We start from the raw sequence: 56,149 nt of genomic DNA, 5'->3' as shown, positions 1-56,149 counted from the left end.
GGAAGAGTAGGTCGCCGCCTTTTTTGAAAGACTCAATCTAACGATTGGGTCTTTTTTTGTTTTTATAATTGACTAACAATATTTTTTGGGGATAGAAGTAGCTGTTGCTATAAAATGGATAATTAATTAAATAAAAAGGGCTTCAAACTGTATAGTCTAAAGCCTTTTTTAATATATCTAAGTGATAATTATTATCCTCTTATAACACCTCTAGAAATTACAATTTTCTGTATTTCAGAAGTGCCTTCATATATCTGAGTAATCTTTGCATCACGCATCAAACGCTCAACATGATATTCTTTTACAAAACCATTTCCACCGTGAATTTGCACAGCTTCAACAGTTTGTTCCATAGCTACTTTAGAAGCGTATAATTTAGCCATTGCGCTAGACATATCGTAATTGTTGCCTTGGTCTTTATCCCAAGCAGCTTTCATTACTAACATTCTAGCTGCTTCAACTTCGGTATACATATCTGCTAATTTAAAAGCTATAGCTTGGTGATTACAAATCTCGGTTCCAAATGCTTTACGTTCTTTAGAATATTTTAATGCTAATTCATAAGCCCCAGATGCAATACCTAATGCTTGAGCTGCAATACCAATTCGTCCTCCAGATAGGGTTTTCATAGCAAACTTAAAACCAAAACCATCGTCACCAATTCTATTTTCTTTAGGCACTTTTACATCATTAAACTGCAGGGTATGTGTATCACTACCTCGAATGCCTAATTTATCTTCTTTTGGCCCTATATCGAAACCAGGCATACCTTTTTCAACAATAAAAGCATTGATACCTTTATGTCCTTTTTCTCTATCCGTTTGAGCAATGACTAAATACACATCAGAGCGACCTCCGTTTGTAATCCAATTTTTTGTACCATTAATTATATAATGATCACCCATATCGATAGCTGTTGTTTTTTGTGAAGTAGCATCACTACCAGCTTCAGGTTCACTTAAACAAAATGCTCCAATACTCTCTCCAGTGGCTAACTTGGTTAAATACTTTTGCTTTTGTTCTTCAGTACCAAAAGCTTCAAGGCCATAACAAACCAATGAATTATTTACAGAAACCATAACAGAGGCAGAAGCATCAATTTTTGATAGTTCTTCCATAATAAGAACATAAGAAATAGCATCCATACCACTTCCGCCATATTTTGGATCTACCATAATTCCCATAAATCCTAACTCACCCATTTTACGAACTAATTCATCAGGAAATGTTTGTGCGTTATCACGTTCTATAACACCTGGTAGTAATTCAGTTTGTGCAAAATCGCGAGCAGCATCGCGTATCATTAAATGCTCTTCTGTTAAGCTAAAGTCCATAAAAAATAGTTTATTATTGATTTCCTAAAAATTCGTTGCAAAGATAACTGTTTGTTGTGTTATTTTCAATGGATAATAGTAATTTTACTTATATGTTAATAAATAACTATTATGTTGTATCTGTAATGTCTGGAACTTCACTTGATGGGATAGACATTTTGTATTCAAAATTCTCATTTGATGGCAAATGGAATTTTAAAATTATTGATTTTGAAACCATACCTTATTCTGAAGAGTGGAAACAAAAACTAAAAACTTTAATACAGTTTTCTAAAGCTAAATTAAATCAAATAGATAGTAAGTATTCCGAATATTTAGCACATAAAGTTCTAAATTTTATAAATAGGAATAGTATTGAGGGCATTGATTTTATTGCTTCTCATGGACATACAGCACTTCATAGTCCTGACCAAGGTTATACTTATCAAATAGGAAATCGGCAAATTCTTGCTGATACTCTTAAGCAAAAAGTAATATGCGATTTTAGAGTTCAAGATGTAGAACTTGGTGGCCAAGGCGCTCCGTTAGTACCAATTGGAGACAGATTGTTGTTTAGTAACTACGATTTTTGTATTAACCTTGGTGGTTTTGCAAATATTTCATTTGAAGAAAATAAGCAGCGAATTGCTTTTGATATCTGTCCAGTAAACATAGTTTTAAACCATTATGTAAATTATTTAGATGTCGATTATGATGATAAAGGTAAGATTGCTCGGTCAGGAACTATTAATATTTCGCTATTAGAGCAAATAAATAACTTACCGTTTTACAAGCAAAGTGCTCCAAAGTCGTTGGGTTTAGAATGGGTTAAAGAAATTGTTTTTCCATTAATAGATAGCTTTAATCTTGAAACGAAGGATATATTGAAGACTATAGTAGAACATATTGCTGTTCAGATTTCAAAACATATAAATGTAAAGCAAGCAAAGACGCTTGTTACTGGTGGTGGTGCGTATAACTCATTTTTAATAGAAAGAATTGAAACGCTTTCAAAATCTAAAATTATAATTCCCGATAATGAAATCGTAGAATATAAAGAAGCTTTAATATTTGGTCTTTTGGGTGTGTTGAAAGATAGAAATGAGGTCAATTGTCTTAAGAGCGTGACTGGTGCAAAAAAAGACCATTCTTCTGGAAAAATATTTAATCCTAAAATTAATGTATAATTTACATTATGCATTTAGAGTTTTTTATATTTGTTAATCAACTAAAACTAACTAATGTCTCTCATAAAAGATTTACTAAACACATACGAAAATAAAGCGCCCGAAATTGTATTTCATTGGAATGATGCCGAAACTGAAGCTGAAGGTTGGACTGTAATAAACTCACTTCGTGGCGGTGCAGCAGGAGGCGGTACAAGAATGCGTCAAGGTTTAGATAAGAACGAAGTTTTGTCGTTAGCAAAAACAATGGAAGTAAAGTTTACAGTTTCTGGACCAGCCATTGGTGGTGCAAAATCTGGAATTAATTTTAATCCAAACGATGAAAGAAAAAAAGGAGTTCTAGAGCGTTGGTATGCAGCAGTTTCACCATTGCTTAAAAGTTATTATGGCACTGGAGGTGACCTTAATGTTGATGAAATTCATGAAGTAATCCCAATTACTGAAGAGAGTGGCGTTTGGCACCCTCAAGAAGGTGTTTTTGAAGGACATTTTAAACCAACAGCTGCAGATAAAATCAATAGAATTGGTCAATTAAGGCATGGCGTTATTAAAGTTATTGAAAACACTAATTATTCTCCAGATGTATCAAAAAAGTATACAGTAGCGGATATGATTACTGGTTTTGGTGTAGCTGTAGCTGCAAAACATTTCTATGATATACATGGAGATAGCATCAAAGGAAAAAGAGCTATTGTTCAAGGCTTTGGTAATGTAGGTGCAGCCGCAGCTTTTTATCTAGCTCAGATGGGAGCAAAAATTGTTGGAATAATTGATCGTGTTGGTGGATTAATTAATGAAGATGGTTTTACCTTTGAAGAAGTAAGAGCTATGTATTTGTTAAAAAAAGGAAATACTTTAGGTAATAAAGACCTAATTCCTTTTAACGAGATGAACGAAAGAATATGGTCTCTAGAAGCAGAAGTGTTTGCGCCATGTGCGGCATCTAGATTGATTACTCAAAATCAAATAGATCAGCTTATCAATACAGGCTTAGAGGTTATCTCTTGTGGTGCTAATGTTCCTTTTGCTGATAAAGAAATTTTCTTTGGGCCAATCATGGAACATACAGATAATAGGGTAAGCCTTATTCCAGATTTTATATCAAATTGTGGAATGGCGAGAGTTTTTGCGTATTTTATGGAGCGTAAGGTGCAAATGACAGACGATGCTATTTTTGATGATACATCTGAGGTTATTAAAAAAGCCCTTCAAGATATATATACAAATAATAAAAATAAAACAGGAATTAGTGCAACTGCATTTGAGATAGCACTTAAACAATTAATATAATTTCTATGGAGACCATTATAGTATTAGTATTTGTGTTTGGTTATTTGGCCATCACTTTAGAGCATAGCATTAAAATCGATAAGCTTATTCCTGCATTAGTAATGATGGCAATAAGTTGGGCATTAATATCCTTAGGAATTGACGCTTTCCCGCAATGGTTTGACTCTGCTAAGCATACTTTAATGGATAATTTTGGCTTACTTCCACATGAAGAAAAGATGCATTTAATGGAGGAAACCTTGCTTCATCATTTGGGTAAAACAGCTGAAATATTAGTGTTTTTACTAGGAGCAATGACAATAGTTGAAATTATAGATTATTTTGATGGATTTTCTACCATAAAAGCAGCCGTAAACTTCAAAAGTAGAAAGAAACTGTTATGGTTGTTTTCAATTCTAGCATTTGTGTTATCTGCTATAATAGATAATTTAACTGCCACAATAGTTTTGATTTCTATACTTCAAAAAATTGTAAAGGATAGAAGTATTCGTATATGGTATGCAGGTCTAATAATTATTGCTGCTAATGCTGGTGGCGCATGGTCACCAATTGGTGATGTTACAACTACAATGCTGTGGATAGGAGACAAAGTTTCTACTGGAAAACTATTCTTATACCTATTTGTACCATCTGTATTATGCATGGTTGTGCCAACATTAATTGCATCATTTTTAAAACCTTTTAAAGGCGAATTAGAATTGCAAGATGATGATGCAAAAGTAAAGAGCAGATTTAGTTCAACAATGTTATTTTTAGGTCTAGGAGCTATAGTATCTGTACCGTTTTTTAAGGTTGTCACACATTTACCACCTTATGTAGGAATGATGTTGGCTCTAGGTATTGTTGCAATTTTTGCTGAGATATATACAAGTTCTCGTTTCTCAATGTCTCAAGTCGGACAAGGAGAAGCTGTGGGACATGAACATCATAGCCCAGTTCACCGTTCATTGTCAAGAATAGAAATGCCAAGTATTTTATTCTTCTTAGGAATTTTAATGGCAGTTGCGGCTTTAGAATCATTAGGGATTTTGTTTGGCTTTGCCAATACATTACAAGATACAATGCCAATGATGGGGACAGAGATGGCCGGAACAGCAGTATCAGATTTAGTAGTGCTTCTTCTTGGAGTTGGCTCTGCAGTAATAGATAATGTGCCTTTAGTAGCAGCAAGTTTAGGAATGTTTACTGAGCCATTAGATGATACATTATGGCATTTTATTGCCTATTCTGCTGGAACAGGTGGTAGTATGCTTATTATCGGTTCGGCTGCCGGTGTTGTAGCTATGGGAATGGAAAAAATAGACTTTTTCTGGTATCTTAAAAAAATATCATGGCTAGCCTTATTAGGCTTTATTGCTGGTGCTGCAGCATTTATGGTCACAAGAACTTTATTTTAAACACACGTTAATCATTTTTTTTACGTTATATACCAAATCATTTAAAACCAATAATCTACTATGTTAAACACTATTTTACAAGAGACAGACCCTTTAGTAGAAGGCGAATCAGTAGAAAAAACATTATCTATTATAGAATTAATTACTACTGGCGGAACTGCAGGAATTGTAATAATAACTATTCTAGCTATTTTATTTATTGCGGCAGTATATATTTATTTCGAAAGAATTTTTGCCATTAAAGAAGCTTCTAAAGTCGATTCTAATTTCATGAATCAAATTAGAGATTATGTCAGTGATGGAAAAATTGATTCTGCTCAAAATTTATGTTCTCAAGCAAACTCTCCAGTATCGCGATTAATCAGTAAAGGAATATCAAGAATCGGAAAACCCCTTGACGATATTAATACAGCTATTGAAAATGCAGGCCGTTTAGAAATTTATGGTTTAGAAAAAAACGTAAGTGTTTTAGCTACTATTTCTGGTGCTGCGCCTATGATTGGGTTCTTAGGAACAGTAATTGGGATGATTTTATCAATTTTTGAGATTGCAAACTCTGGAGGTTCAATAGATATCAAAACACTAGCCGACGGACTTTATACAGCGATGACAACGACAGTTGGAGGACTTATAGTAGGTATTATTGCTTACATTGCTTACAACCATTTAGTAGTAAAAACAAATAAGGTTGTTTATAAAATGGAAGCAAATTCGCTTGAATTTTTAGACCTTTTAAACGAGCCTATCTGATATGAATTTACGAGGAAGAAATAAAGTAACACCAGAATTCAATATGTCTTCAATGACAGATATTGTATTCCTGTTGCTGATATTTTTTATGATTGCGTCTACTTTAGTTTCTGCAGAAGCTATTGATTTATTACTGCCTAAATCGAGCAGTAAAACAACGCAAACAAAAAATGTGTCAGTAAGTGTCAATAAAAAACTGCAATACTTTGTAGATTTAAAGCAAGTGCCCAAAAATCAATTAGAAACAGCAGTGTTAGAAAAAGTTGGAAGCTCTGACTCACCAACAATTACTATTAGGTCAGATCAAGATGTAGATTTAAAACATGTGGTCTTTATTATGGATATAGCTAATAGGAATAAGATAAAATCTACATTAGCCGTAAAGTCTAATTAGAGAATAACCCATTTTTACCATAACCAACAATGAAATACCTCAAAACAAAACACGAGCGTAATTCTGCTAAAATAACAGGTTTAACTGTGCTTATTATAGCGTTGTTAATGTTTGTAGTTGGTGCGCCGTACAAAGAAATACCAGAGGAATATGGAGTCGCCATAAACTTTGGGGAGCCAAGTGTTATTAACAATAAAATGGCTCCAGATAATCCTACAAAATCAGAAGAAGTTGTTGAAGATGTTCAAGAGGAAGAAACTGATACTGAAGAACAAATTGAAGAAGAGCAACAAGAAGAATCAGTAGAAGAAGAACCAGAAGAAAAGCCTGAAGAAGAGCCTATAGAAGAAGCGCCAAGTGAAGAGAAAAAAGCTGAACAAGAAGCTGCAGAAAAAGCGGCTGAAGAAGCAGCAAAAGAGAAGGCTGCAGAAGAGCTCTTAGCCCAACAAGAAGCGGAGGCATTAAGACTTGAAGCTGAAAAATTAGCCAAAGAAAAAGCTGAAGCAGAAAAGGCTGCTGAAGAGAAGGCAAGAGCTGAACGTGAAGCAAAAGCCAAAGCAGATGCAGAAGCCAGAAAAGCAGCTAAAGCTGAAAGAGAAGCAAGGGAAGCAAGAGAAGCAAAAGAAAGAGCAGATAAGGCTGCCGCTGCAAAAGCTGCCGCCGCTAAAGCAGAAGCAGACAGAAAAGCTGCTGCAGCTGCTGCCGAAGCAAAAAATAAAAACGGAGGTAGTGATGTAGTTGGCTTTGCACTCATTGAAGAGGCACCAATATATCCTGGATGCGAGGGTTTAGATAATGCGGCAAGGAAAAAGTGCATGAGTCAAAAAGTGGCCCAATTTGTTGGTGCTAATTTCGACCAAACCATAGCATCTGATTTAGGTTTTACAGGAAGTCAAAAAATTACAATTTATTTCAAAATAAGTAAAACTGGCCAGATTATTGATATAAGAGCTAGAGCAGCGGACCCGAAATTGGTGGCAGAAGCAGTGAGAGTCACTAAGATGTTACCTAAATTAAAACCGGGCATACAACAAGGGAAACCAGTTATTGTACCTTTTTCTGCACCTATTAGGTTTGCAAAACAATAATATTTTAACTGCGATTTTCGTTATTGTATTATAATATTGTTCTTAAATGAAGTATTTAAAAACTAAACACGAAAAAAATTCTGCAAAGATAACAACGCTAATCCTATTAATTTTAGTGCTGCTCATTTTTGTCGTGGGACCTCAGTATATGGATCCACCAGAAGAGTATGGCGTTGCAGTTAATTTCGGAACCAATAACTTTGGTAGTGGTAATAAACCATTAAGTAAGCCAAAGCAGGCAGATACTCCTAAAAATGTCGAAGAACAGAAAGTAAAGCAAGAGGAGGTCAAACCTCTAAAGACAGTTGAAAAATCTGAAAAAGTTTTAACTCAAGAAACCGAAGAAGCTATTGCTATAAAAAAGCAAAAACAAGCTGAGGCTCGTGCTAAAGCTGAAGCTGAAAGAGTGGAACGTTTAAAACGTGAAGCAGAAGAACGAAAAAAGAGAGAAGAGGCAGAAAAGAAGAAGAAACTGGATAATCTTATAGGTGGTGTAAAAAATTCTAAAGACAATGATAATGGTGGCGAAGGACCAGATAATGCACCAGGCAATAAAGGACAGCTAAACGGCAACCCATATGCGCCAAGTTATTTTGGTGGCTCTGGTCCTGGAAAAGGTGGTGTAGGATTTGGTTTAGGAGGAAGAGGCAAACCAAGTAAAAAAATATTTAAGCAAGATTGTAATGAATACGGTCTGGTTATTGTCCGTATTGAGGTTGACAAAAACGGAAGAGTCACTTCTGTTACACCAGGGGCTAAAGGTTCTACAAATACGCATCCTTGTTTATTAGCACCTGCAAAAAAAATAGCATTATCCCATAAGTGGCCAGCAGATGCTAACGCACCATCTAAACAAATAGGCTTTGTGAGTATCAATTTTGATGTCAGTCAGTAAATGAACTATCTCGAGACAGTTAATTGGTTGTTTAATCAATTACCAATGTATCAATCCCAGGGTCAATCTGCATATAAAAAAGACCTCTCTAACACGATACTGTTAGCTAATTATCTCAAAAATCCAGAAGAAAAATTCAAATCTATTCATATTGGAGGCACTAATGGTAAAGGTTCTTGTAGTCACATGTTAGCTTCAGTCTTACAAGAAGCAGGCTATAAGGTTGGTTTGTATACGTCTCCGCATTTAAAAGATTACCGAGAGCGTATTAAGATTAATGGCAAAGAAATTTCAAAACAATTTGTCATGGGATTTGTAAAAAAGCATAAGTCATTTTTTGAAACAAATTCGCTTTCTTTTTTTGAAATGACTGTTGGATTAGCTTTTGATTATTTTGCCAAAGAAAAGGTTGATATAGCGGTTATAGAAGTTGGCCTTGGCGGGCGATTAGATTCTACAAATATTATTACACCAGAACTATCTGTTATAACAAATATTGGACTTGACCATGTTCAGTTTTTAGGGAATACGTTACCAAAAATAGCTTCAGAAAAAGCAGGAATTATAAAGTCTAATATACCCTTAGTTGTTGGAGAGACTCATCCTGAAACAGAAACAGTATTTTTAGAGAAAGCGGATGAGATGAATTCTCTAATTTATTTCGCAGATCAGACTATTCCTGAAGTAATAGAAAGTGATTTAAAAGGGACTTATCAAAATCACAATATAAAAACAGTAATGCAATCTATTGAGATTTTAAAAAATCAAGGTTTCAAAATTTCTAGAAATCAATTACAATTTGGACTTTTGAATGTGGTGCAAAATACAGGCCTATTGGGAAGATGGCAAGTTTTATCTAACAACCCTAAGGTTATATGTGATACAGCTCATAATAAAGAAGGCTTATCGCATACAATGAGCCAGTTAAAAAAAGAATGTACAGGCCAATTGCATATTGTTTTTGGTGTGGTAAATGATAAGGATTTAGAAGTTATAATTTCTTTGTTGCCTAAACATGCTAAATATTATTTATGTAAGCCTAATGTGCCTAGAGGTATGGATGCAGATGAATTGCATACTGTATTTAATAAAAAAGGATTTTTATCTGAAGCATACAATTCAGTAAATGAAGCTTTTTCAAAAGCTAAATTATCTGCTAATCAGGAGGATTGTATTTATGTAGGAGGTAGCACTTTTGTTGTTGCCGAAATATTATAATTTTTTTGTTGAAATTATTTTGAGATTTTAAAAACTAGTCTATATTTGCAGTCCAATAATCGGGCGCGTAGCTCAGTTGGTTCAGAGCACTTGGTTTACACCCAAGGGGTCAGGGGTTCGAATCCCTTCGCGCCCACAGAAGTCTACAGAAATGTAGACTTTTTTGGTTTTATGTATTTGGGTCATTAACTCAGTTGGTTCAGAGTGTTACCTTGACAGGGTAGAAGTCACTGGTTCGAATCCAGTATGACCCACTTTAATAAGAAGGGAAATCCATATTTACATATGGATTTTCAGTCTTTATAGAATATCTAAAATACGTTCTAAGGCCATACCACGAGAGCCCTTTATTAAGATTGTAGCGTTGCTAATTGCTGTAGCACTAAGTTCTATTTTTAAATTTTCAAAAGAGTTGAATTTTTGAGTCAAAGGTTTGGTTTTTGTTTTATAAAAATTTTCACCTACGAGATATATATTCTCCTTAAAGTTATTTTCAGCAAAATCTACAATAGCTTGATGTTCTTCTTTTGCTGATGTTCCAAGCTCAAACATATCGCCTAAGAAAAGGTATTTTTTATTAGCCACTAACTGTTTAAAGTTTTTAAGAGCGGCTAACATACTTGTAGGATTTGCATTGTAAGCATCCAGAATAATCCTATTAGCTCTTATGTTAATTATTTCAGACCTATTATTATCTGGTTGGTAAGCTTCTATTGCATTCTTTATTTTTTGTGGTGAAACTTTAAAGTATTGACCGATTGCTATTGCCACAGCTATGTTTCCATAGTTATAGTTTCCTATGAGTTTACTTTCAATTAAAAGCGTATTGTATGAAACCTTTACAAAAGGATTAGCACTTTTAAAATTGATTACACAATCATTAGTATCAGTAGAGCCAAAAGTGGAGCAATTCGTATAATTTCCGATTTGCTCTATCTGTGTTTTATCATCAGTATTTATAAATGCAGTTTTGTTGTTTTCTTTTAAGTAGTTATACAACTCCGACTTTCCTTTTATGACACCCTCAACACCTCCAAAGCCCTCTAAATGTGCTTTGCCAAAATTGGTAATTAAACCAAAATCTGGTTCAGCAATAGAACTCAAAAATTCTATTTCTTTCTGATGATTTGCACCCATTTCTACAATTCCAAAATCTAAGTCTTTAGTGAAACTTAAAAGTGTCAAAGGGACACCTATGTGGTTGTTTAGGTTTCCTTTTGTAGCATTTACTTTATAACTCGATGATAGTACACTATAGATTAACTCTTTTGTGGTTGTTTTACCGTTACTTCCTGTTAATGCAATAATGGGAAAAGAAATTTGTCTTCTATGGTAATTTGCTAATTGCTGTAATGCTATTAATACATCATCAACTAAAATGAATTTTTCTGATATATTTTTAAGACTTGGATTATCTATGACACAGAAGCTAGCGCCATTTTCTAAAGCAGTTTTAGCAAACTTATTACCATCAAAATTATCGCCTTTTAAAGCAAAATAAATATCACCTTTTTGTAGTTTTCTTGTGTCTGTGCATACAGATTTACAGCTTTTGTAGATATGATGTAATTCTTCTATTTTCATAGTTATAAAAATAAAAAAGTCCCAACATATTAGTTAGGACTTCTTATATAAATTTATGTTACTTTTTTTAGTTACGTTTCTTTTTGTTAGTCTTTGATTTAGAACCAACTCTAGAAACTGCACATCTAAATCCAATATAGTCTGTAGCCATATCTTGAGGGAAGAATCTACGTTGAGCAGGGTCAATCCAATAAGATCTGTCTTTCCAAGAGCCACCTTTTATTACACGAGCTTCGTCGTTAATTAATGATGTTCTTCTGTCCGACTTATCAAATTCTTTTAGCATTTTACCTCCAGCAGAATCAGTAGCAATACTATGTTTTGGAGAGTTATACATCTTGCGAGTATCAAATTTTCCGTCTTCTCCATCTTCAAAATTGTCTCTGTAGTATCTAGATGATTTTTGGTCACCATCTCTAAAGTTTCTGTTATCGCTTCTGTCAAAGTTTGTGCGAAGATATGTTTCATCTTCATCTACTGGTATAGTTTCAATTTCACCAGGAAGATTTCTAGCAACAATTTTTCCATTACTCAAGGTGTCATAAACTGTTTCTTGAACAATTTTTACACTACCATCATCATTAATAGCATTTTTGTAATATGTATTACCTCTGTAGTAATTAAAATCGTTAAACTCATCATCAACTATTGGTCTGTAAACATCAGCAACCCATTCAGCAACATTACCTGCCATATCATAAATACCATAGTCGTTAGGTTCGTAGTATTTCACTTCTTGTGTGATATCTGCACCATCATCAGACCATCCTGCAATTCCACCGTAATCACCTTTACTTTGTTTAAAGTTAGCTAACTGGTCACCACGCTTTGCACGCTTGCCTGATCTCGTATACTGTCCATCCCAAGGATATTTTTTACGCCCTCTGTAGATGTTATAGCTTCTAAGCTCACTCATACCAAGAGCAGCATATTCCCACTCAACTTCTGTTGGTAGTCTATATTTTGGGCCAATAAGTCCAGACTCTCGTTTCGCATATACATTAATAGTATCACCTTTTGCATTTACTTGAACACGCTTTCTTGACTTTACAGGGTTAATAATAGAATCATTACCGCCATATGTTTTCGTTGGTGCATTAATATAAGTATCCGTATTAAATGTACTATTTGCTTCGGCTTTGTATTGAGAATCTCTCTCAAGATATCCAGCTTTTTGTAATGTCATTTCTGAAACTCTATCTGTTCTCCAACTTGCATACTCTACAGCTTGTATCCAACTTACACCAACTACTGGGTAATTGCCATATGCAGGGTGACGTAAGTAGTTTTCCGTCATCATTTCATTATATCCTAGGCGATTTCTCCAAACTAATGTGTCTGGCAAAGCACCTCTATATATGTTTGCGTAAGCAGGGTCATCTGGAGGGTAAACACTTTTTAAGTAGTCCAAATACATAAGATAATTAGCATTGGTGACCTCTGATTCATCCATGTAAAAAGATTGAACGTGTTGCTGAGAAGGACTATTGTTCCAATCATGCATTGGGTCATCTTGTACTTTACCCATGGTAAAGGTTCCACCTTCTACGAACACAGTTCCAGGAGGTGTTTCTTGCTCTTTAAATTTGGTGTTGTATTGAAAACCACCTTGTTTGTCATTAATAGCCCAACCAGTAGCGCTATCTACGTTACTATTGTTTGATGAGCGTTTACAACTAAAAGCAGTAACTACTAGGGCTGCAGCTGCTATTAATTTAAAATTCATGACGTTTTTCATAACTATAGATTAAGTAAGTTCTTTAAATTCGACGTGCAATATAGTAATTAAAGACGAACAAGCAACATTTTTTATCGATAAAGTGTAAAAAAATATGCATTTCATCCTGTTTTTTGTTCATTACAACGGATTTTTAGTGCTTTCAACCGCTGAATTCACTTATCAATAACGAGTGTCAAAATAAATTATTGTTGTACTTTTGAAATAAAAATTGCTTACCTATAATAAGGTGTAAACTTGTGCGTTTATTTACAATGAAAAAGAGTTCTACTATTTTCCTTATACTATTTTGTTTTTTTTCGTTTGCTCAACAAAAGGAGTTTACGATTAATTGGAATGGTCATAGAACTTTAGAAGCAAGTTATGCGAAAATTGAAGTTCCTTCTTTTGATGCAAATCATTTTAGTTACGATGTTGAGAATGGTCTTACCTATTTTACTGAATGGAATGAGAATGGATTTGTAGATGAAACTTCAATAACTCTTAGTAATACTGTTTATAGCCAGATTTCTAAATCTGAATTAAAGGATTTAGATGTTTCTACTATTCAGACAGAAATAAAACCAATGTTAGTTAATACTGAAGCCAGAGGCAAACGTTCTGTTTATTTAGAAATTAACCCAATTATAAAAGAAGGCAATACGTTTAAGAAATTAACAAGTTTTAGTATCAACTATAATACAGGTATTTCAAATCGTACAGCAAGTCAATCTTCTTTTTCGATTATAAGCAATTCAGTTTTAGCATCTGGAGATTGGTATCGTTTTTATGTTGATACTACAGGAGTTTTTAGGTTGTCAAAGAATTTTGTGAGTCAATTAGGTGTTAACGTAAATTCTATAGACCCGAGGAATTTAAAAATTTATGGTAATGGAGGTGAAATGCTACCATATCTTAATTCTGCTGAACATGCAATTGATTTAACGGAGAATGCTATTCAATTTGTTGGGGAGGAAGATGGCCGTTTTGATAATCAAGACTATATTCTGTTTTATGCCAAAGGACCACAAGGTTTTAATCAGGAGCAGAATACGAATCTAAATTTATATACAGATAAAACCTATTATTATGTAAACATTAGTGGCGGTAATGGTAAACGTATTTCTGAGTTAACCCAAACTGACCAACCAGCAGATATTATTATAGATACTTTTGAAGATTACGATTTTTACGAAGTCGATGAGTTTAATTTAATTAAAGTTGGGCGGCGATGGTTTGGTGATAAATTTGATGTTGAGAATGAAAGAAACTATAATTTCAGTATACCTAATGTAGATATTTCTGTCCCGGTAAGAGTTACAGTAACCTTAGGTTCAGTTTCTGAGTTACCTTCATCTATGGCAATAACAATTAACGGAGCTAGTGCATCGACTTTGAATTTACAGCCCTTTAATCCTGATGCATTTACCTTCGCTACAGGAGCCACTTTTAATAGTAATATTTCAGTAACAGGTGAGGATTTAGAGATAAATCTCGAATATGACAATGGCGGTAACCCTATAGCGGCAGCCTATTTAGATTATATTAATATTGAGGCTACACGGCAATTAATATATGCTAACGAGCAGTTGTTTTTTAAAAATGGGAGCGTGGCAACAAGTTCAGGAATAGTTCAATATAATATTGGTAATGCTGCACAAGTAGAACAAGTTTGGGATGTTACAGATATTTTTAATGTTCAATCTTTTAATAATACAGAAGCATTATCAGAGATTAATTTAAAAGCTACAGCAGGAGAACTAAGAAATTATGTGGCATTCTCGGGTTCTGATTTTTTAAGCCCTAAGCGCGAAGCTAATAGTCAAGTTGCAAATCAAAACTTAAAAGGCACAATATTTAATAATGACCAAGGTCAATTTCAGGATATTGATTATTTGTTGATAACACCTCAAATATTTTTATCTCAAGCGCAAAGAGTAGCTGAGATTAATAAAGAAGAATATGATTTAAATGTAAAAGTAGTTACGCTTCAGACCATATATAACGAATTCAGTTCTGGAAGTCAAGATATAGCGGCTATCAGAAACTTTGTTAGATATGTTTATGATAACGCTAGTGCTCCAGAAAACAGAGTAAAGTATATTGGTTTGTTTGGAGATGCCTCATATGACTATAAAGATAGACTTAATAACAATACCAATTTTGTACCATCATGGTTTTCATTAAATAGTTTTAGCTTAACTAATTCTCTTATTTCTGATGATTTTTATGGTATGATGGACGATAATGAAGGAACACTTACAAATTCTAATCGTCTTGATATTGCAGTTGGTAGAATGATAGCTGATAGTCCACAAAGAGCAAAAGAAGTAGCTGATAAAATCGAAGCCTATTATGCTCAAGAATCTTATGGTAGTTGGAGAAATAATATTTTATTAGTTTCGGATGATGTAGATGAACCTTTTGAAAGAGTACTTCAGCAGACTACAGATGACGTAGCTACAGACGTTCAAGCCCAAAAGCCTTTTTTCAATTCTATTAAAATACATTCAGATGCTTTTCAACAGCAATCTTCTTCAGGAGGCGATAGATATCCTGATGTAAACGACGCTTTTAGGAATGCTATAGATGTGGGTGTTTTAGTTGTTAATTATTTTGGACATGGTGGAGAGTTAGGTCTTGCTGATGAACGAATATTTGACATTAATGATTCTCAAGAGATTAACAATAATTGTAGGTTTAATTGCTTTATCACTGTGACTTGTGACTTTACTAAATATGATAATCCTGGTTTACAAACAGCTGGAGAATTTACATATTGGAATACCAAAGGTGGTGCCATATCACTTATCACAACCACACGCACAATATTTGTTGGTGTTGGTACCACTTATAACGAAATTTTAGAAGATTATTTGTTTGCTTATGGATCTAATGATTACCCATCAATGGCGGAATCTCTTAGACTAACTAAATTAGATCCGGCTATTGCTGGAAGTTCTCAAAATCGTTTAGTTCATTTTATAGGCGACCCCGCTATGAAGCTAGCTGTGCCAAGGCCTAATATTAGATTAACACATATTAATGACACACCTATTTCGCAAACTACAGATGTCTTAGAAGCTTTAGGAAAGGTTAAGATGTCAGGAGAAGTTGTTGATTTGAATGGAAATCTATTGACGAATTATAATGGAGTATTAACAGCCACAGTTTTTGATAAAGAAATACAAAGGCAAACGCTAGCAAATGATAACACTTCTGATAATAATGGAATTATAATATTAGATTTTACAACATTAGGCGAAATAATTTTTAAAGGGCAAGCTACAATAGAGAACGGTCAGTTCGACTTTGATTTTGTAGTACCTAGAGACATTGGTATACCGGTGGGTCCTGGGAAAGTTAGCTTTTATGCAAAACGGAATAATGTGTTAGAAGATCAAAATGGATACAGTTTTGATATCCAAGTTGGTGGTATTAATGAAAATGCAGAAGAGGACAATATTGGGCCATTGATTAACTTGTTTATGAACGACGAAAATTTTGTTTCTGGAGGTATAACTAATGAATCGCCTACATTGTTAGTCAAATTACAAGATGATAATGGAATTAATACAGCCAGTGGTATTGGTCATGATATTACTGCCATTTTAGATGGAGATGAAACAAACCCTTTTGTACTCAATGATTATTATGAGGCTAGCTTAGATGATTATACAAACGGAACAGTAACTTTTGCATTTAGAGATTTAGAAGCAGGACTTCATACATTAACAGTTAAGGCTTGGGATGTTTATAATAACTCTTCAGTCTCTGAAATACAGTTTGAAGTTTTCAATAATAATGAATTACTAGTAATTGACAATGTACTTAATTACCCAAACCCATTTGTAGACTACACAGAGTTTTGGTTTAATCATAATAGTAGTGATGTATTGGATGTTTCAGTACAGATATTTACAGTTTCGGGTAAATTGGTGAGAACATTAAATGGGCAAACTAATACCTCTAGTAAGTCAACAAGTACTTTGTCAAGAGATATTGTTTGGGACGGTAGAGATGATTTTGGAGACAAAATTGGAAAAGGCGTTTATATATATAAACTAAAAGTAAAATCTCAACGTTTAAATAAGCAGATAGAAAAGATTCAAAAACTTGTAATACTGTAATATTAAATTATATTTGTTAACACTTTTAACTATTTAATATAGTAATAAGATAACTATTAAGAATGAAAAATACTTTAACTTTTATATTAGCATTTGCAATCGTAAATGTTTCATTTTCACAAGAAACTATAGTTTTCCCAGATCAGTCTTCAGTGATAACAACTGGTATACCTTTTATGTTAGTTGCTCCAGATGCTCGCTCTGCTTCTTTAGGAGATATGGGTGTGGCTACATCTGTTGATGGATTTTCTCAACAGTACAATCCTGCGAAATATGCTTTTTCAGAAACCAAATCAGGTGTAGGGGTTAGTTTTACACCGTATTTGACAAGATTAGTGAATGACATATCTATTAGCTATGCAACATATTTTAATCGACTAAATGATTATAGCGCAGTTTCTGCAAGTGTAAAATATTTTAGTCTTGGAGAAATTGTTTTAACCCAAGATGCAACATCGCCAGGTGTTGCAGTAAAACCTAATGAGTATGCTGTGGATGTTGCGTATTCATTAAAATTAGCAGATCAGTTTGCAATGGCTGTAGGTCTAAGATATTTTAGATCAGCATTACGTATTGGTCAGGTTGACCCTAATGCAAATGCAGGAAGTTCTTTCGGGGCAGATATTACTGGTTATTATCAAAGTGAAGAGGAAGCGTATAATGATTTTAATGGTCGTTGGAGATTAGGGTTTGCTATTCAAAACTTAGGACCTAAGTTTAGTTATGATGATGGAGGACAAGATGTGTTTCAACCAACTAATTTAAGGCTTGGTGGAGGTTTTGATTTTATTTTTGATCAGAATAGTAAACTTGCAATCACCGCAGAAGTAGCAAAATTATTGGTACCTACTCCGCCACAATTAGGATATGTAGATACAGATGGTGATCAGGTGCAAGATAGTGATGAGCCAACAATAATAACAGCAGGTCAAGACAATGATGTAAGTTTCTTATCTGGTATTTTTCAATCTTTCGGAGATGCTCCTGGTGGATTTAGCGAAGAGCTAAAGGAGTTTACTTATGCCTTAGGTGCTGAATATACTTACAACAATTCTTTTGCTTTAAGAGCCGGATATTTTAACGAAGCCGAAGAAAAAGGAGCTCGTAAATTCTTTGCTTTAGGTGCAGGATTTAAATACACAACAATAAACTTAGATTTATCATATTTGTTCTCTGCGTCTCGTGTACAGAGTCCATTAGAAAATACATTGCGCTTCTCACTAACATTTAATTTTGGTGATGGCGAGTATACAGAATATTAGTCGTAAATTTATATTCTGATTAATCAAAACTATTGTTGAAAAACAATAGTTTTTTTGTCTAAAAGAGTGTCATATGAAGGAAGTTAAAATTGAAACCACATTAGAAGTTTATGATTCCATGACAGAACTCCCAAAGGATGTTCAACAATTAATGCAATCAGCAATAAAAGCTCGCGAAAATGCATATTCACCTTATTCAAAGTTTAATGTAGGAGCGGCGATATTATTAGATAATGAAGAAATAGTTTCTGGAAGTAATCAAGAAAATGCATCTTACCCATCTGGGCTTTGTGCAGAACGCACGGCAATTTATTATGCTGGTGCAAACTACCCAAAATCAAAAATGCTAAAAATGGCATTAACAGCATCATCTCAAAATCAGGTGACTGGCAAGCCAATTCCGCCATGTGGCGCATGTAGACAAGCAATAGCTGAGTATGAGATTAAGCAAGACCAACCCATTGAAATTTATTTTATGGGTGCAGAAGGTAAAGTTGTAAAGTCAGAATCTTTAGCTAATCTCTTACCTTTACTTTTCGAAAGCTCAGTACTGTAACGTTTTCGTTAGTTATTACTTAAAATATAGCGCAATTTTTACAGAATTGTTTTTCTTCGTTATGGCTTAAAATATTATTTTTGTTGTTCTGCTTTGTCATGTAGACGGTAGATACATTTTATATATAAAAGATAGATGGAAAAAGTAACAAAGGAAGTTTACCTTAAATGGTATGAAGACATGTTGTTCTGGCGAAAGTTTGAAGACAAACTTGCAGCCGTTTATATTCAGCAAAAAGTAAGAGGTTTTCTTCATTTATATAATGGTCAAGAAGCTGTATTAGCAGGGGCTTTGCATGCCATGGACCTTACAAAAGATAAAATGATTACGGCTTACCGTAACCATGTGCAGCCAATAGGTATGGGTGTAGATCCTAAACGAGTTATGGCAGAATTATATGGTAAGGCCACAGGAACTTCAAATGGTTTAGGTGGCTCAATGCACATTTTTTCTAAGGAGCATCGTTTTTATGGTGGTCATGGAATTGTAGGAGGTCAGATTCCTTTAGGTGCTGGTATTGCTTTTGGTGATAAGTATCACGATGTAGATGCTGTTACTATCTGTTGTTTTGGTGATGGTGCTGCAAGACAGGGATCATTACATGAAACTTTTAACTTAGCGATGCTTTGGAATTTACCTGTAGTATTTGTTTGTGAGAACAATGGATATGCGATGGGAACATCAGTAGAGCGTACGGCCAATCATACAGATATTTGGAAATTAGGTTTAGGCTACGAGATGCCATCGGGACCAGTAGACGGTATGAATCCTGTTAAGGTTGCAGAAGCTTTTGATGAAGCAATTTCTAGAGCCAGAAACGGTGGAGGTCCTTCTTTCTTAGAAGTTAAGACTTATCGTTACAGAGGACACTCTATGTCAGATGCACAACATTACAGAACTAAAGATGAGGTCGAAGAATACAAAAAAATCGACCCAATCAAGCAAGTAAAAGATATTATTCTCGAAAATAAGTATGCTTCCGAAGACGATATTAAAGTCATTGATAAGCGTGTTAAGGATTTGGTAACAGAATGTGAAAAGTTTGCTGAAGAATCACCTTATCCAGATAAGAGTGTCATGTACGATGCAGTATACGAACAAGAAGATTATCCATTTATACCACATAAATTATAAGCTATGGCAGAAGTAATTAATATGCCAAGACTTAGCGATACCATGGAAGAAGGTACCGTTGCAACATGGCTAAAACAAGTTGGAGACAAAGTAGAAGAAGGCGATATTTTAGCTGAAATCGAAACAGATAAAGCTACAATGGAGTTTGAATCTTTTCATGAAGGTACATTACTTCACATAGGTGTCCAAGAAGGTGAAACGACTGAAGTAGATAAACTTTTAGCAATCATAGGAGAAGAAGGAGAAGATATTTCTGGTTTACTAAATGGAAATGCTCAAGTTGAAGAATCAGATGCTATTCCTGTAGGAGAAGGCACAGAAACTAATATATCAGATGTCGATTTTGGAACATCTTCGGTCGATATACCTGAAGGTGTCATAGTCGTAACTATGCCGCGTTTAAGTGATACAATGGAAGAAGGTACTGTGGCATCTTGGTTAAAAAATGTAGGTGACGAGGTAGAAGAAGGCGATATTCTAGCCGAAATCGAAACAGATAAAGCTACAATGGAGTTTGAGTCTTTCAATTCAGGGACATTGTTACATGTTGGATTACAAGAAGGTGATTCTGCAAAAGTAGATGCTTTATTAGCTGTAATTGGCCCTGCAGGAACTGATGTTTCAGATGTTGTTAAAAACTTCAAAGTTGCGGCGCCTTCAAAAGATGAGGCTCCTAAGACTGAAAAGAAAGTTGAGGCACCAAAGACTCCAGTAAAAAAGGAAACTCCTGTTAATTCTAATACCGTTGACAAAACTAGTTCTAATGAGCGTGTTTTTGTTTCGCCATTGGCAAAAAAAATGGCAGAAGAAAAGGGTATTAACTTAAGTCAGGTTAACGGTTCTGGAGAAAATGGTAGAATTATTAAACGAGATATTGAGAACTTTACACCTTCTGCTGCTGCGACATCTTCAGCACCAGTTGCTAAATTTGTTGCTACAGGACAAGAAGACTTTGATGAGGTAGCAAACAGTAACATGCGTAAAGCCATAGCTAAGAACTTGGCTAAGTCTAAGTTTACTGCGCCACACTATTATTTAAACGTAGAGTTTGATATGGATAATGCTATAGCATTCCGTACACAATACAACTCTATTCCGGATACAAAAATTTCATTTAATGATATGATTGTTAAGGCATGTGCCTTAGCATTGCGTCAACATCCACAGGTTAATTCTCAGTGGTTTGATGATAGAATGCGTTTAAACAATCATGTTCACATAGGCGTGGCTGTAGCTGTAACTGATGGATTAGTTGTTCCTGTAGTACGTTTTGCAAATGAACAGAGTTTACCTCAAATAGGCGCTGCTGTTAAAGATTATGCCCGAAGAGCCAGAGATAAGAAATTAACGCTTGACGAAATGGAAGGCAGTACATTTACGATATCTAATTTAGGGATGTTTGGTATTGAGAGTTTTACATCTATTATCAATCAACCTAACTCGGCAATTCTGTCTGTTGGTGCAATTGTTCAAAAGCCAGTTGTTAAGAACGGTCAAGTTGTTGCAGGTAACACAATGAAATTAACTTTGGCTTGTGATCACCGAACTGTGGATGGTGCAACAGGCGCACAATTTCTTCAGACTTTAAAAGGATATATAGAAAATCCAATAACAATGCTAGTCTAAGCTAGTAATTATATCTAGTAATATTTAAACCTGATTTGAATTTATTTCAATTCAGGTTTTTTTATCTTTAAGACTTAAAATATTTATTATGAAAAGATACAATACATTGCTATTAATCTCTTGTTTAATTATCACGTCTTGTGTATTTAGAACCAAGGGTAATAATGGTGCTAATGGCAAATCTGGTAATGAAGTTGCTAAAGCAGAAAAAATAGAAATCAAAGCTATTGATATTCAGAAAAGTATGGAGTATTTAGCGTCTGATGAGTTAGGAGGAAGAGCAACAGGAAGCAAAGGGATAGAAAAAGCTGCAGTTTTTATTGAGAATTATTTTAAAAAAAATAATATTAAACCTTATTTCGAAACCTATAGAGATACATTTAAACTTGGTGAGCTTACAGGTTATAATGTGGTAGGTGTCATTGAAGGCAATGATCCAAATTTAAAAAATGAGTTTGTCATTTTAGGTGGTCATTACGATCATATAGGTAAAGGTAAAGAAGTTGATGGCGATACTATTGCTAACGGTGCTAATGACGATGCCTCAGGAACAATTGCAGCAATGGAGTTTGGAAGGTATTTTTCAAAGTCTAAGACGAATAAACGCAGTATCCTGATTACACTTTATTCTGCCGAAGAAATGGGATTAAAGGGCTCCGCACATTTGGCAAAACGATTAAAGGAACAAGGTTTAGATGCCTATACAATGATAAATTTTGAAATGATTGGAGTGCCTAGAGCAGCAGATAAATCTATGGCATATATGAGTGGTTATAATCGTTCTAACTTTGCCACAACTTTAAATACGTATGCAGGTGAAGAGGTTGTTGGATTCTTTCCAAAAGCTAAGGAGTTTCAATTATTTTTCAGGTCAGATAATTTTCCATTTTTTAAAGAATTAAATATGCCAGCACATGCTATTTCTACTTTCGATTTTACAAATTTTGAATATTATCATCATGTAGATGATGAAGCTGATAAAATGGACTACAATCATATGGCCAGTTTTATTAATAAAATGATTCCTGCGTTAGAAGGTATGATGAACGCTGCAACCAAGGAAGTAGTCTTAAGCGATGAGTAAGTACATAATTATTACAGGAACAAGTCGAGGTATTGGTTTTGAATTGGTACAACTTTTCTCAAAGGCAGGTCATAAGGTCTTGGCATTATCTAGAAATGATGAGCCAGTTAGTAATTTAAATCTCAAGAATGTAACGTCGTTTCCTTTTGATTTAAGCCAAGAAGTCAATTATCAAAAAGTAGTGACATTTATTCGCAATGAGTGGCAACATGTTGATATTTTAATCAATAATGCAGGTAAGCTACTTAACAAGCCTTTTGCTGAGACTTCCTTCTCTGATTTTACTAAGGTGTATCAAACAAATGTTTTTGGTGTTTCAGAAATGATAAGAACTGTATTGCCATTTATGAAGAGTAATGGACACGTAGTGACCATTAGTTCAATGGGAGGCATCCAAGGTAGTATGAAATTCCCAGGATTAGCAGCATATAGCTCTAGTAAAGGTGCTGTAATTACTTTAAACGAGTTGCTAGCTGAAGAATATAAAGAAACAGGGCCGCAATTTAATATATTAGCTTTAGGTGCAGTACAAACCGAAATGCTAGAAGAAGCATTCCCAGGTTATAAAGCACCAACAACAGCGTTAGAAATGGCTGAGTATGTTTTCAATTTTTCTTTAAGTGGCAATAAGTACTATAATGGAAAAACCCTTCAAGTGTCAAACTCTACACCTTAAATGTCCAAATACAAGTGTATCATTTTTGACTGTGATGGAGTTCTTGTAGACAGTGAACCTATTGGAAATAAAGTACTGGTAGACATGTCTAATGCGTTAGGCTCTAATATTAATTTAGACTATGCTTATAATCATTTTAAAGGCAATTCGATACAGGCTGTTGTAGCTCATATTTCTACAATAATAACTAAACCATTACCTCATGATTTTGTTGAAGAGTACAGAAGACGCTCTTATGAAGCTTTCAAATCAAATATTAAACCTGTAGAAGGTGTAAAAGACGTTGTTAACAACTTAAAAATCCCCTTTTGTGTAGCTTCAAGTGGTCCAGAAAAGAAAATTAAACTCAATTTAAAATTAACAGGATTGCTCCCATATTTTGAAGGTAAAATTTTTAGTTGTTATGCAATACAAAAGTGGAAACCAGAACCAGATATATTTTTACTTGCGGCAAAAACTATGGGTTTTGAACCAAGTGAGTGCTTAATCATTGAAGATAGTTTTACAGGTGTCCAAGCAGCAAAAAATGGAGGTTTTGATGTCTTTGCTTTTTTTGCAGATGATTATAACGATGAATTGTCGCAAATCTCCGATAAACACTTTGATAATATGTTAAATCTCCCTTCGTTGTTAACAGAAAATTAAGAGTAATTTCTATATTAGCAAAAAAGAAATTTATGCTAAGAAAATTACTCAAAAACTATGTTATTATTCTTATGATTTTGGGTTTTTCAATCCAGAGCCTATATAGTCAAACTTTTGATAGAGTAGAAGATATTACAGGTCTTGGTATCCTAGAAGAAAATAATGGAGTAGCCGTGGCCGATTATGATGGTGATAACGATTTAGACATTTTCGTGGTTGCTAGAGCAAAGGATAATACAGATAGTCCAAAAACATTAAGCCGTTTGTTTAGAAACAACAACGATGGTTCATTTACTGATGTTACAGAAATAGCAGGCCTAACAGAGTTGCTTTCTCAGGATGAAGGTGGTGCGGACTGGTCTGGTTTAGAAGGTCAAAAAAGTGGCGCATCTTGGGGAGATTATAATAATGATGGCTTTCCAGATTTGTTTTTGACCTATTCTTTTAAAGTACAATTATTTCGAAATCTTGGAAACGGAACATTTGCAAATTTAACGTCTATTGCAGGTTTTGATACTTTAAATGATTGTAGAAATACTGGTGCAACGTGGTTTGACTATAATAATGACGGGCTGTTAGATATTTATATTAACGATTGGGACGAATGCGATAGCAATCAACTATTTCGCAATAATGGTAACAATACCTTTACTGATGTTACAGTATCTACAGGTATTCAGGCGCAGTCTGGTTTAGCAAGTTATACAGCTTTGCCATTCGATTTTAACGAGGATGGCTTTATGGATTTGTATATTTCAAATGATTTCGATGAGCCTAATGATTTGTACATAAATAATAACGCTACAAGTTTTACGAATCAAGCGGGAACTTATGGTGTAAATACCATGGGAGATGACATGGGTATTACTATCGGTGATTACAATAGAGATGGCTATTTTGATTTATTTATTACAGCAATTGACGATAATTTTTTATTAACCAATAATGGTGATAATACATTTACAGAAAATGCGGACACTTTTGGCTTAGGGAATACGTTATGGGCATGGGGAACCCGCTTCTCTGATTTTGATTTAGATGGAGATGAAGATTTATATGTTGTTAATGGCTATGAGTTTGAAGATAGAAGTGTAGAACCTAACTTCTATTTTAGAAATCTAAATGCTCAAGGTCAAAACGCATTTGAAGATGCATCACAGTCTTTAAATCTTAATGAACAAACAATTAGTGTTGAAGCTATAGATTGGGATTATGACAATGATGGTGATATAGACTTATATGTAACTAATAATGATGGACCTTCTTTTTTATACGAAAACAGAACTTTAGACTTCGATGATGTAAACCCTGCATTGAATTGGTTTAAGTTAGAATTACAAGGCACAGTCTCTAATCGTGATGCAATTGGTACAATTGTAAGGTTGTCTACTGCTGATGGTACATTAATAAGATACAAATCTGGAGTTGGATTTTTGAGCCAAAGCTTAATGCCTTTACATTTTGGATTGGATGATGAAACATCCATAACATCTATAGAAATAACTTGGCCTTCAGGATTAGTAGAAACTCATAATAATGCTGTGGTTAATGCTACAATGTTAGCTGTTGAAGGAGGAAGTTTAACAAATCTAAACATTCAACCAAGCGAAAAAGTATATGGATGTACAGATCCAGTTTCCTGCTCCTACAATCCTCAAGCCACTTTAGATGATGACAGTTGTACCTATATAGACGCTCAAGTAATTGTAGGGGCAACAAGTGCAGCATTTTATTCTAGTCAAACATACTCTTACAACATTGGAGGAAATTCAACAGCAGTTTGGTCAGTTAGCGGTGGGCAGATATTAAGTGGACAAGGTACTAACGCGATTACAGTACATTGGGAGTTAGAATCAGAAGGTAGAGTGTCTGTAATAGAATCTGATGATCAATGTTCTAGTTTAGAAGCTTCAATAAATGTTGAGTTAAATGCAACAGATTTGCCAGAGAATATTTCAATTGCTAGATTATGGAATGAAGTATTGTTAAGTGCCATCCGAGGCGATTTTGCAAGACCAACAGTGCATGCTAGGAATTTATTTCATACGAGTGTAGCTATGTATGATATTTGGGCAATTTATGATGACCAGGCAGGGCCATACTTAATAGGTAACGAGGTTAAAGGGTTTTCTAGTGAACTTGTAGATTTTATTCCAATTAATTCAAATGAAGAATCTGTTAATGAAGCCATAAGTTATGCCATGTATCGATTGCTATCATATCGATTTCAGAATTCTCCCGGAGCAGAATCCAACCAAGAACGTATCGATTTATTGATGGAAAAATTAGGTTATGAAACTTCACTAACTTCTGTTTTATATGAGTTTGGAAATGCTGCAGCATTAGGAAATTATGTGGCACAAACAATCATAGATTATGGGTTACAAGACGGTTCACGTGAGAGTACGGGATTTGATAATGCATTTTATCAGCCAGTTAACCAAGCATATAACCTAGAACTTCCTGATAATCCACCAGTAGTTGATCCTAATAGATGGCAACCTTTAGGCTTGGATACATTTATTGATCAGGGTGGAAATGTAGTTGAAGGTAATGTTCCTGAATTTTTAAGCCCAGAATGGGGAAATGTAAATGGTTTTGCTTTAAAAGAAGAAGATGTAACCGTATTTAATAGAGATGGAGATAGCTATCGTGTTTTTCATAACCCGATAACTCCTCCACAAATAAATACTACAGTTGAAGATACTGAAAGCGAGCAATACAAATGGGGCTTTTCTATGGTGTCTTCATGGCAATCGCATTTAGACCCAAGTGATGGTGTTATGTGGGATATTTCACCAGGAGCTATTGGTAATACAGATATTGCTGATTTCCCAACAGCTTTTGAAGATTATCCATCGTTCTACAATTTTGCAGAAGGTGGAGATATAGGTACAGGTCATGCTATAAATCCAAAAACCTCTGCGCCATATGTTACTAATATGGTGCCTCGTGGTGACTATGCAAGAGTTTTAGCAGAATTCTGGGCAGATGGTCCAGATTCTGAAACACCTCCAGGACATTGGTTTACAATATTGAATTACGTTAACGATCATCCACAATTTGAAAAGCGTTTCCAAGGCCAAGGTGATATTTTAAAAGCCTTAGAATGGGATGTAAAGGCCTATTTTATTCTTGGTGGAGCAATGCATGATTCAGCTATAGCAGCATGGAGTGTTAAAGGTTGGTATGATTATATTAGGCCTATATCTGCTATACGTTATATGGGTGATGAACAAGGCCAGAGTTCCGATGAGGCTTTACCTAATTATAGTCCTTCAGGTTTTGAATTAATTTCAGGATTAATAGAGTTAGTTGAAGCAGGAGATCCATTAGCTGGTTTCTTTGGTCAAAACATTGGAAAAGTAAAATTATATACGTGGCGAGGTCATGATTTTATTAATGATCCTGAAGAAGATGTCGCTGGTGTTGGTTGGATTTTAGCTGAAGATTGGTACCCTTACCAACGCCCCACATTTGTTACGCCACCATTTGCCGGATATGTGTCAGGACATTCTACATTTTCTAGAGCAGCATCAGAGATATTGACTAAACTTACAGGAGACCCGTTTTTCCCAGGAGGAATAGGTGAGTTTGTGGCTAAAAAGGATGAATTTTTAGTCTTTGAAAAAGGGCCTTCTGTTGATGTAGTATTACAATGGGCGACCTACAGAGATGCATCAGACCAAACAAGTTTGTCTCGTATTTGGGGAGGAATCCATCCGCCAGCAGATGATTTACCTGGTCGTTTTATTGGTCAGAAAGTTGCAGATGATACATTTGATTTTGCGTTGCCGTACTTTCAATCATCGTCAAACCCTAATACTACTGCGGAACAAATCATCTATCCTAACCCAACTAACGATCAGCAGTTTTTTATAACGAGTACCGCTATAGATGATGTCATTGAAGTATTTGATATTCGAGGAAGAATGATAGATATTATAGCTTCTGATTATGATGAAGATAGTGGTATAACTCGTATTAGGTTAAATAATGCCGTAACAGGTCTTTATGTGCTTAGAGTTAATGGAAATTCAAAAATGGTTGTAGTTACTAAGTAAGGCAAAAGTCAAAACTTTGGGTAGATGCAAAAAACACTTTTTCAATATATTCCTCAAGAAGCAAAATTTTTAATTCAAGATTTAATCAGTACTGATAACCTCGTCGTCAAAATAAAAGGCGAACGCAAAACCAGACATGGTGATTACAGGATGTTACCTAATGGAAAACATCAAATCACTGTAAACTCTAATTTAAATCCTTATCGATTTTTAATTACTTTGATTCACGAAATTGCTCACTTAGAGTCATATCAAAAGTATGGACGTTTTATAAAGCCTCATGGGAAGGAATGGAAACGTACTTTTCAGCATTTAATGTTGCCTTTTTTGCGGCCAGAAATATTTCCAAATAATCTATTGCCTCTACTAGCTAAGCATTTTAAAAACCCAAAAGCTTCAAGTGATACAGATACAGATTTAGCATTGGCGTTAAAACAATATGATGAGGAAAACGACAAAACCTTTATTTTTGAGATAGAGGAAGGTGTAACATTTAAGTTGTACAATGGACGTATATTTAGGAAGGGTGTAAAACGCAGAAAACGTTATGAGTGTTTAGAGTTAAGCTCAGGAAAGTTATATTTGTTTAACCCAAATGCTGAAGTTGAGTTGTTAGAGGAATAATTATCTACTAAAACTCATAGAGTAATGGGAAAAATCAATTTGATGAAAAATAAAGATTACTACGCTATCTTAATGGCTGGTGGTGTTGGCTCACGTTTTTGGCCAGTAAGCACTCAAGATTTTCCAAAACAGTTTCACGACATGCTAGGAACTGGGGATACACTTATTCAGAAAACGTTTAATCGTTTAGCCTCACTAATACCAGAGGAGAACATATTTATACTTACCAATGAGCGTTATAATGATTTAGTATATAGGCAATTACCAAGTGTTACAAAGCGGCAAGTTGTTTTAGAGCCTGCAATGCGTAATACAGCACCATGTATATTATATGCGTCTCTTAAAATACATAAAGAAAATCCCGACGCAGTAATGATTGTTGCTCCAAGTGATCATTGGATAGAAGATGAGAATGCTTTTACACAAAATGTAAGACAAGCCTTTGAGTATTGCTCAAATAATGATGCTTTAATGACTTTGGGTATTACACCTACATTTCCTAATACAGGTTATGGTTATATAGAATATGATAAAGATTCAACTTCAAATATAAAATCTGTAAATCAGTTTCGAGAAAAGCCAAACTATGACACTGCTAAGTCATTTTTAAGTCAAGGTAATTTTCTTTGGAATGCAGGTATTTTTATGTGGAGTGCAAAAACAGTGATTTCCGTCTTTCAGAAAAATCAGCCAGAGTTATATCAACTTTTTGAAGCAGGCATATCTGTCTATAATACCGAAAATGAATATGATTTCATTAGTAACAACTACGGTAAAGCAGAAAATATTTCTGTAGATTATGCCATCATGGAGAAGAGTAAAAATGTATATGTAATTCCAGCCACTTTTGACTGGAACGATTTGGGAACTTGGGGGAGTCTTTACGATAAACTTGAAAAAGATAATACAGGTAATGCTGTAGTTAATGCAAAGACATTAACTACTGACGCTTCTGGAAACATGATACGTACTAAACATAATAAAGTTGTAGTTGTAGATGGTCTTGAAGATTACATCATTGTAGATAAAGACGAAGTTTTACTTATCTTTCCTAAAACAAAAGAACAAGATATAAAAAAGGTACTCCAATCTGTAAAAGATAAATTTGGAGAACAATACGGTTGATTTATGAGTGAAGAAAATAAATTTAATTTCTCAGAGGAAGAACAAAAACAGCAGGTTAATAAAGACAAAGTTGTTGAAGAAAAAAAAGAAGCAGTAAAGCAAGATGCCAAAGGCTTATTTGCGAGTATTTCTCATTTTCTACACGAGCTTTTAGATTTTAGAGACGATACAGATAGAGATGCCACAATTTTAGCAATAAAAGATGATGTTTCTTTTAAAGGTGCTACGGCATGGATCTTGGTTTGTTCTATAATGGTGGCCTCTGTTGGATTAAATGCTGATTCAACTGCTGTTGTCATAGGAGCCATGCTTATATCTCCATTAATGGGACCAATTTTAGGTATTGGTATGTCTATCGCTCTAAATGATATAGATACTTTAAAAAAGTCATTAATAAACTTAGCTACAATGATAGTGTTAAGTTTATTAACGGCATTTTTATTCTTTAGATTCTTTCCGTTAGGCGGAAAAGAAACTTCCGAACTTTTAGGAAGAGTTGCTCCAGATTTAAGAGATGTACTTATTGCATTTTTTGGAGGATTAGCACTTATAATTGCACGAACTAAAAAAGGGACTATAGCTTCTGTGATTTTCGGTGTTGCAATTGCAACTGCCTTAATGCCGCCCCTCTGTACTGCAGGTTATGGTTTAGCTAATGGTAATTGGTCTTATTTTGGAGGCGCAATGAACCTATTTACCATTAACACTATTTTTATTGCATTAGCGACATTTATTGTACTTAAGGTTTTACGTTTTCCAATGTTAAAATATGCCAATTCAGCTAAACGAAGGCGTATAGCCAGATTTGCGGGTTTAGTTGCTATTTTGGTAATGATATATCCAACAATTACATTTATTCAAGTGTTTAAAAAAAGTGGTTTGGTAAATGATTATGAAAACTTTGTAGAAAATGAAGTTAAGTCTAATCGTGAGTTATGGTTTCAAAACGGAACACCAAATTATGATGAGAAAAAAATAACGTTGTATTTTAATGGAGAGGTGCCAGATGCTTCTATTGCTGATTGGAATAACGAAATAAAAGGCTATGACAAGATTAAAGATTTTGAATTAATTATCTCTGGTAATAAAAATCGCAGTTTTGATAAAATCTCTGACGCTTACGATAGAGCCATTTCTGAATTGGATAAAAAAGATTTAATTATATCAGGATTACAAAAACAAGTAAGTGAGTTACAAGAAACGATTTCTGGTTTAAATCAACAGTTAGAAATACAAAACGAATTTGACGATATTGCTTTTTCAAGCTTGGCAAAAGATGCAAAAATTAGATTCAATGATCTAGAATATTTGGGTTATGCCAGAATGTTAGAATCTAAAGATTTTATAAAAATTGATACTATAGATATTGCTAATGTTGTTTGGAAAAATACTCTGAATGATAGTTTAATCGCTATTAAGGAAAAGGAGCTAATACTATGGCTAAAACAACAAATTAAAACGGATTCTGTTGTTGTGCGAAGAAATTAATTATTGATTTTCTTCAATATACATTCGCCTTACTTTTTTAAATAAGTTAGACGAGTAAACAAAGTTAGTAACAGCTTCATTGTCTGTTTTAAAAATGGTGTCTTTAGAACCTTCCCATTCTTTATAGCCATCTTTTAAAAAGACAATTTTTTCACCAATTTCCATAACAGAGTTCATATCGTGGGAGTTAATGACAGTAGTCATTTGATACTCATCTGTAATTTCTTGAATAAGATTGTCAATAACTATTGCTGTTTTTGGATCTAAGCCAGAATTTGGTTCATCACAAAACAAATATTTAGGATTATTTACAATAGCCCGAGCAATTGCAACACGTTTTTGCATTCCTCCAGAAGCTTCACTAGGCATTTTCTTATGCGCATCAGGAAGGTTAACACGTTTCAGTACAAAATCTACACGATCTTCCATTTCGCTCTTACTCTGTTTGGTAAACATTCTTAGCGGGAACATCACATTTTCAGCAATGGTCATAGAATCAAATAAGGCACTACCTTGAAAAACCATACCTATCTGAGCACGTAGGTCTCGTTTTTCATTAGCAGTTAATTCACTCATTACATGCCCTTCATAAGAAATAGCACCTTTTTCATATTCAAAAAGGCCTAAAAGGCATTTCAGAAATACGGTTTTACCTGAGCCACTTTGTCCAATAATTAAGTTGGTCTTGCCTTTTTCAAAAACAGTACTAATGCCTTTCAAAATATGAGCATCTCCAAATGATTTATATAAATTTTTAACCTCTATCATTAACCTAAAAGTAAACTTGTTAAAAAGTAATTTGCTAAAATGATAACAACACTTGTCCACACAAAACTAGTCGTACTTGCTTTACCAACTTCTAATGCACCACCTTTCATAAAATAACCATAAAAGGAAGGTATTGTAGCTAATAAAAAAGCAAATACAAGTGTTTTTATAAAAGCATATACAATGTGAAAAGGAATAAAATCTGTTTGGATGCCTTCAATATAATCTTCTAATGTACCATAACCTCCATAAACACACGCGGCTAAACCTCCTAAAACCCCTAAAAACATAGCAATTGATATGATAAAAGGATAGAGCGATAAAGCTATAAACTTAGGGAATACAAGATAATTAAGAGAATTAATACCCATAACTTCTAGGGCATCTATTTGTTCTGTAACACGCATTGTACCTATACTCGATGTTATAAAAGAACCAACTTTACCAGCCATAATTATAGAAATAAAAGTAGGCGCAAATTCTAATATTATAGATTGTCTGGTAGCAAAACCAACTAGATATTTAGGGATTAATGGGTTAGAGATGTTTAATGAAGTTTGTATCGCTACAACGCCACCAACAAAAAAGGAGATAAAAGCGACTATACCAAGCGAATTGATGATAAGGTCATCAATATCTTTTAGAATTAGGGTTCGCATAACTGACCACTTAGTGGGTTTGCGAAACATGTCTTTAATCATTAAAAAATAGACACCAATATTGTGTAGGTATTTCATCTAATATGTTGTTAATGCTAAATTATGAAAAACTCTTCGTTAAATACTATTTTATTAAATTAACATCTATCTAAAACCGTTATTTTTGTGTTTCAATATTACAGTTAATAAATGAAAAAAGCCATCCTAATTTTCTCAGTTTGTTTTGCATTGATGTCATGTAATGCTCAAAAAGTAGAATCAAGTAACTCTAACGATGTTAGTGTTTCAGAGACTAAAAATCCAAAGCTTATCGTTGGTATTGTAGTCGATCAGATGCGCTACGATTATTTAACTCGATTTTATTTAAAATATGGAGATGGTGGATTTAAGCGTATGGTTAATGAAGGTTTTAATTGTAAGAACAATCACTTTAATTATATACCCACAAAAACGGCAGCTGGTCATGCTTCATTATATACAGGGACAACTCCAAGATACCATGGAGTAATTGGAAACAATTGGTTCGATAAAACATTAAATAAGAGTGTGTATTGTGTTAGAGATGATGCTTATCAATCTGTTGGGACTTCAAGTGCAGACGGTCAAATGTCTCCACACCGAATGACAACTACGACCTTTACAGATGAAAATAGATTGTTTACTCAAATGAGAGGAAAGACTATAGGTATATCTATTAAAGATAGAGGAGCGGTTCTTCCTGCAGGTCATACAGCTAATGCGGCTTATTGGTTTAGAGGAAAAAATGAAGGTGCTTGGATTACTAGTACGTTTTATATGAATGCATTACCGAAATGGGTATCAGATTTTAATGCTTCTGCAGTTGCGAATAATTATTTAAGAACATGGAATACACTATATCCAATTGATACTTACACAGAAAGTGGAGATGACTTAAATAATTTTGAAGATGGATTTAAATCTAAATCAACAGCAACATTCCCATATGATTTAAAAGAATTAAGTAAAGAAAATGGTGGTTATGATATCCTAAAATCGACGCCTTACGGAAATAGTTTGACTACTGATTTTGCTATTGCTGCTATTGAAGGTGAACAACTTGGGAAAGATGATATAACAGATGTTTTAACTATTAGTTTTTCTAGTACTGATTATGTTGGACATAATTTTGGGGTAAATGCAAAGGAGACTCAAGATACATACTTGCGTTTAGATAAGGATTTGGAGCGACTATTCAATGTGCTAGATGCAGAAGTAGGAAAAGGAAATTATACCGTTTTTTTAACTGCAGATCATGGCGCTCCATATGTCCCTGCATTCTTAAATTCTCAAAAGATACCAGGAGGTCTTTTGAACTTCAATGACGTGAAAACCGATTTGAATTCATTATTATATTCAAAACTTAAAGTTCAGGACCTTGTATTAAAAATTAGTAATGAACAAGTGTTTTTAAATCATAAGATAATTGAAAAAAGTAATCTTGATATTAATAGTATTGAAAATATTATTATTAATAAACTACTGGATTATGATTTTGTAAATAAGGTTTTTAAAGGGAGTGTTGTTAATAATTTTGCATTTCAAGATGGTGCAGAATATCTTTTAAAAAATGGATATAATCAAAAGCGTTCGGGAGATATATTAATTGTTATGGAATCTTCAGTATTTTCAGATGGCCCTTGGAATAAAAAAGGAACCGACCATGGTTCAGGATATGCTTATGATACTCATGTCCCTCTTTTGTTCTTCGGAAAAGGAATTAAAAAAGGACATACTTATAGAAAAACAGAAATTACAGATATTGCGCCTACAATGTCAGCACTTTTAGGAATTAGCTTTCCAAACGGAGCTACTGGTATGCCTTTGGGTTTTGTTTTGGATTAAAAACACAAATTATTTTTTATTAAATATAATCTTTACTTTATCTATATAATGAATATAAAACTCTCTGAATGTTAGGTATCTAACATTTTAAAATAAATGTTGAATATACTTTAGTCATAATTAATTAAACCAATATTTATTATGAAAAAAAATCGACATTTAGATTTATCTAAAGGCTATTTACATGGGTGCAAGCTTATGTTTTTTAGCCTTTTTTTGACCTTTTCTCTTAGCGGTTTCGCTCAAGAAGAATCTCGCTCTTTTATTGATGGAGGTTACATCAGTACAGAAGACAATACAACTATATGTGTAGATGGCATACCAGACCCAATTAATGTGAATTTAGAGGGAGAACGAGGAAGACGTATGCAATGGATAATTACTGACGACCAGAACAATATTCTAGCTTTACCTGATTCGCCACCTTTTGATTTAGATGGTGCTGGTCCTGGAGTATGCAGAATATGGCATATCTCTTATATAAGAGTTAGAGGGTTACGAGTAGGCCGTAATTTAGAACGATTGCGAGGTTGGTATGACTTATCTAATTTTATTACAATAATAAGAAACCAACCAGAAGGCGGAACATTAGAAGGCGGTCCGTTTGAGTTTACATCAGTAGGTGATGGTGAGGCAGATAACATTGCTGAGGGCGCAATTACATTATCAGGTAATTCTGGTACTAACTCGGCATGGGTAGTTACAGATAATCAAGGTCTAATTTTAGGGATTCCACCAAATCCATTTGTTGTAGATTTTGATGGAGCAGGTGACGGCACGTGTTTAGTATGGCACTTAAGTTTCGAAGATGGTCTTGAAGGTGCTGTTCAAGGTAATAATGCATTAACAGACTTAGTAGGCTGTTATGATTTATCCAACCCAATAGAAGTTATAAGGGCCTCAAACGGAATAAATGGCGGTACTTTAGAAGGCGGTCCTTTCGAATATTGTGTAGGTGATGAAATTGCGGATAATATTCCTGAAGGCGCTATTACATTGTCAGGAAATTCTGGTCCTAACTCGGCTTGGGTCATTACAGATGACCAGGGTCTAATTTTGGGTATACCACCAAACCCATATGTAGTTAATTTTGATGGAGCAGGCTCTGGAACATGTTTAGTATGGCACTTAAGTTTTGCTGATGGGTTACAAGGTGCAGAACAAGGCAACAATGCCTTAACTGATTTAATTGGAGAATACGATTTATCAAACCCTATATCAGTCATAAGAAGTCAGCCAGAAGGCGGTACTTTAGAAGGTGGACCTTTCGAATATTGTGTAGGCGATGGAATTGCAGACAATATTCCAGAAGGGGCTATTACCTTATCAGGAAACTCAGGCGCTAATTCTGCATGGGTAGTTACCGATTCTGATGGAACAATTTTAGGTATACCACCAAACCCTTATGTAGTAGATTTTGATGGTGCAGGTGATGGGACATGTTTGGTATGGCATTTAAGCTTTGCAGATGGACTTGAAGGTGCTCAGCAAGGTAATAATGCCTTAACAGATTTGGTTGGTTGCTATAGTTTGTCTAATCCTATCGAGGTGATACGAAATCAGCCTGAAGGTGGAACTTTAACAGGTGGTCCTTTTGAATTTACTTCTATAGGTGATGGTGTGGCCGATAATATTCCTGAAGGCGCTATTACATTATCAGGTAATTCTGGAACTAACTCGGCTTGGGTAGTTACAGATGATCAAGGTCTAATTTTAGGTATTCCACCAAATCCTTTTGTAGTTGATTTCGACGTTGCAGGTGATGGCACGTGTTTAGTTTGGCACTTAAGTTTTGAAGATGGTTTGGAAGGTGCTGTTCAAGGTAATAATGCATTGACTGATTTGGTTGGCTGCTATGATTTATCTAATCCAGTTGAGGTTTTTAGAAGTGGTGAGAATGATGTTTGTGATGTCAATGGCGGATATATAGAAGGTGATGGTTTATATTTCTTTTGTGAAGGAGATGATGAACCAGATTATGCTACAGGAATTACATTGTCTAATAATGAAGGCGAAAACTCAGCTTGGGTTATTACTGATGCACAAGGCACAATTTTAGGCTTGCCTCCATCGCCAGATGTAGTTAATTTTGATATAGCTGGACCAGGTGTTTGTCTTATATGGCACTTAAGCTTTTCTGGAGATTTAGAAGGTGCAGCTCAAGGTAATAATGCGTTTACAGATTTATCAGGATGTTATAGTTTGTCAAATCCAATACCAGTATTTAGATTCCCTTCTGGTAGTTTAATTTGTGAACTTATATCGTATTTAGGAAGAACATCTGATATAGAAATTTCAATGTTTCCAAACCCAACTACAGAGCGCGTTAACATTGATTTTTCTAAGGCGAAAACTAAAAATGTTACTGTTAAAATCTATGATTTCTCAAGTGTAGAGCGGTTTAGTCAAGAAGTAAATATCGAAAGGCTAAAAGACAGCATGCTTCCTTTAGATATTAAAGGATTTCAGCCTGGTTATTATTTAGTCAGTATTACTGATGAAGCTAATAATGTTAAGTCTGTAAAGCGATTGCTAATCAAATAGGTAATTTTAAGTTCATTTGCAGAAAAGGCTACTCAAGATGTTGAGTAGCCTTTTATAATTTCAATTTCGAAAAAATGCCTTTCCATCTAATCTTCCGGATATACCGTCCTTCGTCCTTAGTTACTATTCGTTCTTTTCCTTTAAAGTAGCCAAAAATATAGTTGTAGAAAGTTCTAAAACTACGTTTCTTAAATGCTATTTTTAATGCGGAAATTACTGTAATAAAAATGCCATAACGCATTTTATAAAGTGCTTCTCCTTGTAAATATTTTGAAATTTTATTATATGCGTTTCCTGTGGGTTTGAGATGTTTTATTTTTAGGTTATGGTCAGTTTTTACTTCCCAATTATGGTATTTTGCAAGTAAGGTATCAACAGTGTCCCAACCAATAGACTGTTTTAGTCCTCCAATAGCTTCAAAACATGCTTTTCTGTAGGCTTTAAACGGTCCACGCACATGATCTTTATTAGAAATGTTCTCGTAAACCCAATCATTATTCTTTTTTATATATGCCAATCCACCAGCAATGCCAACATTTTTATTTTCAGAAAATATGTTATTTAATGTCTCGAGATAATTTGAAGGTAATATAATATCTGCATCAAACTTGCAGATGATATCGTAATTATGATCTAGTGTTTCAAATCCTTTGTAAAATGCATTTATGACTTTAGCTCCTGGAATATGCTGATTAGAAGAGGTCATATGAATTGAGGACATCCATTCAAATTTATTTTCAAAACGCTCTACAACAGCTTGAGTACCGTCAGATGAATTGTCATTAACCACAACAACTTTACTAGGCAAATGTGTTTGATTAATTAAAGAATCTAATGTTAAGCCAATAGAATCTTCTTCATTATGAGCTGGAATGACAATATAAAATTTCAAACTATAATTTCTTAAACTCAAATCTAATCAAACCGATTTGGAATCTGAAAATTAGTCCTTAGTATTTTTTATGCGTTCAGCATAGACAATATAATATCTTGGTGTAAACCATCGAAGAATAGGTCTAATTCCAATTTTTTTGGTAGGGTTTGTCCATTTTTTTGAAGCTATAATTTTCCAACCCGCTTTTTCTAAAAGCCAATCGAATTGCCAATCTTCAAACTCATGATAATGTCTGTCCCACATATCTGTTTTACTTCGATATGCTGGAGAAAACCATAATCGCATAGGAATACTTGCAACTAACTTGTCTGCTTGAATAGATTTTAATACTGTAAGTGGCGACAATAAATGTTCAAATATTTCGAAAGCAGTTACTACTGTGGCATTAGAATTTTCAATAGTTGAAGTGTCAAAATCTAAATCTTCACCTTTTGTATTTTCGACCTTAAAGTTATGGTCTTTCATTACTTTTGTAAATGGATTTTCGACACCTAAATCCAAAATAGTTTCTTTAGTAGAAATATGAGATTCTAAAAATTCAAGCGTATGCTTATAACGCTTATGCGGAAAATATTTATACATGATAGCTTTCTGTAAACAGAATTACAATTAATATCTGTAAACGATAGCATTAATATGCATGCCAGCGCCAACACTTGCAAAAATAATAACATCACCTTTATTAATCTCGTGATTGTCTAATTTATTATTTCTAATTAAATCAAATAATGTAGGCACAGTAGCAACAGAGCTATTTCCTAGCTTGTGTATACTCATTGGCATAATATCTTCCGGAGCTTTAGCTTTATAGAGTCTGTAGAAACGTTTAATAATAGCTTCATCCATTTTTTCATTGGCCTGATGAATCAATACTTTCTTTACTTCAGAAATATCAATACCACTTTTGTCTAAACAGTCTTTCATGGCTTGGGCTACATTAGTTAAAGCAAATTCGTAAATCTTACGACCATGCATTTTTATGTAGCGCGTGTCAGAGCTGATATCCTTGTTGTTAGATTTTCCAAAAAATAAGTAATACGCTTCATCATACGTGAATGTAGCAGTTTCGTGCGCTAAGATGCCATCTTCTCCGTCTATGGCTTCGACAATACTGGCGCCAGCACCATCAGAGTATATCATTGAATCTCTATCATGTTTATCAACAACACGAGATAATGTTTCGCAACCAATAACCAGACATCTTTTAGCCATGCCTGCTTTAATATAGGCTTGTGCTTGTATAACACCCTCTACCCAGCCAGGACAGCCAAATAAAATATCATAGGCAACACATTTAGGATTTTTAATGCGTAAACGATGTTTTATTCTTGAAGCTAGACAAGGCAAGATGTCACTTTGTACTGTGTCGTGTTTAACATCTCCAAAGTTGTGGGCACAGATAATGTAATCTATGGTTTCCATATCTATATTTGCATCGTCAATAGCTTTTTGAGCTGCAAGAAAGCCAAGGTCAGAAGCAGTTAATTGATTGTCTGCGTATCTACGTTCTACAATACCTGTGATGGCTTTAAATTTTTCGACAATAACTTCATTAGGATAATCAATTTTTGAACCATCGGTATTTAGAAATCGATGTTCATGAAAATCTTCATTGCGTTCTATGCTTTCTGGTATAAAGCTTCCCGTTCCTGTTATTTTAATAGTCATTTTGAAAAAATTTGTATTAACTAATTTGCTAAGCTAACTAATTAAATGACTTTCAGGGCTTTTAAATTGTAAATCGGGTTATTTTTTTGATATTCTTAATATTTGCCTTTATTTCTATAAAAACCATAAAAAAAGCACCCAAAAAGAGTGCTTTCAAAAATCTATAAATTATTTAATTTATGCTTCTATATATGCTTCGATAGGTGCGCAACTACAGATTAAGTTTCTATCACCATAAGCTTCATCAACACGTCTTACGGTTGGCCAAAACTTATTGTCGGCAACAAACTCTAATGGAAAGGCTGCTTTTTCTCTAGAGTATGGTAACAACCAATCATCAGAAGTGAGCATTGCCATCGTATGTGGTGCATTCTTGAGCACGTTATTTAAGTCTTCTTTTTCGATACTATTAATTTCTTCTCTAATAGAAATCATAGCATCACAAAAACGGTCCATCTCAGCTTTGCTTTCACTTTCTGTAGGTTCTATCATCATAGTTCCCGCAACTGGGAAAGAAACGGTTGGCGCATGAAAACCGTAATCCATTAATCGTTTTGCAATATCTACGACTTCAATACCATGTTCTTTAAAATCACGACAATCGATAATCATTTCGTGAGCTGCACGACCATTTTCTCCAGTATATAATGTAGGATAATAACCATCTAAACGTTCTTTAATATAGTTAGCATTTAGAATAGCTACTTCAGTAGACTTTTTTAATCCTTTTGCACCTAACATTTTTATATATCCATAAGAAATAATGCATGCTAATGCAGATCCAAAAGGTGCTCCAGAAATAGCTGTAATAGCTTTATCACCTCCAGTTTTTATAATTGGATTTGTCGGTAAAAACGGGACTAATTGTTCAGCAACACAAATCGGACCAACACCAGGTCCACCGCCACCATGAGGAATAGCAAAAGTTTTATGCAAATTTAAGTGGCATACGTCAGCACCAATATTTCCTGGATTTGTTAAGCCTACTTGAGCATTCATATTAGCACCATCCATGTAGACCTGTCCACCATTGTCATGTATAATTTGTGTAATTTCTTTAATTGCAGATTCATAAACACCATGAGTCGATGGATAAGTTACCATCAAGGCAGCCAAATTATCCTTGTGTAATTCTGCTTTTGCTCTTAAGTCTTCAACATCAATATTTCCATCATCTGAAGCTTTTGTTACGACAACTTTCATTCCTGCCATTACTGCACTTGCAGGGTTGGTGCCATGCGCAGAAGAAGGAATTAAGCAGATGTTTCTATGATGGTCATTTCGTGACTGATGATAAGCTCTGATGACCATTAAGCCAGCAAACTCACCTTGAGCACCAGAATTAGGCTGTAAAGATGTACCTGCAAAACCTGTAACTTCATTTAACTGCTTTTCGAGAGCCCTAAGCATAGTGGTGTAACCTTTAGCTTGTTCTACAGGTGCAAAAGGATGTATTGCTCCCCAGCTGCTCCAACTTAATGGCAACATTTCGGATGCTGCATTCAATTTCATTGTACAAGAACCAAGCGAAATCATAGAGTGATTTAATGCTAAATCTTTTCGTTCTAAGCGTTTGATATAACGCATTAATTCTGTTTCAGAATGGTAGGAGTTGAAGACATCAAAAGTTAAAAAATCAGATATTCTTTTTAATTCATGTTGAATAGTTTCAACTTCAGAAATAGCTATTATTTTGTCTGTGCTTCTTCCTGTAACGCTTTCAAAAATTTCAACAATCTGGTTTAAATCAGAAATTGAAGTGGTTTCGTTTATAGAAATTGTAATTGTTTTTTCATCTGGGTAGAAAAAATTCACTTCACGTTTTTCTGCTTCAGTTTTTACTTTTGAAGCATCTGCTTTTATTTGAAGTGTATCGAAGTAATAGGTATTGGTTTGTTCAAGGCCTAACTTGCTGAGCGCTTCTGCTAGAGTTGCTGCAGAATTATTCACTTTATCAGCGATAAACTCTAAGCCTTTTGGGCCGTGATAAACAGCGTACATTCCAGCCATAACAGCTAATAATACTTGTGCCGTACATATGTTTGAAGTAGCTTTTGCTCTCTTAATATGTTGCTCTCGGGTTTGTAAGGCCATACGAAGCGCACGATTACCATTTAAATCTCTAGTAACACCAATAATACGACCAGGTACATCTCGTTTGTAGGCTTCTTTAGTTGCAAAATATGCGGCGTGTGGTCCACCATAACCCATCGGAATACCAAAACGTTGTGTAGTACCTACTACAACATCGGCACCAAATTTACCAGGAGCTTCTAGTTTTACTAAACTTAGAATGTCTGCTGCCACAGCTACTTTTATACGAGCATCATTAGCATTTTCTATAAATGTTTTGATGTCAGAAACTTGTCCATCTTTTCCAGGATATTGCAATAATGCTCCAAAGAAATCTTCAGAATGGCTAAAGTTTTCAGCATCTCCGATTACCAATTCTACACCAATAGGAATGGCTCTTGTATGTAATAATGATAAGGTTTGTGGTAATATGCTATCAGATACAAAAAACTTATTGACACCTGCTTTTTTCTGATCACGTTCTCTAACTGCAAAAAGTAAACTCATGGCTTCAGCAGCAGCTGTACTTTCGTCTAAAAGTGATGCATTTGCAATTTCCATACCAGTTAAATCAATAACCATTGTTTGGTAATTAAGCAAAGCCTCCAAACGACCTTGAGCAATTTCTGCTTGATAAGGTGTATATGCAGTGTACCAACCTGGGTTTTCTAAAATATTACGTTGAATTACTGCAGGAAGATTCGTAGGATGATAACCTAAACCTATATATGATTTAAAAACTTTATTAAGTTGAGAAAGTTCGTAAATATGATTTAAATACTCTTGCTCGCTTAATGCAGGGTCTAAATTTAAATCACTTTTAAGACGAATATCTGCAGGTACAGTTTCTGATACTAGTTGTTCTATACTTGTAGCACCGATGGTATTTAACATCGCTTTTTGTTCCTGAGAATTAGGGCCGATGTGTCTTAATGCAAAAGATGTTGTGTCCATTCTTTTTATCGCTGTATTTTTTGATATGCAAAAATACGGAATATGCCTTTTTTTTTAGTTAATGAAAACTAAAGTTTTTAACCGAAAAGGTACGTTATTAACACTTTAGTTATTTTTACGATGTGAAGGTTATTAAGTCCGTTTTTAATTTTTATATAAACAGTAGCATACATGTAGCTTTAGCTGTTTATGCGATGACGTGGGTTACTTTGATTTCGTTTGATTTACCCTATGACGAAAATGTGCTATATTTTGCCTTCTTTGCTACTATTACGGCCTATAATTTTATAAAGTATTTTGGTTTGGCAAAGTTTCATCATAGGAGTTTAGCCAATTGGTTACGTATTATTCAATTGTTTTCTGCAGTGGCATTTGTGTTTATGTGTTATTACTTACTTCAGCTTAATTTAAGAACTTTAACTTTAATTGGTTTTCTAGCGGTTGCCACATTTTTGTATGCGATACCTTTAATCCCTAAAAGATACCTGTTTGATGAACAGCAAAATTTAAGAGAAATAAGTGGCGCAAAAATTTATATAATAGCTTTAGTTTGGGCTTTTGTAACCGTGTTGCTACCTATTATTAATGCTGAGTTAGAGTTATCAGCGGATGTAAGTGTAACACTTTTTCAGAGGTTTTGCTACGTATTGGTTTTAATGCTGCCTTTTGAAATCCGTGATTTGAACTATGACAGCTTAAAACTGGCCACAATACCTCAAAAAATAGGCATAAAAAAAACCAAAATAATAGGGGTACTATTATTAATGGTTTTTATAATGTTAGAATTTTTTAAAGATGAAATTAATGAGATATCTGTAATTTCAACTTTAATGATAATGTTTATTACATTACTTTTTTTAATATTTTCTTCAAAGAAACAGCATAAATATTATAGTGCGTTTTGGGTAGAGGCTTTGCCAATATTTTGGTTAGGAACTTTACTTTTGCTTAGATAATTCTTTTTCAAATTGCTTTTGCAGATTATCTTTTTCTTCGCTATTTAAACAATTAGCATCAGAATTTTCTATTAACTTAGTTAATTTATTGTTTCTTTTTGTATAAGCTCTAGTAATCTGGCACCAGGATAATCTTATACCGAGTTTAACTCTTTCCCATAATGTTGCCTCACCATATTGATTTTTATCACAAATATGATGTGCTTCTTCACAGGTTATAAATAATATACTTTTTTTCATTTTTAAAACCAATTTTCTTCCATGCAACTAGCCATAGCTGTTCTTGCTCTATGGATAATTACCCAAAGGTTAGACGCAGTAATATCCAATTCATTACAAATGGCTTCAGTTTCATAATTTAATAAAGTTTTCATTTTAAAAACTTGTGCTTGTTTTTCGGGTAATTTGCCTAAGCAATTATGTATGGCTACACCTAATTCGGTATTCTCAATTTTATCTTCAGCAGTTTTGTCAAAAGGGTCAGCAACACGTTCTTCTAACCAATCACCTTCAGTTTCAGTATCACTGTTGTAAGACATACGCACTTCAGCTTTTCCTTTATTAGAATTTATTTTTCGATAATGATCAATGATTTTTCTTTTAAGAATAGCTATTAGCCATGTACGCTCACTAGCTTCGCCTTTAAAGTTTGACATAGATTTTAATCCTGCCAAGAAGGTTTCTTGGACTAAGTCTTGGGCGATTTCTCTATCACTAACACGCGTAATTGTATAGTTAAATAGATAATCGGAGTAAAGTTTAATCCAATCGTTAGGATTTATAGTGTGTTCTGCCATTGCTCTGGGCGTAATTTTCAGGCATAAAAATAGGATAAAAAAATGAGAATTCTGATTAGTTATAGGTGTTTGATTTTGTTGCGCTTATAATGTAATATCCAAAACTTTTCATATGTAATCCGGTAAGTAGTGCATAAAAGGACCCTTTTAAGTTATGCAGGCTCTCTTTCTTAATTGATTTTAATCTTAATAATTTTCCCAGAATGAAGCCGGTAATTGCAAAAGGAACATGTAATACAGATGGTGCAACCCTAAAAGACACATCTTCTACAGTAATATCTTTAAAACCAATCTCTTTCAAGCTTTTTTGAATGTAAGTATGAGTTTCTAGTTTTTCTAAACTCCAATTATCACATAGTTTTTTATATGAATATTTACTGCCTCTACAGAGTTTGTTGTTCTCTTTTTTAAGAAAGGCATCAGCAATGACTAATCGTCCACCAGGTTTTAGAACTCTATAAGCTTCTTTAAGAGAACTATAACTATGACCCGAATGACAAAAGCTTTCTACAGCCACAGCAGAATCAAAGCTATTAGATTGAAAAGAGGTGTTGTTGTAATTTTCTTTTAGAATGATGCCATTTTTTCCTTTGAGCAACTCATTGCCTTGCTTTACTTGAAAGTCCGATAATGTAACACCATATGCTATAATGCTTTTATAGCGTTTTAAAGCATGCCGCATTGTGCCTCCCATACCGCAACCTAAATCCACAAGTCTGTTTTTTTGTTTTCCAATATGCAAACGCTTGAGGACTTGAGTATTCATCTCGTTTAGCATTGAATCTCGTTTAAATACATTGGTTTTAAATGGAATGAAATATCCAAAGTGCATGTTATAATCGTTACTCCAAAATTCATAATCTTCTGTAGCTTCGTTATAGAAGTCTACCATTTCTATTCTGTTTTGTTCTGAATGATTATTATAATATAATGTTTGTGTGCTCATAACATTAAAATTTAGGGAATTGCCAATATGTTGTTTTATATTCTGATGCAGTATGTTTTAAATTATTTTTTTGAGTTTTCACCTCTTTAATAACTTTCAACTTTGATAAAAACCATGCTAATGTCCATCCAAAGTCTAACTCATACCATCTTGATGAAAATTTTGCAGAGTTAGGATATGAGTGATGATTATTATGGAACCCTTCGCCAAAAGATATTAAGCCAAGTAAAATATCATTAAAGCCACTTTCGTCTGCATCTTTTATTTTATGTCTTGCATAGCCATATTTATGTGACGCATAGCCTATATACCAATGACCTAAAATAATGGTAGATGTTCTTAAAGATGTAGCTATTAGCATACTGTTTAATCCAAGAAATATGAATACAATTAATGAGAAAATAATGTAATGGATATACCAAGTCTTATGCAACCATAAGACAAATGGGTCATTTAAGTCTTCATTGGGAATACTATACTTTTTTATATCTTTAGGTATGAATGTTAAATGAAGATTCCACCAAAAGTCTGCTAATAGTGAATGCTTGTATTGGAAATACCTTGGGCAGTCTAGTCTATTCTGCCAGTAGTCTCTAAAATAGTGTTGTTTTAACCAGTTCAATGGACTTCCTAGACCTGTTAGTACAAATAAATATAAACTTAATTGTCTGAATTTTTTGGATGTTTTGTATGATTTATGAATAATTCCTCTGTGTAGACCTACAGAGTGTCCAATTCCTACAGTTGCAAATAGTAAAAAGATATTAAATGCTAAATCTAGAGAAGAGAACTTGTAAAAGTCAATAAATATTATTGGAAGAACTATAATGTATAACCAGAATGTTTTGTTCCACGAAAATTCTATTATTCCATATTCTGTTTTTAGTAATTTATTCATCTTGTGGCGTTTTATATTCAACTTTTATTTTATGCGTTATGTAAAGATGGAATAGTGCTAAAAATGCAGAAACAAACATCCAAACGAACAATAGCATTAATGATTCAAGACTTTTAAGTTCGCCTAATACTCTAAAAGTTCCAGCTAGAGTTATTGTTACTGTAATGTATAAGTAGAACAATTTTTTTGCTTCTTCACTAAGTGAAGATTTATTTCTAAAGATTATAATTGACATAATTATTTGAGCCAGACCAAGTATTGGTAAAGCAAAAATACCTCCCCAAAAGGTTAATGAGATGCTCAAGCCCAATAGGGTTAAAACTTTGTTTGTTGTATGTAAGTTTTTCATAATTTCTAATATTTTAAACTTTCAGAAAAAATTGAAAATTTTATTTAAAAAATATATCTCTATTTCATGAGTTTAAAAACAGACTTTGTTAACCAATTTTGTTTTTGATTTACCAACTTATTCATTAGTGTATCTAAATCATCAGTCAATTCTTTTAAAGCTTTAGTTTGTTTAATCAATTCTTTTGTTTTTTCTGTGCCATCATTTTTAATTGATGAGACTTCATCTAAGACCTTAATGACAGGTTTTATCTCTCTTCGACTTCTTTCCTTTGCTATAATGCGCGCTAATTCTTGGACATCCTTCTCTGTAGTAAAGAACTCTTTGCGTTCTCCAGAGACTAATACTTTAGTCACAATACCCCAATCCATAAGCTGTCTTAAATTCATACTCGTGTTACCACGAGAAATTTTAAGATCTATCATAATATCTTCCATAGATAAAGGCTTTGTAGAGATAAAAAGCAAAGCTTGTATCTGAGCCATCGCTTTATTGATGCCCCAAAGTGTACCTAAACTTCCCCAGGTACTTATAAATTTTTCTTTTGCTTCTTGGTATTGCATATGACAAATATACAATAATTTTTAAACTTTCAATAATTATTGAAATTTTATTTTTTTGAAGTATATAAAATTTGAAAAATGATTAGTGAGTTTACTTTATCAATCCCGCACGTCTTAATAAGGCTTCGGGTTTAGGTTCTTGACCTCTAAACTTTTTGTATAAAACCATAGGGTTTTCTGTACCACCTTGAGATAATACATACGCTTTAAACTTATTGGCTACGGTTTTATTAAAAATACCTTCTTCTTTAAAATATTCAAAAGCATCGGCATCTAAAACTTCAGCCCATTTGTAACTGTAATATCCTGAAGAATATCCACCTTGAAAGATGTGTGCAAAAGCTGTACTCATACAGTTTTCTGTCACATCAGGATAAAGATTTGTGCCCGCAAAGGCTTTGTTTTCAAAATCTTTTACTGAAGATACTTCTGAAGGATTTTCGTGTGCATGCCAAGCCATATCTAACATTCCAAAGCTCAGTTGACGTAAGGTTTGCATGCCCTCATGAAATGTTGCAGAAGCTTTTATTTTTTCAATCAATTCCATCGGAATAACCTCACCAGTTTCATAATGCGTAGCAAACAGTTTTAAAGTTTCTTCTTCGTAACACCAGTTTTCTAAAATCTGACTAGGTAATTCTACAAAATCCCAATAGACACTTGTTCCAGACAAACTTGGATAAGTCGTATTAGCCAACATGCCATGTAATGCATGACCAAACTCATGAAATAGAGTGGTAACCTCATTAAAAGTTAGTAAAGAAGGTTTGCTTTTTGTGGGTTTTGTAAAGTTGCAAACGATAGACACATGAGGTCTATGATTATGTCCATCTTTAATCATTTGTGGTTTAAAAGAGGTCATCCAAGCACCATTACGCTTTCCTGCTCGTGGGAAAAAGTCAGCATAAAAAATTGAAACCAACTCACCAGAATTGTCAATGACCTTATATGTTAAAACATCTTTGTGGTATTTGTCAATAGTATCAATTTCTTCAAAATGTAACCCAAATAATTTTTCAGCAACACTAAAAGCACCATCAATTACATTTTCTAATTTGAAATAAGGTTTTAATTGTTCATCATCTAAACTGAATAGCTTTTGCTTTAATTTTTCAGAATAGTAGGCCGAATCCCATTTTTGCAGTTCGACTCCGCTCACTGACCCAGAAATAGAATTTGCAAATTTTTCTAATTCCTCAAACTCTTTTTCAGCTGCTGGTTTAGCTTTTTTAAGCAACTCATTAAGGAAATTCTGGACATTTTTTGGCGTTTCGGCCATGCGTTCTTCTAGGACAAAATGCGCATGTGTTTTATAACCTAATAATTGTGCACGCTCATTTCTGAGATTCGCAATTTTAAGAACAATGTCTTGATTGTCTAAAGCGTCACCCTTAAAGCCTTTACTGCCAAAAGCTTTAGAGAGCTTTTCTCTTAATTGACGATTATCTGCATAGGTCATAAATGGAATATAACTCGGATAATCCAGAGTAATTAACCAACCATCTTTCCCTTTGCTTTCAGCCATCTGCTTGGCAGCTTCTTTGGCGCCTTCAGGTAAACCCGATAGGTCTTCTTCTTTGGTTAGAAGCATTTCAAACGCATTCGTTTCGGCTAGGATATGTTCGCCAAATTTTAGCTTTAATTGGCTTAGTTCTTTGTCTATTTCACGAAGTTTTTTCTTCTTGTCCTCAGATAGATTTGCACCATTTCTTGCGAAACCTTTGTACTTTTTATCTAAAAGTGTTTTTTGTTCAGTAGTTAAGTTTAAGTCAGATTTAGAATCGTAAACCGCTTTGACACGTTTAAATAGTGCTTCGTTAAGTGTAATGTCATTACTAAATTCTGATAACAAAGGCGAAGCGTCTTGGGCAATTTTCTGAATCTCATCATTAGTTTCGGCAGAATTTAAGTTGAAAAATATACTCGATATTCTATCTAATTCTTCACCAGAATAATCTAGAGCTTCAATCGTATTTTGAAATGTTGGAATTTCAGAATTTTGTACAATAGCATCAATTTCAGCTTTTGCTTTTCCGATAGCTGTTTTAAAAGCTGGTAAAAAATCTTGAGTTTTTATCTTAGAAAATGGAGCTGTATTGTATGAGGTGTTGAAGTATTGATTAAGAATGTTCATTGATATTTACTATTAAAATAAATGTGTATCCGTGGAAGTTAGACTTTGGTGTATGCTATTAATAACGCATTTTTCTCATTGTATAAACTTAAATTACCATCATTATTAAGCACAAAATACCAACCAAAAGGGTCGTGCTTTGGTTTAAATGTTAAGCTTTTATTGTTTTTGTCTATAATGTCTACCGGTCTAAAACCTGCTTTATTAAATCTTATGTAATAGCCATCATCTGATAGTTTCAGTAACTCAAAATGACCTTTTGGAGCTTCGTAGGCTTCACTTTTAAATCTTTTTCGATGCCAAGCACCAATGTTTTCTTTTATAGACAATTTTTGAATACGTTTGGTTTCTATATAGGTATCAATTAAAGCTTCACTTAATTTCGTCTCAGACTTAGGTTTAATTTTAGACAAGAGACTGTCGTAAATACTATCTTGTCCAAATACTGAATAATCATAAAAGGAGCCAGTGAGACCCTCTAGTTGATAAGATGGAAACATCAGTAATTTTCCCGTAACTTCTTTTTGTTTTATCAATAAGGGCCAAAAATCTAAATTGGATTTTGGTATGAGGTTGTGAATAAAAAAGAACTCATTATAACTATTAGGTGCTTTAAATATTGAATCGCCTTTAAGTTCATAAAAAAGAGCAGATTTAATAAGCGTAACCAGTGATAATGAATCGTAGGCTTTATAATTTTTAGCTTCCACCACGACTTTTTGGTCAAAATTATTTAGGGCTTCCCAATAGTTGTAGTAATCTTTACTGTTTAATGCTTTAATTTCGTTTTTATAGTCCTCTAATGGTAAGTCAAGGCCTTTCTTATCATTACAACTGAATACAACTAGTAACCCAAAAATGTATCTCCAATATTTCAATTTAAATCTTAATTATAGGTCTTTAGCAGAATCAATAACCTTAGTTTTTAAGCCCTCTTTGTAGATTTGAATTTTATCTAAAATACACTTGTCGCTTGACCCTAAAATCTGAGCAGCCAAAATCCCTGCATTTTTTGCGCCATTTAAGGCTACTGTAGCTACAGGAACACCTCCAGGCATTTGTAAAATAGATAGTATAGAATCCCAACCATCAATGGAGTTACTACTTTTAACAGGAACGCCTATAACTGGTAATGGTGATAATGATGCTACCATACCTGGCAAATGAGCAGCACCTCCAGCTCCGGCAACAATAACTTTAATGCCTCTAGCATGTGCATTTTTGCCATAGTCAAAAAGTTTGTCTGGTGTACGATGTGCAGATACAATATCTACTTCGACTTCGATGTCAAATCCTTTTAAAATATCAATAGCGTCTTGCATGACTGGCAAATCGCTTTTGCTTCCCATTATTACACCTACTTTACTCATAATTATTTGCTTATTACTTGTATGGTTTCTTTTACGTTTTGAGCAATTGCTCTAGCTTTATTAATATCTTTATCAATGATGGTTACATGCCCCATTTTACGAAAAGGTCTGGTCTGTTTCTTTCCATAAATATGCGGTGTTACCCCATCCATAGCCATAATATGTTCTATGTTTTTGTAAAGTACATCGCCAGTGTGGTTTTCTGCTCCAACAAGATTTACCATAACACCAGCTACTGTGCTTTCGGTTTTTCCTAAAGGTAGATTTAAGATGGCTCTTAAATGCTGTTCGAATTGGCAAGTAAAACTACCTTCAATACTGTAATGTCCAGAGTTGTGAGGCCTTGGAGCAACTTCGTTAACCAATACATCATCATCCTTGGTCAAGAACATTTCAACAGCTAAAAGTCCGACATGTTTGTATGCGTCTGCAACTTTCAAAGCTAATGCTTCAGCTTTATTGGTAATATGTTCTGGCAAGCGCGCAGGACATAATACATATTCTACTTGATTGGCTTCGGGATGAAACTCCATTTCGACCGTTGGATAGGTTTTTATCTCGCCACTTTCATTTCTTGCCACAATTACCGCTAGCTCATTTTTAAATGGAATCAATGCTTCAGCAATACATTCTGTATTTGGTAATTCTTTTAAGTCCGAAATAGTTCTAATGACTTTCACACCTTGTCCATCGTATCCAAATCGAGCACTTTTCCACACAAACGGAATCGATAATCCTCCATTATCTATGGCATCCTCAATTTCTGAAGCATATGCAAATCGCGAAAATGGTGCAGTAGGAATATGATGATCTGTATAGAATAATTTCTGCGTGGCTTTATTCTGAATTGTTCTTAGTGTTTTTGATGATGGGTATACTTTTTTGCCTTCATTTTCAAGAGTTTCAAGTGCATCAACATTAACGTTTTCAATTTCAAAAGTGAGCAAATCTACACTACGTCCAAATTCTAAAACAGTATCATAATCTAAAATGTCACCTTGAACAAATTCGTCACAAGCGAGTCGTGATGGTGCATCTTTACTAGAATCAATGACTTTTGTGGCAATGTCAAATTTTCTAGTGGCGTAAAGCATCATTTTGCCTAACTGTCCGCCACCTAAAATGCCAAGTTTAAAATCTGAAGAGAAATAGCTCATATTCGGTATTCCTAATAGTTCGGAAATCTTTAGTTAGAAATTGAAAATTGAAAAACAAAAATACACTAATTATAGAAGAATATTCCAAAATAGGAAACCAAAAATCGACTATCGTTAATCATTTGATTATCTTTGCCTTTTTAAAATTAAAACATGCTCGTAAAGCTTCAGGATTTATACTTTAAACCTTTTATTTCAGAAGAGAAAATACAAGACGCTGTGCAACAAATGGTTGATGCTCTTGCAGAGGACTTAAAGGATGAAATGCCCATATTTGTTGGTATTCTTAACGGTTCTTTTATGTTTGTTAGCGATTTTGTGAAAAAGTATCCGCATCCTTGTGAAGTTACTTTTATAAAATTGGCCTCTTATGATGGTGTAAAATCTACCGAAGATATTCAAAGACTTATCGGTTTAACTCAAGATTTAACAGATAGAACTGTTGTCATTCTTGAAGATATTATTGATTCTGGAAACACACTTGCTGAAGTGCATCGTATTTTTAAAAATGAAAACGTAAAGCAACTCTTAATTGCGACGTTGTTTTATAAGCCAGAGGCTTATAAGAAAGACTTTAAACTACATTATGTCGGTATAGAAATTCCAAATAAATTTATAGTAGGCTATGGCCTAGATTATAACGGATTAGGAAGAGACTTACCCGAAGTATATCAACTAAAAACAACACAACACATGACTAATATTGTATTATTTGGCCCTCCAGGAGCAGGCAAAGGTACACAAGCAAATTTCTTAAAAGACAAATATAATTTGGTACATATTTCTACTGGAGACGTATTTAGATATAATATAAAAAATGAAACAGCACTTGGCACATTAGCGAAGTCTTATATGGACAAAGGTGAGTTAGTGCCGGATGAAGTCACTATAGATATGCTCAATGCTGAAGTTGAAAAAAATGCAGATGCAAAGGGCTTCATTTTTGATGGTTTTCCACGTACAAATGCCCAAGCTGAAGCATTAGACGTATTAATGAACACTAAAGATTCTCAAATTAATGCCATGGTGGCTTTAGAGGTTGAAGATGAAGTATTGGTAAGTCGATTATTAGAAAGAGGAAAAACAAGTGGAAGACCAGACGATGCAGATGAAGGTATTATAAGAAATCGCATCAAAGAATATTACGATAAAACGGCTATCTTAAAAGATTACTATTCTAGTCAAGATAAATACTTTGGCGTTGATGGTGTTGGTAGTATAGAAGAGATTACAGAGCGTTTAAGTACAGTGCTTGATAAACTCTAAGAGTTTAATAGTTTTTTGTTAATGAAACTGAATATGAAACTTTGAGAGAAAGTATTCTTAAAATTTCTAACCAGATTAATACGCTCAGAAAATATCAATTAAACACTTCGACCTATAAAGGGAAATTATGACTGAAGGCAACTTTGTAGATTACGTAAAAATGCATGTCTCCTCTGGAAACGGAGGCAAAGGCTCTGCACATTTACATCGAGAAAAATACATACAAAAAGGTGGTCCTGATGGTGGAGATGGTGGTCGTGGTGGTCATGTTATTATAAGAGCTAACCCTAACCTTTGGACACTTTTACATTTAAAATTTAAACGACACATTAGAGCTGGTCATGGTGCTCATGGCAGTTCTGGTAGAAGTACTGGTGCTGATGGTGAAGATATGTATCTAGATGTGCCTCTTGGAACAGTTGTCAGAGATACGGAAACGAATAATGTCCTTTTTGAAATCACAGAAGAAGGTCAGGAGAAAATTGTTGCCGAAGGCGGAAAAGGTGGGCGAGGTAATTGGCATTTTAAAAGTTCTACCAATCAAACACCTCGTTATGCTCAGCCAGGTATTCCTTTGGAAGAAAAACACATCACCTTAGAGCTAAAAGTATTAGCTGATGTTGGTTTAGTTGGTTTTCCTAATGCGGGGAAATCGACATTATTGTCCGTTATGACGTCTGCAAAACCTAAAATAGCCGATTACGAGTTTACAACCTTAAAGCCCAATTTAGGTATTGTTGAGTACCGTGATTTTAAGTCATTTGTAATGGCTGATATACCTGGTATTATCGAAGGTGCTGCTGAAGGAAAAGGATTAGGCTATTACTTTTTAAGACATATAGAACGTAATTCAATACTACTATTTTTAGTGCCTGCTGATGCTGATGATATCGTTAAGCAATACGAAGTTTTACTAGATGAATTAAGACGTTACAATCCTGAAATGTTAGATAAGGAACGTTTTCTTTTAGTATCTAAGTCCGATTTATTAGATGACGAATTAAAAGCAGAGATGAAAGCTGAACTAGACAAGGATTTAAATATTGATTATATGTTTATGTCATCCGTTGCTCATCAAGGTATTCAGGAGTTAAAAGATAAGCTTTGGAAAATACTTAATTCCTAAAGTTTATCATTCATAAAGCGTTAAAATTTAAAACTCGGTTTCAATTTTTAGTATCTTTAAACTAAAAAGATGAGACTGCTGAGATTTCTTTCCATATTATTTTTATTTACGTCGTGTGGCGCTTTTGTTGATTACGATTACGAGAAAGATACTGACTTTACTCAATATAAAACCTACAACTATTTTACAGATATGAAGTCAGGTTTTAATCAACTAGATGAGAAACGCCTTGTACGAGCTATAGATGATAAGCTTAAAGCTATGGGCTTTGAAAAATCTGAAACTCCAAGTTTTAATATCGATATTCAATCTGGTGAAATTGATGCTAATTCTAACAGTGCTGTAGGTGTTGGTATTGGAGGTACTGGCCGTAATGTTGGTGGAGGAGTATCCATTGGCATTCCTGTTGGACAAAATAGAGTTATGCGAGAGATTAGTATTGAATTTGTAGACGATTCAAAAAACGGTGTGTTTTGGCAAGCAATAACTACGATGTCTAATATTGGTAATACGCCAGAAAAGCGAGAGGAAAGCTTTATGAAACTAATAGAAAAAGTCTTTAGTAAATATCCTCCCAAAAAGTAATGCGTTTTATGTTTCGTTAAGTTGTTGTTAAGTCCTCTCAAAAATTGAGATGTTCGATTTACATTTATATAAACCAAAACAGCAATCAATGAAACATTCTAAGTTTATTTTCAGCATTCTTTTCGTTTGCTTTTTCACAATTTCTAACGCACAATATGATGTAAAACCCCCTAAAGGCTATTCAAATGATATAGGCAACATGGTTTCCATGTTAGATGGATTAAAGGCTAGAGTTGAGCGTATTGTTAGAAATCTAGACCAAAACGGTACTGACTTTCTTTTAGATGAAAATGCCAATACACCAGGTGCTATGATTTACCATTTGGCAGCAACGGAAGCCTATTATCAGGTTTACACTTTTGAAGGGAGACAATTTAATAAAGATGAAGACGCAAAATGGGGTACAGCTTTAAGTCTTGGCGATAAAGCCCGTAAAGAGTTTGTTGGAAAACCTATTCAGTATTATTTAGACATCTATGATGAAGTTAGGGCGAAAACAAAAAAACTTTTAAAAGAAAAAGATGACGCTTGGTTTGCTGAAAGTAATGGTGGTATGACCAACCATTGGGCATGGTTTCATGTTATGGAGCATCAGGCCAATCATATGGGGCAATTGGCAATGATTTCTAAACGTATTAAATAAAAAAGAGGCTTGTACAAGCCTCTTTTTTTATTCTTTTAGTTGTGTATTAGCTTAGCAAAGCTTTGTATTTGTCTTTGTAACCGTATAGTACAGCAATATTTAAAACTAATAGTGCTAGAGCAGGAGCTATATTTCCTGGGTCTAAAGTAGCATGAAATAATGCTGCGTTTACAGAAATACTCATGAGTATAAGCGCTAATAATGCTCCAAACTTATTTAAGATTAATGCAAGTCCGGCAATGATTTCAACTACACCAACAAGGTCCATTACTTTTGCATTAGTTAATGCCCCAAAATAGGCACCTGCATCTGCAGACATCCCTTCAGGTGGAGGTAAAAACCCAGCAAATTTATTTACGCCAAATACAAGGATAAAAACGCCTAGTAAGATTCTTAGAACCATAAAAACTTTTGAATTCATAATTGTAAAATTTTATTAGTTAGATAAGTAAGATACAAATTATATTTTTTGATCTCACTTGTATGTTGTCGATTTCAAGCCGATAAACTAACAAATATTACTCTACAGTAACTCTAACGCCTTCACTATGACTGCTAAATTCTGGGGCATACATAGACTGTATTGTTGTAATGCCATTACTCATGTCACCGGCATTATTAACACGCAAATCATATTCAAAAACATAAACACCTTTTGGCAAAAAGTCTATAAAGAAGTTAGTTGCCG

48 protein-coding genes and 2 tRNA genes (1 of these 50 only partly in view) are annotated in these 56,149 nt (G+C 34.1%); 29 read left to right on the top strand and 21 right to left on the bottom strand.

Annotated features, from left to right (window positions below; all coding sequences use genetic code 11):
• Nucleotides 1–191: 191 nt before the first annotated feature.
• On the bottom strand, nt 192–1,334 hold the full coding sequence (locus IEV10_RS13495) for an acyl-CoA dehydrogenase (RefSeq protein WP_188375263.1): 1,143 nt from the start codon (nt 1,332–1,334) through the stop codon (nt 192–194).
• Between the two features lie 92 nt (nt 1,335–1,426).
• Here IEV10_RS13495 and IEV10_RS13490 point away from each other — a divergent pair, with 92 nt between their 5' ends.
• From IEV10_RS13490 to IEV10_RS13445, 10 genes are all read left to right on the top strand, one after another.
• On the top strand, nt 1,427–2,500 hold the full coding sequence (locus IEV10_RS13490; RefSeq protein ID WP_188375262.1) for an anhydro-N-acetylmuramic acid kinase: 1,074 nt from the start codon (nt 1,427–1,429) through the stop codon (nt 2,498–2,500).
• Between the two features lie 63 nt (nt 2,501–2,563).
• Nucleotides 2,564–3,790: a Glu/Leu/Phe/Val dehydrogenase dimerization domain-containing protein gene (locus IEV10_RS13485; protein ID WP_188375266.1), complete on the top strand. Its 1,227-nt coding sequence runs from the start codon at nt 2,564–2,566 to the stop codon at nt 3,788–3,790.
• Between the two features lie 5 nt (nt 3,791–3,795).
• The gene (nhaD, locus tag IEV10_RS13480) at nt 3,796–5,187 is read left to right on the top strand and encodes a sodium:proton antiporter NhaD (protein WP_188375261.1); all 1,392 of its coding nucleotides are present in this window, start codon (nt 3,796–3,798) and stop codon (nt 5,185–5,187) included.
• Nucleotides 5,188–5,247: 60 nt separating this feature from the next.
• On the top strand, nt 5,248–5,937 hold the full coding sequence (locus IEV10_RS13475; RefSeq protein ID WP_188375260.1) for a MotA/TolQ/ExbB proton channel family protein: 690 nt from the start codon (nt 5,248–5,250) through the stop codon (nt 5,935–5,937).
• A 1-nt stretch (nt 5,938) separates the two neighbouring features.
• Nucleotides 5,939–6,331: an ExbD/TolR family protein gene (locus IEV10_RS13470; RefSeq protein WP_188375259.1), complete on the top strand. Its 393-nt coding sequence runs from the start codon at nt 5,939–5,941 to the stop codon at nt 6,329–6,331.
• Nucleotides 6,332–6,360: 29 nt separating this feature from the next.
• Complete coding sequence (tolA, locus tag IEV10_RS13465; protein WP_188375258.1) at nt 6,361–7,419, top strand: cell envelope integrity protein TolA; 1,059 nt, start codon at nt 6,361–6,363, stop codon at nt 7,417–7,419.
• A 46-nt stretch (nt 7,420–7,465) separates the two neighbouring features.
• On the top strand, nt 7,466–8,314 hold the full coding sequence (locus IEV10_RS13460; RefSeq protein ID WP_188375257.1) for an energy transducer TonB: 849 nt from the start codon (nt 7,466–7,468) through the stop codon (nt 8,312–8,314).
• The gene (locus IEV10_RS13455; protein WP_188375256.1) at nt 8,315–9,532 is read left to right on the top strand and encodes a bifunctional folylpolyglutamate synthase/dihydrofolate synthase; all 1,218 of its coding nucleotides are present in this window, start codon (nt 8,315–8,317) and stop codon (nt 9,530–9,532) included.
• Nucleotides 9,533–9,593: 61 nt separating this feature from the next.
• A tRNA-Val gene (locus tag IEV10_RS13450) sits at nt 9,594–9,668 on the top strand.
• A gap of 43 nt (nt 9,669–9,711) precedes the next feature.
• Nucleotides 9,712–9,786, top strand: a tRNA-Val gene (locus IEV10_RS13445).
• A 46-nt stretch (nt 9,787–9,832) separates the two neighbouring features.
• Here IEV10_RS13445 and IEV10_RS13440 read toward each other — a convergent pair.
• Both IEV10_RS13440 and gldJ read right to left on the bottom strand, forming a co-directional pair.
• A complete protein-coding gene (locus tag IEV10_RS13440; protein WP_188375255.1) occupies nt 9,833–11,116 on the bottom strand; it encodes a UDP-N-acetylmuramoyl-tripeptide--D-alanyl-D-alanine ligase in 1,284 nt (427 codons plus the stop codon).
• Nucleotides 11,117–11,183: 67 nt separating this feature from the next.
• Nucleotides 11,184–12,854, bottom strand: coding sequence for a gliding motility lipoprotein GldJ (gene gldJ / locus IEV10_RS13435; protein ID WP_188375254.1), 1,671 nt, complete (start codon nt 12,852–12,854; stop codon nt 11,184–11,186).
• 254 nt (nt 12,855–13,108) lie between these two features.
• Between gldJ and porU the strand changes: the two genes are divergently transcribed.
• From porU to IEV10_RS13375, 12 genes are all read left to right on the top strand, one after another.
• The gene (gene porU, locus IEV10_RS13430; RefSeq protein ID WP_188375253.1) at nt 13,109–16,963 is read left to right on the top strand and encodes a type IX secretion system sortase PorU; all 3,855 of its coding nucleotides are present in this window, start codon (nt 13,109–13,111) and stop codon (nt 16,961–16,963) included.
• Nucleotides 16,964–17,025: 62 nt separating this feature from the next.
• Nucleotides 17,026–18,225, top strand: coding sequence for a type IX secretion system outer membrane channel protein PorV (gene porV, locus IEV10_RS13425; protein WP_188375252.1), 1,200 nt, complete (start codon nt 17,026–17,028; stop codon nt 18,223–18,225).
• A gap of 73 nt (nt 18,226–18,298) precedes the next feature.
• The gene (cdd, locus tag IEV10_RS13420) at nt 18,299–18,781 is read left to right on the top strand and encodes a cytidine deaminase (RefSeq protein WP_188375251.1); all 483 of its coding nucleotides are present in this window, start codon (nt 18,299–18,301) and stop codon (nt 18,779–18,781) included.
• 135 nt (nt 18,782–18,916) lie between these two features.
• Entirely contained in the window at nt 18,917–19,915 is a 999-nt protein-coding gene (gene pdhA / locus IEV10_RS13415) for a pyruvate dehydrogenase (acetyl-transferring) E1 component subunit alpha (protein ID WP_188375250.1), read from the top strand.
• A gap of 3 nt (nt 19,916–19,918) precedes the next feature.
• The gene (locus tag IEV10_RS13410; protein WP_188375249.1) at nt 19,919–21,541 is read left to right on the top strand and encodes a pyruvate dehydrogenase complex dihydrolipoamide acetyltransferase; all 1,623 of its coding nucleotides are present in this window, start codon (nt 19,919–19,921) and stop codon (nt 21,539–21,541) included.
• 88 nt (nt 21,542–21,629) lie between these two features.
• The gene (locus tag IEV10_RS13405) at nt 21,630–22,625 is read left to right on the top strand and encodes a M28 family metallopeptidase (protein ID WP_188375248.1); all 996 of its coding nucleotides are present in this window, start codon (nt 21,630–21,632) and stop codon (nt 22,623–22,625) included.
• A complete protein-coding gene (locus tag IEV10_RS13400) occupies nt 22,618–23,301 on the top strand; it encodes an SDR family oxidoreductase (RefSeq protein ID WP_188375247.1) in 684 nt (227 codons plus the stop codon). Before IEV10_RS13405 ends, IEV10_RS13400 begins: the two co-directional genes overlap by 8 nt.
• Nucleotides 23,302–23,946 carry an HAD family hydrolase gene (locus IEV10_RS13395; RefSeq protein WP_188375246.1) on the top strand — a complete coding sequence of 215 codons (645 nt, stop codon included), beginning with the start codon at nt 23,302–23,304 and terminating at the stop codon, nt 23,944–23,946.
• 32 nt (nt 23,947–23,978) lie between these two features.
• Nucleotides 23,979–28,010, top strand: a complete 4,032-nt coding sequence (locus IEV10_RS13390; RefSeq protein WP_188375245.1) for an FG-GAP-like repeat-containing protein — start codon at nt 23,979–23,981, stop codon at nt 28,008–28,010.
• 24 nt (nt 28,011–28,034) lie between these two features.
• Complete coding sequence (locus IEV10_RS13385) at nt 28,035–28,634, top strand: SprT-like domain-containing protein (RefSeq protein WP_188375244.1); 600 nt, start codon at nt 28,035–28,037, stop codon at nt 28,632–28,634.
• A gap of 42 nt (nt 28,635–28,676) precedes the next feature.
• On the top strand, nt 28,677–29,759 hold the full coding sequence (locus IEV10_RS13380; RefSeq protein ID WP_188375243.1) for a mannose-1-phosphate guanylyltransferase: 1,083 nt from the start codon (nt 28,677–28,679) through the stop codon (nt 29,757–29,759).
• Nucleotides 29,760–29,762: 3 nt separating this feature from the next.
• Nucleotides 29,763–31,247: a DUF389 domain-containing protein gene (locus tag IEV10_RS13375; RefSeq protein WP_188375242.1), complete on the top strand. Its 1,485-nt coding sequence runs from the start codon at nt 29,763–29,765 to the stop codon at nt 31,245–31,247.
• On the opposite strand, the gene IEV10_RS13370 is transcribed toward IEV10_RS13375, so the two are convergent.
• Nucleotides 31,248–32,015, bottom strand: coding sequence for an ABC transporter ATP-binding protein (locus IEV10_RS13370; protein WP_188375241.1), 768 nt, complete (start codon nt 32,013–32,015; stop codon nt 31,248–31,250). It lies immediately after the preceding gene.
• On the bottom strand, nt 32,015–32,752 hold the full coding sequence (locus IEV10_RS13365; RefSeq protein WP_188375240.1) for an MlaE family ABC transporter permease: 738 nt from the start codon (nt 32,750–32,752) through the stop codon (nt 32,015–32,017). The genes IEV10_RS13370 and IEV10_RS13365 overlap by 1 nt, the downstream gene beginning before the upstream one ends.
• A gap of 111 nt (nt 32,753–32,863) precedes the next feature.
• On the opposite strand from IEV10_RS13365, the gene pafA reads away from it, so the two are divergent.
• Together pafA and IEV10_RS13355 are read left to right on the top strand one after the other, a co-directional pair.
• Nucleotides 32,864–34,537 carry an alkaline phosphatase PafA gene (gene pafA, locus IEV10_RS13360; protein ID WP_188375239.1) on the top strand — a complete coding sequence of 558 codons (1,674 nt, stop codon included), beginning with the start codon at nt 32,864–32,866 and terminating at the stop codon, nt 34,535–34,537.
• Between the two features lie 141 nt (nt 34,538–34,678).
• On the top strand, nt 34,679–37,081 hold the full coding sequence (locus IEV10_RS13355) for a T9SS type A sorting domain-containing protein (RefSeq protein ID WP_188375238.1): 2,403 nt from the start codon (nt 34,679–34,681) through the stop codon (nt 37,079–37,081).
• 52 nt (nt 37,082–37,133) lie between these two features.
• Here IEV10_RS13355 and IEV10_RS13350 read toward each other — a convergent pair whose 3' ends face one another.
• From IEV10_RS13350 to gcvP, 4 genes are all read right to left on the bottom strand, one after another.
• Nucleotides 37,134–37,973, bottom strand: coding sequence for a glycosyltransferase family 2 protein (locus tag IEV10_RS13350; protein ID WP_188375237.1), 840 nt, complete (start codon nt 37,971–37,973; stop codon nt 37,134–37,136).
• 51 nt (nt 37,974–38,024) lie between these two features.
• Nucleotides 38,025–38,558 (bottom strand): class I SAM-dependent methyltransferase, encoded by a 534-nt coding sequence (locus tag IEV10_RS13345; protein ID WP_188375236.1) that lies wholly within the window; start codon nt 38,556–38,558, stop codon nt 38,025–38,027.
• Between the two features lie 27 nt (nt 38,559–38,585).
• Complete coding sequence (locus tag IEV10_RS13340) at nt 38,586–39,644, bottom strand: 3-oxoacyl-ACP synthase III family protein (RefSeq protein WP_188375235.1); 1,059 nt, start codon at nt 39,642–39,644, stop codon at nt 38,586–38,588.
• A gap of 177 nt (nt 39,645–39,821) precedes the next feature.
• Complete coding sequence (gene gcvP / locus IEV10_RS13335) at nt 39,822–42,671, bottom strand: aminomethyl-transferring glycine dehydrogenase (protein ID WP_188375234.1); 2,850 nt, start codon at nt 42,669–42,671, stop codon at nt 39,822–39,824.
• Between the two features lie 194 nt (nt 42,672–42,865).
• Here gcvP and IEV10_RS13330 point away from each other — a divergent pair, with 194 nt between their 5' ends.
• Entirely contained in the window at nt 42,866–43,627 is a 762-nt protein-coding gene (locus tag IEV10_RS13330; RefSeq protein WP_308694226.1) for a hypothetical protein, read from the top strand.
• On the opposite strand, the gene IEV10_RS13325 is transcribed toward IEV10_RS13330, so the two are convergent.
• The 10 genes from IEV10_RS13325 to IEV10_RS13280 form a co-directional block, all read right to left on the bottom strand.
• Entirely contained in the window at nt 43,610–43,867 is a 258-nt protein-coding gene (locus IEV10_RS13325; RefSeq protein ID WP_188375232.1) for a hypothetical protein, read from the bottom strand. The genes IEV10_RS13330 and IEV10_RS13325 overlap by 18 nt on opposite strands.
• Nucleotides 43,868–43,869: 2 nt before the next feature.
• Nucleotides 43,870–44,424 (bottom strand): sigma-70 family RNA polymerase sigma factor, encoded by a 555-nt coding sequence (locus tag IEV10_RS13320; protein WP_188375231.1) that lies wholly within the window; start codon nt 44,422–44,424, stop codon nt 43,870–43,872.
• A gap of 55 nt (nt 44,425–44,479) precedes the next feature.
• Nucleotides 44,480–45,370 carry an SAM-dependent methyltransferase gene (locus IEV10_RS13315; protein ID WP_188375230.1) on the bottom strand — a complete coding sequence of 297 codons (891 nt, stop codon included), beginning with the start codon at nt 45,368–45,370 and terminating at the stop codon, nt 44,480–44,482.
• Nucleotides 45,371–45,374: 4 nt separating this feature from the next.
• A complete protein-coding gene (locus IEV10_RS13310) occupies nt 45,375–46,268 on the bottom strand; it encodes a fatty acid desaturase (RefSeq protein ID WP_188375229.1) in 894 nt (297 codons plus the stop codon).
• Nucleotides 46,261–46,617 carry a hypothetical protein gene (locus IEV10_RS13305; protein WP_188375228.1) on the bottom strand — a complete coding sequence of 119 codons (357 nt, stop codon included), beginning with the start codon at nt 46,615–46,617 and terminating at the stop codon, nt 46,261–46,263. Before IEV10_RS13305 ends, IEV10_RS13310 begins: the two co-directional genes overlap by 8 nt.
• A gap of 59 nt (nt 46,618–46,676) precedes the next feature.
• Nucleotides 46,677–47,180 (bottom strand): GbsR/MarR family transcriptional regulator, encoded by a 504-nt coding sequence (locus IEV10_RS13300; RefSeq protein WP_188375227.1) that lies wholly within the window; start codon nt 47,178–47,180, stop codon nt 46,677–46,679.
• A 91-nt stretch (nt 47,181–47,271) separates the two neighbouring features.
• Nucleotides 47,272–49,314: a M3 family metallopeptidase gene (locus IEV10_RS13295; protein WP_188375226.1), complete on the bottom strand. Its 2,043-nt coding sequence runs from the start codon at nt 49,312–49,314 to the stop codon at nt 47,272–47,274.
• Nucleotides 49,315–49,352: 38 nt separating this feature from the next.
• Entirely contained in the window at nt 49,353–50,192 is an 840-nt protein-coding gene (locus IEV10_RS13290) for a hypothetical protein (protein WP_188375225.1), read from the bottom strand.
• 12 nt (nt 50,193–50,204) lie between these two features.
• Nucleotides 50,205–50,684, bottom strand: a complete 480-nt coding sequence (purE, locus tag IEV10_RS13285; RefSeq protein ID WP_188375224.1) for a 5-(carboxyamino)imidazole ribonucleotide mutase — start codon at nt 50,682–50,684, stop codon at nt 50,205–50,207.
• A 2-nt stretch (nt 50,685–50,686) separates the two neighbouring features.
• The gene (locus IEV10_RS13280) at nt 50,687–51,841 is read right to left on the bottom strand and encodes a 5-(carboxyamino)imidazole ribonucleotide synthase (RefSeq protein ID WP_188375223.1); all 1,155 of its coding nucleotides are present in this window, start codon (nt 51,839–51,841) and stop codon (nt 50,687–50,689) included.
• A gap of 153 nt (nt 51,842–51,994) precedes the next feature.
• On the opposite strand from IEV10_RS13280, the gene IEV10_RS13275 reads away from it, so the two are divergent.
• From IEV10_RS13275 to IEV10_RS13260, 4 genes are all read left to right on the top strand, one after another.
• Complete coding sequence (locus tag IEV10_RS13275) at nt 51,995–53,107, top strand: adenylate kinase (RefSeq protein WP_188375222.1); 1,113 nt, start codon at nt 51,995–51,997, stop codon at nt 53,105–53,107.
• 127 nt (nt 53,108–53,234) lie between these two features.
• Entirely contained in the window at nt 53,235–54,233 is a 999-nt protein-coding gene (obgE, locus tag IEV10_RS13270; RefSeq protein ID WP_188375221.1) for a GTPase ObgE, read from the top strand.
• Nucleotides 54,234–54,302: 69 nt separating this feature from the next.
• Entirely contained in the window at nt 54,303–54,818 is a 516-nt protein-coding gene (locus tag IEV10_RS13265; protein WP_188375220.1) for a DUF4136 domain-containing protein, read from the top strand.
• An 88-nt stretch (nt 54,819–54,906) separates the two neighbouring features.
• Nucleotides 54,907–55,461, top strand: a complete 555-nt coding sequence (locus IEV10_RS13260; protein WP_229719722.1) for a mycothiol transferase — start codon at nt 54,907–54,909, stop codon at nt 55,459–55,461.
• Nucleotides 55,462–55,507: 46 nt separating this feature from the next.
• Here IEV10_RS13260 and IEV10_RS13255 read toward each other — a convergent pair whose 3' ends face one another.
• Entirely contained in the window at nt 55,508–55,882 is a 375-nt protein-coding gene (locus IEV10_RS13255) for a DoxX family membrane protein (protein ID WP_188375218.1), read from the bottom strand.
• 97 nt (nt 55,883–55,979) lie between these two features.
• Nucleotides 55,980–56,149, bottom strand: the 3' end of a protein-coding gene (locus tag IEV10_RS13250; RefSeq protein WP_188375217.1) for an alpha-2-macroglobulin family protein. Its footprint extends 6,256 nt past the window's final position; only the last 170 of its 6,426 coding nucleotides appear in the window; the start codon falls outside the window, past its right edge — the gene reads right to left on this strand; it ends in the stop codon at nt 55,980–55,982.

The sequence above is a fragment of the Winogradskyella haliclonae genome (genome assembly GCF_014635865.1).
Lineage (GTDB): Bacteria > Bacteroidota > Bacteroidia > Flavobacteriales > Flavobacteriaceae > Winogradskyella > Winogradskyella haliclonae.
This window is presented reverse-complemented; position numbering and strand designations above follow the sequence as displayed.

Coding starts and splice junctions, on each gene's coding strand:
- purE (WP_188375224.1), bottom strand. CDS start 50,684: ATGAGTAAAGTAGGTGTAATAATGGGAAGCAAAAGCGATTTGCCAGTC.
- IEV10_RS13495 (WP_188375263.1), bottom strand. CDS start 1,334: ATGGACTTTAGCTTAACAGAAGAGCATTTAATGATACGCGATGCTGCT.
- IEV10_RS13370 (WP_188375241.1), bottom strand. CDS start 32,015: ATGATAGAGGTTAAAAATTTATATAAATCATTTGGAGATGCTCATATT.
- porV (WP_188375252.1), top strand. CDS start 17,026: ATGAAAAATACTTTAACTTTTATATTAGCATTTGCAATCGTAAATGTT.
- IEV10_RS13475 (WP_188375260.1), top strand. CDS start 5,248: ATGTTAAACACTATTTTACAAGAGACAGACCCTTTAGTAGAAGGCGAA.
- IEV10_RS13455 (WP_188375256.1), top strand. CDS start 8,315: ATGAACTATCTCGAGACAGTTAATTGGTTGTTTAATCAATTACCAATG.
- IEV10_RS13400 (WP_188375247.1), top strand. CDS start 22,618: ATGAGTAAGTACATAATTATTACAGGAACAAGTCGAGGTATTGGTTTT.
- IEV10_RS13265 (WP_188375220.1), top strand. CDS start 54,303: ATGAGACTGCTGAGATTTCTTTCCATATTATTTTTATTTACGTCGTGT.
- IEV10_RS13365 (WP_188375240.1), bottom strand. CDS start 32,752: ATGAAATACCTACACAATATTGGTGTCTATTTTTTAATGATTAAAGAC.
- IEV10_RS13325 (WP_188375232.1), bottom strand. CDS start 43,867: ATGAAAAAAAGTATATTATTTATAACCTGTGAAGAAGCACATCATATT.
- pdhA (WP_188375250.1), top strand. CDS start 18,917: ATGGAAAAAGTAACAAAGGAAGTTTACCTTAAATGGTATGAAGACATG.
- IEV10_RS13310 (WP_188375229.1), bottom strand. CDS start 46,268: ATGAATAAATTACTAAAAACAGAATATGGAATAATAGAATTTTCGTGG.
- IEV10_RS13305 (WP_188375228.1), bottom strand. CDS start 46,617: ATGAAAAACTTACATACAACAAACAAAGTTTTAACCCTATTGGGCTTG.
- IEV10_RS13300 (WP_188375227.1), bottom strand. CDS start 47,180: ATGCAATACCAAGAAGCAAAAGAAAAATTTATAAGTACCTGGGGAAGT.
- IEV10_RS13255 (WP_188375218.1), bottom strand. CDS start 55,882: ATGAATTCAAAAGTTTTTATGGTTCTAAGAATCTTACTAGGCGTTTTT.
- IEV10_RS13460 (WP_188375257.1), top strand. CDS start 7,466: ATGAAGTATTTAAAAACTAAACACGAAAAAAATTCTGCAAAGATAACA.
- nhaD (WP_188375261.1), top strand. CDS start 3,796: ATGGAGACCATTATAGTATTAGTATTTGTGTTTGGTTATTTGGCCATC.
- IEV10_RS13275 (WP_188375222.1), top strand. CDS start 51,995: ATGCTCGTAAAGCTTCAGGATTTATACTTTAAACCTTTTATTTCAGAA.
- IEV10_RS13315 (WP_188375230.1), bottom strand. CDS start 45,370: ATGAGCACACAAACATTATATTATAATAATCATTCAGAACAAAACAGA.
- pafA (WP_188375239.1), top strand. CDS start 32,864: ATGAAAAAAGCCATCCTAATTTTCTCAGTTTGTTTTGCATTGATGTCA.
- obgE (WP_188375221.1), top strand. CDS start 53,235: ATGACTGAAGGCAACTTTGTAGATTACGTAAAAATGCATGTCTCCTCT.
- IEV10_RS13380 (WP_188375243.1), top strand. CDS start 28,677: ATGAAAAATAAAGATTACTACGCTATCTTAATGGCTGGTGGTGTTGGC.
- cdd (WP_188375251.1), top strand. CDS start 18,299: ATGAAGGAAGTTAAAATTGAAACCACATTAGAAGTTTATGATTCCATG.
- IEV10_RS13330 (WP_308694226.1), top strand. CDS start 42,866: ATGACGTGGGTTACTTTGATTTCGTTTGATTTACCCTATGACGAAAAT.
- IEV10_RS13295 (WP_188375226.1), bottom strand. CDS start 49,314: ATGAACATTCTTAATCAATACTTCAACACCTCATACAATACAGCTCCA.
- IEV10_RS13260 (WP_229719722.1), top strand. CDS start 54,907: ATGAAACATTCTAAGTTTATTTTCAGCATTCTTTTCGTTTGCTTTTTC.
- IEV10_RS13395 (WP_188375246.1), top strand. CDS start 23,302: ATGTCCAAATACAAGTGTATCATTTTTGACTGTGATGGAGTTCTTGTA.
- IEV10_RS13470 (WP_188375259.1), top strand. CDS start 5,939: ATGAATTTACGAGGAAGAAATAAAGTAACACCAGAATTCAATATGTCT.
- IEV10_RS13345 (WP_188375236.1), bottom strand. CDS start 38,558: ATGTATAAATATTTTCCGCATAAGCGTTATAAGCATACGCTTGAATTT.
- IEV10_RS13390 (WP_188375245.1), top strand. CDS start 23,979: ATGCTAAGAAAATTACTCAAAAACTATGTTATTATTCTTATGATTTTG.
- IEV10_RS13410 (WP_188375249.1), top strand. CDS start 19,919: ATGGCAGAAGTAATTAATATGCCAAGACTTAGCGATACCATGGAAGAA.
- porU (WP_188375253.1), top strand. CDS start 13,109: ATGAAAAAGAGTTCTACTATTTTCCTTATACTATTTTGTTTTTTTTCG.
- IEV10_RS13280 (WP_188375223.1), bottom strand. CDS start 51,841: ATGAGCTATTTCTCTTCAGATTTTAAACTTGGCATTTTAGGTGGCGGA.
- IEV10_RS13405 (WP_188375248.1), top strand. CDS start 21,630: ATGAAAAGATACAATACATTGCTATTAATCTCTTGTTTAATTATCACG.
- IEV10_RS13375 (WP_188375242.1), top strand. CDS start 29,763: ATGAGTGAAGAAAATAAATTTAATTTCTCAGAGGAAGAACAAAAACAG.
- IEV10_RS13340 (WP_188375235.1), bottom strand. CDS start 39,644: ATGACTATTAAAATAACAGGAACGGGAAGCTTTATACCAGAAAGCATA.
- gcvP (WP_188375234.1), bottom strand. CDS start 42,671: ATGGACACAACATCTTTTGCATTAAGACACATCGGCCCTAATTCTCAG.
- IEV10_RS13355 (WP_188375238.1), top strand. CDS start 34,679: ATGAAAAAAAATCGACATTTAGATTTATCTAAAGGCTATTTACATGGG.
- IEV10_RS13385 (WP_188375244.1), top strand. CDS start 28,035: ATGCAAAAAACACTTTTTCAATATATTCCTCAAGAAGCAAAATTTTTA.
- gldJ (WP_188375254.1), bottom strand. CDS start 12,854: ATGAAAAACGTCATGAATTTTAAATTAATAGCAGCTGCAGCCCTAGTA.
- tolA (WP_188375258.1), top strand. CDS start 6,361: ATGAAATACCTCAAAACAAAACACGAGCGTAATTCTGCTAAAATAACA.
- IEV10_RS13440 (WP_188375255.1), bottom strand. CDS start 11,116: ATGAAAATAGAAGAATTACATCATATCTACAAAAGCTGTAAATCTGTA.
- IEV10_RS13490 (WP_188375262.1), top strand. CDS start 1,427: ATGTTAATAAATAACTATTATGTTGTATCTGTAATGTCTGGAACTTCA.
- IEV10_RS13320 (WP_188375231.1), bottom strand. CDS start 44,424: ATGGCAGAACACACTATAAATCCTAACGATTGGATTAAACTTTACTCC.